Annotated in this window: 47 protein-coding genes, 1 tRNA gene and 1 pseudogene (2 of these 49 cut by a window edge); 17 read left to right on the forward strand and 32 right to left on the reverse strand. The window is 69.7% G+C overall.

Going from position 1 to position 57,293, the window contains the following annotated elements:
- The 3 genes from ACIP79_RS17730 to ACIP79_RS17740 all read left to right on the forward strand — a co-directional run.
- A protein-coding gene (locus ACIP79_RS17730) for a DEAD/DEAH box helicase (protein ID WP_401224155.1) crosses the window boundary here: on the forward strand, nt 1–1,607 show its end. Its footprint begins 3,841 nt before the window's first position; the window shows 1,607 of its 5,448 coding nt (coding positions 3,842–5,448); the start codon falls outside the window, past its left edge; the stop codon is at nt 1,605–1,607.
- A 204-nt stretch (nt 1,608–1,811) separates the two neighbouring features.
- The gene (locus tag ACIP79_RS17735; protein ID WP_401224157.1) at nt 1,812–3,359 is read left to right on the forward strand and encodes an AAA family ATPase; all 1,548 of its coding nucleotides are present in this window, start codon (nt 1,812–1,814) and stop codon (nt 3,357–3,359) included.
- 92 nt (nt 3,360–3,451) lie between these two features.
- Nucleotides 3,452–4,207 carry an HNH endonuclease gene (locus ACIP79_RS17740; protein WP_401224159.1) on the forward strand — a complete coding sequence of 252 codons (756 nt, stop codon included), beginning with the start codon at nt 3,452–3,454 and terminating at the stop codon, nt 4,205–4,207.
- A 204-nt stretch (nt 4,208–4,411) separates the two neighbouring features.
- Here the strand turns inward: ACIP79_RS17740 and ACIP79_RS17745 are convergent, their stop codons facing one another.
- Complete coding sequence (locus tag ACIP79_RS17745; protein WP_401224162.1) at nt 4,412–5,179, reverse strand: hypothetical protein; 768 nt, start codon at nt 5,177–5,179, stop codon at nt 4,412–4,414.
- A 622-nt stretch (nt 5,180–5,801) separates the two neighbouring features.
- On the opposite strand from ACIP79_RS17745, the gene ACIP79_RS17750 reads away from it, so the two are divergent.
- A tRNA-Arg gene (locus ACIP79_RS17750) sits at nt 5,802–5,877 on the forward strand.
- A 197-nt stretch (nt 5,878–6,074) separates the two neighbouring features.
- On the opposite strand, the gene ACIP79_RS17755 is transcribed toward ACIP79_RS17750, so the two are convergent.
- Nucleotides 6,075–8,273 (reverse strand): MMPL family transporter, encoded by a 2,199-nt coding sequence (locus tag ACIP79_RS17755; RefSeq protein ID WP_401224164.1) that lies wholly within the window; start codon nt 8,271–8,273, stop codon nt 6,075–6,077.
- 84 nt (nt 8,274–8,357) lie between these two features.
- Between ACIP79_RS17755 and ACIP79_RS17760 the strand changes: the two genes are divergently transcribed.
- A complete protein-coding gene (locus ACIP79_RS17760) occupies nt 8,358–9,014 on the forward strand; it encodes a TetR/AcrR family transcriptional regulator (protein ID WP_401224166.1) in 657 nt (218 codons plus the stop codon).
- A gap of 511 nt (nt 9,015–9,525) precedes the next feature.
- Here the strand turns inward: ACIP79_RS17760 and ACIP79_RS17765 are convergent.
- The 11 genes from ACIP79_RS17765 to ACIP79_RS17815 form a co-directional block, all read right to left on the reverse strand.
- On the reverse strand, nt 9,526–10,437 hold the full coding sequence (locus ACIP79_RS17765; RefSeq protein WP_401224167.1) for a DUF1963 domain-containing protein: 912 nt from the start codon (nt 10,435–10,437) through the stop codon (nt 9,526–9,528).
- A gap of 423 nt (nt 10,438–10,860) precedes the next feature.
- The gene (locus tag ACIP79_RS17770; protein WP_401224170.1) at nt 10,861–12,117 is read right to left on the reverse strand and encodes a tyrosine-type recombinase/integrase; all 1,257 of its coding nucleotides are present in this window, start codon (nt 12,115–12,117) and stop codon (nt 10,861–10,863) included.
- Nucleotides 12,118–12,196: 79 nt separating this feature from the next.
- Complete coding sequence (locus tag ACIP79_RS17775; protein WP_401224171.1) at nt 12,197–12,439, reverse strand: helix-turn-helix domain-containing protein; 243 nt, start codon at nt 12,437–12,439, stop codon at nt 12,197–12,199.
- Nucleotides 12,440–12,898: 459 nt separating this feature from the next.
- Nucleotides 12,899–14,374 carry an ATP-binding protein gene (locus ACIP79_RS17780; RefSeq protein WP_401224301.1) on the reverse strand — a complete coding sequence of 492 codons (1,476 nt, stop codon included), beginning with the start codon at nt 14,372–14,374 and terminating at the stop codon, nt 12,899–12,901.
- Nucleotides 14,375–14,376: 2 nt separating this feature from the next.
- Nucleotides 14,377–15,207 carry a DNA primase gene (locus ACIP79_RS17785; protein ID WP_401224173.1) on the reverse strand — a complete coding sequence of 277 codons (831 nt, stop codon included), beginning with the start codon at nt 15,205–15,207 and terminating at the stop codon, nt 14,377–14,379.
- On the reverse strand, nt 15,204–15,932 hold the full coding sequence (locus tag ACIP79_RS17790; protein WP_401224175.1) for a DNA methylase: 729 nt from the start codon (nt 15,930–15,932) through the stop codon (nt 15,204–15,206). Before ACIP79_RS17790 ends, ACIP79_RS17785 begins: the two co-directional genes overlap by 4 nt.
- A gap of 99 nt (nt 15,933–16,031) precedes the next feature.
- Nucleotides 16,032–17,921 carry an FtsK/SpoIIIE domain-containing protein gene (locus ACIP79_RS17795; RefSeq protein ID WP_401224176.1) on the reverse strand — a complete coding sequence of 630 codons (1,890 nt, stop codon included), beginning with the start codon at nt 17,919–17,921 and terminating at the stop codon, nt 16,032–16,034.
- 367 nt (nt 17,922–18,288) lie between these two features.
- Nucleotides 18,289–18,597, reverse strand: a complete 309-nt coding sequence (locus ACIP79_RS17800; protein ID WP_401224178.1) for a hypothetical protein — start codon at nt 18,595–18,597, stop codon at nt 18,289–18,291.
- Between the two features lie 17 nt (nt 18,598–18,614).
- The gene (locus ACIP79_RS17805) at nt 18,615–18,980 is read right to left on the reverse strand and encodes an RRQRL motif-containing zinc-binding protein (protein WP_401224180.1); all 366 of its coding nucleotides are present in this window, start codon (nt 18,978–18,980) and stop codon (nt 18,615–18,617) included.
- Complete coding sequence (locus ACIP79_RS17810; RefSeq protein ID WP_401224183.1) at nt 18,980–19,870, reverse strand: DUF2637 domain-containing protein; 891 nt, start codon at nt 19,868–19,870, stop codon at nt 18,980–18,982. Before ACIP79_RS17810 ends, ACIP79_RS17805 begins: the two co-directional genes overlap by 1 nt.
- Nucleotides 19,867–20,133 carry a DUF6284 family protein gene (locus ACIP79_RS17815; protein ID WP_401224184.1) on the reverse strand — a complete coding sequence of 89 codons (267 nt, stop codon included), beginning with the start codon at nt 20,131–20,133 and terminating at the stop codon, nt 19,867–19,869. Before ACIP79_RS17815 ends, ACIP79_RS17810 begins: the two co-directional genes overlap by 4 nt.
- 711 nt (nt 20,134–20,844) lie before the next feature.
- Here ACIP79_RS17815 and ACIP79_RS17820 point away from each other — a divergent pair.
- Complete coding sequence (locus ACIP79_RS17820) at nt 20,845–21,852, forward strand: XRE family transcriptional regulator (protein WP_401224304.1); 1,008 nt, start codon at nt 20,845–20,847, stop codon at nt 21,850–21,852.
- Here ACIP79_RS17820 and ACIP79_RS17825 read toward each other — a convergent pair.
- Entirely contained in the window at nt 21,836–22,624 is a 789-nt protein-coding gene (locus ACIP79_RS17825) for an NUDIX domain-containing protein (RefSeq protein ID WP_401224186.1), read from the reverse strand. The two genes, ACIP79_RS17820 and ACIP79_RS17825, sit on opposite strands and share 17 nt — an antisense overlap.
- Before the next feature lie 341 nt (nt 22,625–22,965).
- On the opposite strand from ACIP79_RS17825, the gene ettA reads away from it, so the two are divergent.
- Genes ettA through ACIP79_RS17840 form a run of 3 tightly spaced genes read left to right on the forward strand, consistent with a single transcriptional unit; the run spans nt 22,966 to nt 25,732 of the window.
- Complete coding sequence (gene ettA, locus ACIP79_RS17830) at nt 22,966–24,630, forward strand: energy-dependent translational throttle protein EttA (protein ID WP_401224187.1); 1,665 nt, start codon at nt 22,966–22,968, stop codon at nt 24,628–24,630.
- A gap of 2 nt (nt 24,631–24,632) precedes the next feature.
- Entirely contained in the window at nt 24,633–25,043 is a 411-nt protein-coding gene (locus ACIP79_RS17835) for an acyl-CoA thioesterase (protein ID WP_383682341.1), read from the forward strand.
- Complete coding sequence (locus tag ACIP79_RS17840) at nt 25,040–25,732, forward strand: hypothetical protein (protein ID WP_401224189.1); 693 nt, start codon at nt 25,040–25,042, stop codon at nt 25,730–25,732. The genes ACIP79_RS17835 and ACIP79_RS17840 overlap by 4 nt, the downstream gene beginning before the upstream one ends.
- A 16-nt stretch (nt 25,733–25,748) precedes the next feature.
- On the opposite strand, the gene ACIP79_RS17845 is transcribed toward ACIP79_RS17840, so the two are convergent.
- Nucleotides 25,749–26,153, reverse strand: coding sequence for a globin (locus ACIP79_RS17845; protein WP_383682344.1), 405 nt, complete (start codon nt 26,151–26,153; stop codon nt 25,749–25,751).
- Between the two features lie 106 nt (nt 26,154–26,259).
- On the opposite strand from ACIP79_RS17845, the gene ACIP79_RS17850 reads away from it, so the two are divergent.
- Nucleotides 26,260–27,243, forward strand: a complete 984-nt coding sequence (locus ACIP79_RS17850; RefSeq protein ID WP_401224191.1) for a methyltransferase domain-containing protein — start codon at nt 26,260–26,262, stop codon at nt 27,241–27,243.
- Between the two features lie 9 nt (nt 27,244–27,252).
- Here ACIP79_RS17850 and ACIP79_RS17855 read toward each other — a convergent pair whose 3' ends face one another.
- The 14 genes from ACIP79_RS17855 to ACIP79_RS17920 form a co-directional block, all read right to left on the reverse strand.
- Nucleotides 27,253–28,512 carry an FHA domain-containing protein gene (locus ACIP79_RS17855; protein ID WP_401224193.1) on the reverse strand — a complete coding sequence of 420 codons (1,260 nt, stop codon included), beginning with the start codon at nt 28,510–28,512 and terminating at the stop codon, nt 27,253–27,255.
- 72 nt (nt 28,513–28,584) lie between these two features.
- A complete protein-coding gene (locus ACIP79_RS17860) occupies nt 28,585–29,931 on the reverse strand; it encodes a VWA domain-containing protein (protein WP_401224194.1) in 1,347 nt (448 codons plus the stop codon).
- A 160-nt stretch (nt 29,932–30,091) separates the two neighbouring features.
- Nucleotides 30,092–31,465: a PP2C family serine/threonine-protein phosphatase gene (locus tag ACIP79_RS17865; RefSeq protein ID WP_401224196.1), complete on the reverse strand. Its 1,374-nt coding sequence runs from the start codon at nt 31,463–31,465 to the stop codon at nt 30,092–30,094.
- Complete coding sequence (locus tag ACIP79_RS17870; RefSeq protein WP_401224305.1) at nt 31,466–33,946, reverse strand: tetratricopeptide repeat protein; 2,481 nt, start codon at nt 33,944–33,946, stop codon at nt 31,466–31,468.
- A gap of 65 nt (nt 33,947–34,011) precedes the next feature.
- A complete protein-coding gene (locus tag ACIP79_RS17875; RefSeq protein WP_401224199.1) occupies nt 34,012–35,337 on the reverse strand; it encodes a hypothetical protein in 1,326 nt (441 codons plus the stop codon).
- An 82-nt stretch (nt 35,338–35,419) separates the two neighbouring features.
- Nucleotides 35,420–36,439 (reverse strand): glutamate ABC transporter substrate-binding protein, encoded by a 1,020-nt coding sequence (locus tag ACIP79_RS17880; RefSeq protein WP_401224202.1) that lies wholly within the window; start codon nt 36,437–36,439, stop codon nt 35,420–35,422.
- Nucleotides 36,440–36,468: 29 nt separating this feature from the next.
- Nucleotides 36,469–37,992: a hypothetical protein gene (locus tag ACIP79_RS17885; RefSeq protein ID WP_401224204.1), complete on the reverse strand. Its 1,524-nt coding sequence runs from the start codon at nt 37,990–37,992 to the stop codon at nt 36,469–36,471.
- Nucleotides 37,993–38,267: 275 nt separating this feature from the next.
- Nucleotides 38,268–39,281: an N-acetylglucosamine kinase gene (locus tag ACIP79_RS17890; protein ID WP_401224207.1), complete on the reverse strand. Its 1,014-nt coding sequence runs from the start codon at nt 39,279–39,281 to the stop codon at nt 38,268–38,270.
- Nucleotides 39,278–40,543, reverse strand: coding sequence for a 6-phospho-beta-glucosidase (locus tag ACIP79_RS17895; RefSeq protein WP_401224209.1), 1,266 nt, complete (start codon nt 40,541–40,543; stop codon nt 39,278–39,280). Before ACIP79_RS17895 ends, ACIP79_RS17890 begins: the two co-directional genes overlap by 4 nt.
- A gap of 2 nt (nt 40,544–40,545) precedes the next feature.
- Complete coding sequence (locus ACIP79_RS17900) at nt 40,546–41,448, reverse strand: carbohydrate ABC transporter permease (protein WP_401224212.1); 903 nt, start codon at nt 41,446–41,448, stop codon at nt 40,546–40,548.
- A gap of 4 nt (nt 41,449–41,452) precedes the next feature.
- Nucleotides 41,453–42,397, reverse strand: a complete 945-nt coding sequence (locus ACIP79_RS17905) for a carbohydrate ABC transporter permease (protein ID WP_401224215.1) — start codon at nt 42,395–42,397, stop codon at nt 41,453–41,455.
- A 6-nt stretch (nt 42,398–42,403) separates the two neighbouring features.
- The gene (locus tag ACIP79_RS17910; RefSeq protein WP_401224217.1) at nt 42,404–43,741 is read right to left on the reverse strand and encodes an ABC transporter substrate-binding protein; all 1,338 of its coding nucleotides are present in this window, start codon (nt 43,739–43,741) and stop codon (nt 42,404–42,406) included.
- A 92-nt stretch (nt 43,742–43,833) separates the two neighbouring features.
- Nucleotides 43,834–45,045 (reverse strand): ROK family protein, encoded by a 1,212-nt coding sequence (locus ACIP79_RS17915; protein ID WP_401224219.1) that lies wholly within the window; start codon nt 45,043–45,045, stop codon nt 43,834–43,836.
- Nucleotides 45,046–45,331: 286 nt separating this feature from the next.
- Nucleotides 45,332–46,426: a mechanosensitive ion channel family protein gene (locus tag ACIP79_RS17920; protein WP_401224221.1), complete on the reverse strand. Its 1,095-nt coding sequence runs from the start codon at nt 46,424–46,426 to the stop codon at nt 45,332–45,334.
- 273 nt (nt 46,427–46,699) lie between these two features.
- Between ACIP79_RS17920 and ACIP79_RS17925 the strand changes: the two genes are divergently transcribed.
- The 4 genes from ACIP79_RS17925 to ACIP79_RS17940 all read left to right on the forward strand — a co-directional run bounded on the left by ACIP79_RS17925 (nt 46,700) and on the right by ACIP79_RS17940 (nt 50,355).
- On the forward strand, nt 46,700–47,236 hold the full coding sequence (locus ACIP79_RS17925; protein WP_358819353.1) for an HNH endonuclease: 537 nt from the start codon (nt 46,700–46,702) through the stop codon (nt 47,234–47,236).
- 390 nt (nt 47,237–47,626) lie between these two features.
- On the forward strand, nt 47,627–47,884 hold the full coding sequence (locus tag ACIP79_RS17930; RefSeq protein WP_401224223.1) for a hypothetical protein: 258 nt from the start codon (nt 47,627–47,629) through the stop codon (nt 47,882–47,884).
- Nucleotides 47,885–50,047: a 4-alpha-glucanotransferase gene (gene malQ / locus ACIP79_RS17935; protein WP_401224225.1), complete on the forward strand. Its 2,163-nt coding sequence runs from the start codon at nt 47,885–47,887 to the stop codon at nt 50,045–50,047.
- 59 nt (nt 50,048–50,106) lie between these two features.
- On the forward strand, nt 50,107–50,355 hold the full coding sequence (locus ACIP79_RS17940) for a hypothetical protein (RefSeq protein WP_401224226.1): 249 nt from the start codon (nt 50,107–50,109) through the stop codon (nt 50,353–50,355).
- A gap of 146 nt (nt 50,356–50,501) precedes the next feature.
- Here ACIP79_RS17940 and ACIP79_RS17945 read toward each other — a convergent pair whose 3' ends face one another.
- Nucleotides 50,502–50,999 (reverse strand): MarR family winged helix-turn-helix transcriptional regulator, encoded by a 498-nt coding sequence (locus tag ACIP79_RS17945; RefSeq protein ID WP_401224228.1) that lies wholly within the window; start codon nt 50,997–50,999, stop codon nt 50,502–50,504.
- Between the two features lie 228 nt (nt 51,000–51,227).
- On the opposite strand from ACIP79_RS17945, the pseudogene ACIP79_RS17950 reads away from it, so the two are divergent.
- Nucleotides 51,228–52,095: pseudogene (locus ACIP79_RS17950) on the forward strand (EamA family transporter); the annotation flags it as partial.
- Between the two features lie 40 nt (nt 52,096–52,135).
- Here ACIP79_RS17950 and pepN read toward each other — a convergent pair.
- Nucleotides 52,136–54,745: an aminopeptidase N gene (gene pepN, locus ACIP79_RS17955; RefSeq protein WP_401224230.1), complete on the reverse strand. Its 2,610-nt coding sequence runs from the start codon at nt 54,743–54,745 to the stop codon at nt 52,136–52,138.
- Nucleotides 54,746–54,857: 112 nt separating this feature from the next.
- On the opposite strand from pepN, the gene ACIP79_RS17960 reads away from it, so the two are divergent.
- The gene (locus ACIP79_RS17960) at nt 54,858–55,331 is read left to right on the forward strand and encodes a DUF1203 domain-containing protein (RefSeq protein ID WP_401224232.1); all 474 of its coding nucleotides are present in this window, start codon (nt 54,858–54,860) and stop codon (nt 55,329–55,331) included.
- A 225-nt stretch (nt 55,332–55,556) separates the two neighbouring features.
- Here the strand turns inward: ACIP79_RS17960 and ACIP79_RS17965 are convergent, their stop codons facing one another.
- Nucleotides 55,557–56,573, reverse strand: a complete 1,017-nt coding sequence (locus tag ACIP79_RS17965) for an aspartate-semialdehyde dehydrogenase (protein WP_401224235.1) — start codon at nt 56,571–56,573, stop codon at nt 55,557–55,559.
- Nucleotides 56,574–56,842: 269 nt separating this feature from the next.
- Between ACIP79_RS17965 and ACIP79_RS17970 the strand changes: the two genes are divergently transcribed.
- On the forward strand, nt 56,843–57,293 hold the 5' portion of the coding sequence (locus ACIP79_RS17970; RefSeq protein WP_401224237.1) for a sigma-70 family RNA polymerase sigma factor. 83 nt of this gene lie beyond the right edge of the window; 451 of the gene's 534 nt are visible here — the first part of the coding sequence; it begins with the start codon at nt 56,843–56,845; its stop codon lies beyond the right edge, outside the window.

The following is a 57,293-nucleotide window of genomic DNA, read 5'->3' on the forward strand; positions in this document are numbered from 1 at the left end:
ATCTGGTCTCCTGGGCCACTTCCAGCCTCTACTCCGAGATCGAGGAAGTGGCGACGAACGCGCCGGACGCGGGTCCGCTCAGCCAATCGCTCGCGGAGCGCGGAGTGCTCCCCATGTTCGGATTCCCCACCCGGGTCCGCAACCTGCATCATCAGAGGCCGCACGGACCGGAACTCACCGACGTCATCGACCGGGACATCGACATCGCCATCTCGGAGTGGGCGCCCGGCGGTGAAGTGGTCAAGGACAAGGCGTTGCATACAGCAGTCGGCCTCGTGACGTACGAGCCCGCGGGCGGGCAGTGGCTGCCCGGCAAGGCTCCGGACAGTGATCGTCTTACGGTGGGCATCTGCGCCAAGTGCCTCTCCGTCAATCTCCGTGAATCCGAGCATTCGTGTCCTGTGTGTGGGGCCACCGCAGGAGAAGCCGGCGACTACCGGATGCTCCCGTCGTGTCAGCCTCTCGGTTTTCGTACCAGCTACACAGCTCAGGATTACGACGGCACCTTCGAGTTCACACCACGCGCGTTCTCCGCGCGCCTCACCCTCGACACGACATCAGCACTCGTCCCACGCTGCACTAAGGCCGCTGAATTCAGGAGTGGCGAGGGACGCATCGTGGTGGTCAACGCAGGAACTGGCGAGGGATACCAGTTCGGCAAAGTCAAGGGACACGACGGTCTGCTGGACACGAAACTCCTGGCCGACGCCGACCGCGCGAGAGATCTGGGCCTGCCCACCCAGCCTTCGGTCAGCAACGAGGAGAAGCTGGCACTGGCCTCGGTGAAAATGACCGACGTTCTCTTGGTCGGCCTCCGCGAGCAACCCGCCGATCTGGCTCTTGACCCGAGACGCATGGCCGCAAGGGCTGCTTGGCTCTCACTCGGTACGGTTTTCAAACTCGCTGCCGTCAGACTGCTGGACATCGACGGAAGAGAACTCTCGGCGGGTCTGTACCCCGTCCGTGGAGAAGAGGAGGGCAGTGTCCAGGCACAAGTCTTCCTCTCGGACACGTTGGAGAACGGTGCCGGATATTCGACCTGGTTGGGGAAGCGTCCTGCCGAATTCCTACTCGCCGCGCGTGAGGTGGCAGCCGATCTCACCCGCCACCGCTCCGGCAGCTTGGTGGCCGCGCCGTGCGACTCATCCTGCTACGACTGCCTGCGGGACTACAGCAACAGCGCCTACCACCCGCTGCTCGATTGGCGCCTGGCCACACAGATGGTCGAACTGCTCGATGGGGAGAACCCGGACTTCGCCGCTGAGGAGGACTATGCGTTCAAGCGCGCCGAGCAGTTCACCAAAAGCTTCTCGCACTGGAAGGCCGATTCCTCCCATGGCCTGCCAGTCCTGAAAGACACCCAGCATGAGGATCTCGCTGTCCTCATCACTCATCCTCTTGAGGCTTGGGTCGGTCCTGCCCGCTCGAAGCGTGTGGCCAGAGCGTTGGCTTCGCTGGAGACAGAGGGCTTCGAGGTGTTCGAGTCCTTCGAGAACCCGGTCCTGGACAGCGAACCGCCGCAGCGCGCGGTCGTCGCGGTCGATACGTTCGAGCTGCTTCGGCGCCCCGGCTGGATCGAGTCGAAACTGCAGAGCCTCTTCGACTGACCGGCCGAGCAGCGGGCAGGGCCGCCTTTCTGTGACCCTGCCCGCTGCCACCGGCTCCCCCGGGCTCACGCACCTAGCAGTTCGCTCCTGTCGGTTCTGGCGGAGCTGCGCTGCCGGTGCCATTCCGAAGGTGCCTCGGTCTCCCACCTGAGACAGGGGCGGGTCCATGGCCGGGCACAGAGAACACACGACTGGAGTACGCCGATGCATTTTCTTGTAGTGCCTCGCAGCGAGGGCTTCACCGTGCCGTCCAGCCTTCCGGCACTCGTTCTCCGGCGTGATCTCTGGGATGACTTCGGACTCAAAACCATGTTCGATGCCCATCTCTACCCATCTCGAACAGAGGCGTCCATCGACCTGGGATCCGTCAAGATCATAAAGAGAGGGCAGCACGGCGGTGCCACGGAGATCCCCGACAGCTTCGTCCAGCTCGATGAGAGTTACTGCTCACTCGGGCAGGCATTTTCCTACTACGAAGCACTGCACGGACTTCCCAGTGAATTGCGCGACACTATTCTGTTCGGGCTCCGCGACATCGCCATCGACCCCTCGCTCAGGGAATCGTTCGCCGACGAGCCGGCTATGGCCTCCTCACTTCTGCGCTACGGGAACGCTGAGCTCGCGCTGAGAGACGCCACAGCCCTGCTCGGAGGGGCGACAGCCCCGCGGGACAGCGCACTTGCGTTCACGTTCAGAACGAGTGTTGGAGGGGAAACCTTCTCCATTCGCTTTGGTTTCGCGGACCGCCACCCCCTGCCTGGCCGCATCAACGTCGTCGTGGGTTACAACGGGTGCGGGAAAACTCAGCTCCTTGCCAACCTTGCCAACACTGCGCATGCAGACCTCACCGACCGAGCCGACGAGAGCTTCGTCCGGCGATACGGAGAATTCTCCGAAGGCGCCGGTGCGCCACGATTCTCCTCGGTCATCGCCATCTCCTACAGCGCTTTCGACACATTCGACCTGCCGGGGAAAAACCGACAGGAAGAGGACCGGCTGGAATCCAGCGGCGAAGTCTCCGGATACACGTACTGCGGCCTTCGGAGATACGATCGCAGTATTGGTTCGGACGCACCTCGCACCGGGTCACTCAAAGGCGCCGAGGAGATCCAAGGTGACATCATGTCCGCCCTCGTCAGGGCCAGCACACCCGAGCGTAAACAGAGACTGGTAGCAGCCCTCAATCCACTGAGTCGAGAGCCCTCGTTCAAACGGGTCGAGCTGTCCGATACCTTCGATTTCGATAGCGATTCGTGGCGGGATTCCTTTTCGGGCCTCAGTACCGGGCACAAACTCGTACTCAACATTGTCGTGCAGCTTGTGGCCCATCTGGAGCCCGGATCACTGGTCCTCATCGACGAACCAGAATCCCACCTGCACCCCCCACTCTTGGCCGCTTTGCTCAAGAGCATCAATATATCCCTGGATCATTTCGACTCCTACGCCGTAATGGCGACGCACTCCCCGGTCCTCCTCCAGGAAGTCCCCAGACGTTACGTCAAAGTCCTACAGCGATTCGGAAATCTCACACTCGTCGCCACCCCGGAGATCGAAACTTTCGCAGAAAATGTAGGACTGCTCACACGCCACGTATTCAACTTGGACAGTAGCGCGACCGACTATCATTCAACTCTCCGCTCCATGCAGGAGAGTTTTCCTCTGGATGAGATCATGGAACTGTTCGACGGCGAGATGAGTGCGCAGTCCATTTCTTACCTGACGAGCATCCGTCGCGATCGGCCCGGGAGATGATTCGGCTTCCCCGCCCGGACAGGAACCGCCTGGCCGATCTTGATCTAGCCGTGAGCCGGAGACGTCCGTCCTCTCGACGGGTCCTGATGGGCGTGCGCACGGGAATCATCGACGCTTACGGCGACTACGAGGACGTGTTGCGGGATATTCGCCGGTTTACGTCGCTTGCCAACGGTTCCGATGCGCTCACCAAAGCACTTCTGGGAAATTACGCACTTCTGGACAGGGGCCGCCCCCTGGAAGATCTCAGGAACTCGATCTTCCGGACAGCGCTGTCGCGAAACCATCGGTGCCCATTATGCGAAAGAGCCCAGGTCTGCGCCCTCGATCACTTCCTCCCAAAGAATCACTTCCCGGAATATTCAATCCTAGCCGACAATCTTATCCCTGTTTGCGAAAGATGCAATCGACTAAAGGGGGATGAGTGTGACAGGGTAGACGGCTTGCTCATGTTTCACGCATACTTCGACGAGTTCCCGGACGAAGAAATACTATTCGCAGAGATAGATGTCGACAACACTGTCTCCATTAGATACTCCTTGCACCGCTCTGACGAAATTGACAACTTCACCTTCGGGAGGGTCGAAAAGCAATTCGAGATACTTGGCCTTTTCGAATTCTACCAGATGGAGGCCATAGCCGAGCTAACAGATCAAGTTGATCTCTATGATGAAGCGTACGATTCCTTTGGCGACTCCGGGCTGCGATCGACTCTTAACGCCTTGGCTCGAGGGGCTGAAAGGAAGGGAGTAAATAACTGGAAGGCGGCACTTTATCGCGCCCTGTCTAGAAATGCGGAATTCTGCAGCGGCGGCTATCGGAAGCTGCTTGCAACGCCGATGAAATGACGGCGTCGATTTGGACGTGCGTCCCGCCGGTGGACCTCCGCCCTCGGTCACATAAGCCCGATCGAGTTCGAACAACGCTTGATCAACTCAGGTAGCCTGAACTTGGTTGCATAGTTCGCGGATGTCCACATAGCAGGGCGAACCCCATGCCTTGGTAGTCACCGATGCCTGCCGCCATCTGGCTTTCCCCGCAAAATCGGGGAATTACATGCGTACAAGTCCAGGGAAGCGATCGTAGTCGTCGTCACCGGGATGGGCGATGGACTCGATGTGTTCGGCCGGGATGTCGAAGCGGTAGAAGACCTCCGCGTGGGCAGGCTGAGTACCGAGGGCCTTACCGACGAAGAGGTTCGGCAGAGCGGTGAACACCGAGTGGGCACGCGGATCGGACAGGTCGATGAGCGCCGACACCACGGCGGGTTTGCCCAGACTCCGCAAGACGCCCGCCAGGTCGGGGTCCTGCTCGTGGTAGGCGTAGAGGCTTTCGCCTCCCCAGTGTGCCAACAGGCGCCAAAACCTGTCCGGCTCGTCAAGGAAGGCGGCTGTGGACATGGCCAGGCAGACTTGCCCCTCGCGCCGTCCCCTCTTCTTCATGCCGGGAGCGAGGCTGTGTTTCGCCTTCAGCGCCGTGTATTGCTCGTCCGTGAGCAGACCACGTCGGTGCGCTTCGCCGAGCCGGCCTTCGACGAGGTTCCCGTCCAGCCTCCGCAGGCCCTGGCTCCGGATGGCGTCAACTTCGTGGTCGAGGAGACGGGTGCAGTGCCACGCGCGCACCAGGTGTCCGTCCAAGAGCCGGTGCACCTGGTCCTCGTACCCGAACAGGGACAGGTCCCTGTAGTCGGCCGGGCCCGTGCGTGCAGCGCCCCTGGCAAGTTCGTCTACGTGCTTGGCCAGAGGGCCGGGCCAGGTGGCCGGGTCATCGGCGTCCACGACAGGACGACCGTGCGGTGTCATCGTCACAGCAACCAGCATGACGCTCACCACCGACAATCGACGGCGGGCGAGCCCTGGTCTCTGCGATCACCGCCTACCCCCGCCCTCTGCTGTTCGGCGCGTGAGGCCCCAACGGTCCGAGCAGCACCTAGCCTGAACTGAGCGGCCATGGGACTCGCTGGTTTACCGGACCACGAACTGCCGACCCTCAAATGTGCCCCTGACGTCGACCCCAGCAGCAGCCTCCTGGCCAAGCCGCCTCAGCGACCGGCCGTGCCCCACGGGGTGGGCGGCGCTTCAGCAGTGGCGACTGACGGACTACCCGCGCGAGGGCACATCCAGGGCACATGAGCCTGGGAAACGGCGTCGACCAGTGAGAACTACGGAGAGGAGTTTCCCCTGGTCGGCACACATCTCACCAAGAAACCCCAGGTCATCCCCGCGCCCCTCCCATTCGCTGCACGAGCGGCAGGACTTCAACCGTCATGGGGGGCGAAACCTCGATAGGGCAGACGCTGTCGACGCCGGGTAAGCGCGGCACCAAGCCCACTCGCCATCCGGCTCAGGACAGGACCGACCGAGAAGGGCCTTCACGGCTTCCTCGGTTTCCCGAAAACGCCGGAAGATTCACTGACGGCCGGTCAGGGCGACACGTAAGCGCAGGCCAGAGGCACAACAGACATGTCCCCGCCAGGCGTCTTCTAAGCGCTTGGCCGCAGGTTCGAGTCCTGCCGGGGGCGCCTATACGGCGCGCTTGTTCGACCCTCCTTTCGGGAGGGTCTTTTTGCTGTGGCGGGGGCGCGCGTCGGAACGGGTGGGTGCGCGCCGGGGGGGTGATCGCCCAGGAGATCGCCGCCCGCACGGACGTGTCACTCCCGAGACGCGACGACGCCCGGCCGTTCTGCCCGGCCGGGCGTCGTCGCGTGACGAGGACTCAGACCTTGGCCGGCGTACGGCCCTCCTCGGCGGGTGCGCTCTCCGAGATGCCCAGGCGCTTGTGCACCGCGCGCAGCGGCTTCGGGGCGTACCAGGCCGTGCGGCCGAGGAGTCGCATGGCGGCGGGGACCAGGACGCCGCGTACGGCCACCGCGTCGATCAGGATCGCCAGGCCGCTGCCGAGACCGAACATCTGGATGAAGCTGACGTTGGCGGTGCCGAAGGCGAAGAAGCTCACCGCGAGCAGGCCCGCCGCCATGGTCACGATGCGGCCGGTGTGGGAGAGCCCGTTGGTGACGGCGGTCTCCGTGTCGGCGCCCGAGTCGTGCAGTTCCTTGATCCGGCTGGTGACGAACACCTCGTAGTCCATGGACAGACCGAAGGCGATGCAGAACATCAGCACGGTCATCGAGGTGTCCATCGGCTGTGGCGTGAAGCCCAGCAGGGAGGACAGATGGCCGTCCTGGAAGATCCACACCATCACGCCGATGGCCGCGCTGAGGCTGATGCCGTTGAGGACCAGGGCGCGCAACGGCTGGACCACGCTGCCGGTGAAGAGGAACAGGATGATGAACGTGGTGCCCGCCACCAGGCCGATGGCGTACGGCAGTCGGTCGGCGATGGAGTCCCTGGAGTCGACGAGCCGCGCGTCGGTGCCGCCGACCAGGGTGTCGGTCCCGGCGGGCGGATCCACCGCCCGTACCTCCTTGACCAGGGTCTGCGCCTCATCCGACTTGGGGGTGAGGTCGCTGACGACGGTGATCCGCTGCGCGTCCGGCCGGCCGAGCGCTGCGGAGGCCGGGCCCGGCGGGGTGGACCGGCCGTCGGCGAAGGTGCCGGCGGAGGTCTCCACCCGGGCCGCGCCGTCGAGCCGGGACAGGTCGGTGGCGTACGCGCCGAGCGCCGCGGGGGTCACCGGTCCGGTCGTGACGATCTGTACGGCGGACTCGTCGCTGCCGGTGAAGCCGTCCTGCACCGCGGTGGCGACCTGCCGGCTCTGCGCGCTCTCCGGCAGCACCCGCTCGTCCGGCGTGCCGAAGGTGACGCCGAGCAGCGGACTCGCGGCGAGCAGCAGGATCGCCAGCACCGGCAGCGCGGTCAGAGCGGGCCTGCGCATGACCGTGCGGGCCAGCCGGCCCCAGAAGGGCGCCTCGGCGCTGCGTACGGTGCTCGCCCAGGGCAGCCGGCCGCTGTTGACCCGGTGGCCGAGCACGGCGAGGAGCGCCGGGACGACCAGCAGGGCGCTGACGGCCGCGATGGCGACGACGCCGATCCCCGCGTAGGCGAAGGAGCGGAGGAAGTACTGCGGGAAGACCAGCAGCGCGGCGAGCGCGATGGCGACGGTCGCCGCGGCGAAGGTGATGGTCCGGCCCGCGGTGCGCACGGTGTGCCGGAGCGCTTCGGGGACTTCGGCGCCCTCCGCGAGGTGTTCGCGGAACCGGCTGATCATGAGGAGGGCGTAGTCGATGCCGAGGCCGAGGCCCAGAGCGGTGGTGAGGTTGATGGAGAACACCGAGACGTCGGTGAGGCTGCCGAGGACGTACAGCTCGGCGAACGTGCCGAAGATCGCGATCAGCCCGATGGCGAGGGGGATCAGGGCCGCGACGACACTGCCGAAGGCGAGAACCAGCAGGATGAGGATCAGTGGCACGGCGATCGCCTCGGCGATCGCGAGGTCCGTGGCGACCTGGCTGGTCACGTCCTTGCCGACCGCGGCCTCGCCGCCCGCCCGCACGGTCAGGCCGTCCCGGTCGCCGGTGTACTCGTCGATGATCGCCGTGGCGTTGTCGGCGCGCTCGGTCTCGTCGCCCCTGACGTGGGCCAGCACCAGGGCCGAGTTCCCGTCGCGGGAGGTGAGTGAGGAGGCGTCGGTGTCCCAGTACGAGACGACGTTCGCCAGGGTCGGCTCGTTCTTGAGGTCCGCGGTGAGGGCGCTTCCCGCACGTGCGGCGGCGGGGGAGTCGACGGCGCCGTCGTCTGCCCTGACCAGCAGGACCAGGTTGCTCTCGCCGCCGAACTTCTGGTCGATGAGCTTCTCGGCGCGGGTCGAGGGGGCGTCCGGATCCTCGAAGCCACCACCCAGGAGCTTGCCGAACGCCCCGAAGCCGATGGCTCCCATGGCGAGCACCGCCACCGCGGTGAGAATCAGTACGAGCCGCCCCCGGCGGAGGGCCAGCTCCGTAATTCGGTCGTACATGGTCATCACTCCTGGATGTTTACGTCGTTAACATGGACGGTGGCACAGAATGTTAACGGCGTCAACTTCGGGCAGGATGTAGTCATGGAACCGACCACCGGCGGCAAGTCCCGCTATCACCACGGCGACTTGCGCAACGCTCTGATCGAGGCCGCCCTCGAACTCGCGGCGGAGGGCGGTCCCGAACGGGTCGTCCTGCGGGAGGCGGCCCGCAGCGTCGGTGTGTCACCTACCGCCGCGTACCGCCACTTCGGCGGTCAGGGGGACCTCCTGGAGTCGGTGAAGGTACGCGGTCAGCAATCGCTCGCCGACTCGATGCTGGAGGCCGTACGCGTCCTGCCCCCGCTCGACGATCCGGGCGAGGAGGCGGTCCGCCGGGCGGTGGCGATCGGGCGCGGATACGTGCGGTTCGCGATCGAACATCCCGGCCTCTACCGCACCGCGTTCTGCCGTACGCCGGTGGAGGAGCTGGGGGAAGGCGACTTCGACGGCCTCCAGGTCCCCGAGGAGCGGCCGGAGTACGCGGCCTACGTGCACCTCTCGGACACGCTGGACGCGCTCGTGGCGGCGGGCCGGATGCGCCCGGAGAACCGGCCCGCGGCGGAGATCGCCGCGTGGTCGACCGTCCACGGCCTGGCCCTGCTCATCCTCGACGGCCCGCTCGCCCTGCTGCCCCCCGACCAGCGCGACGCGGTGATCGAGGGGACGCTCACGGCGATCGTGGCGGGGCTCGTTCGGTAGGCGAATCGGAGGTGCGGGCGGCGGACGGGAGGGGAGCCAGGGTGTCCTCCCAGAGGATGCCGACGCCGAGTTCGCGTTCGAGAAAGCGGAGGAAGAGGAAGGCGACGTCGGGCGACTTGTCGCCCCGCAGCGGAAGCCGGCACCTCCGCGTCCGCAGTGGCCGGTCCCTGGTCAGACGTTCGCGGTTCGTAGGAGGCCAGTGCGCGGCCCGCGCGGGCGTCCCCGATCCGCCGCATGCCGGCGCCGCTTCGGACGCCGTGTAGACCCGCGTGTCGCGTGACCGCGCCTCCGGGCAGGACGTGGCGCGGTCAGCCACGGCGACGGCGACTCGTCACGGCCGGGATACGCCGCCCGGCCGACCGCGCCGATCCATGGGTCGGCGCGGCCGCCCCGGCGGGTTCACCGCCGTACACCGGCCCTGACGAGTCGCCGTGCAACGGCCGCGACGAGTCGGCGCGGACCCGTCGCTTTCGTGGATGGGAGGCAGCCGCGCCGGTCCGGGGTGTGGGGGTCAGCAGTTGTAGGAGTGCCGGACCCGGTCGAAGCGTTGGGCGAGCAGGTCCTTCCGCTCGATGATCCAGCCCACCTCGCCGTCGCCGGTGTGGTGGAGCGAGTCCTCACCGAATTCCAGGAGATTCACCCACAGGCCGTCCTCCTGCTCCGACGCCTGCTCCAGGGCCAGGGCATACAGCTCGTCGAACCTCTCAGGTGCGTCCCGGAGCGTGATCACCGCCTCTTCCCGCCTTCTCAGGAACTCCCGCCCGTAGTCGGCCCGCCAGTACGGCGGGTTCATCTCCACCCCGCCCAGGTGCCCCGTGCTCTGTTCCACGACCGGGGTCTCGCCGACGCGTGCGCGGTACTCCTCGATCGCCGCCCCGAGCTGCGCGATCCACGTCGCCTCCTCCTCGTTCCATTCCGCGTACGGGTCGTTCCACAGCCAGTCGAGTACGTCCCAGCCGGTGGCGGAGTCCAGCACGAGCACCCGGGGTTCGACGAGCTTCTGCACGTCGCCGACGAACATGGGGTGCGAGCCCTCGTAGACGGGGGCGGGGCGGAGTGCCGTCGGCGTACCCGGCGGCACATGGACGACCCGGGCGGGATCGTCGCCCGCGCCGTGGTAGTCGACGCTCGAGAACAGCAGGAGACGCCCTTCGCGGGGGAGGCCGTCGTACAGCGGCTGCCTCGGTATCGCCGACAGATCGATGTCGGCGACGAAGTACTCGCCGTTCTCCCACGGGGTGTCCAGGGGCAGGTCCGGCAGCCCGCCTATGCGTCCCACGACGTGGTGCTCCGGCCTGATGGCGCCTGGCCGGACCATGCCCAGATGCGTCGAGGGCCTTACGGTCCACAGGATGCGTGTGATGGCGTCGTCGGAGACGCCGTGCCGCCGGGCGAAGGCCCGGAACTCGTCCGTGTATGACATGACGTCATTCTCGGTGCCGGCACTGACAGTCGAGGCCTGCCCGGCCCTCGGCGCCGCACCGCGGGGGCGCTCCGCCCGAGCCAGGGGCCGCCGGGCGGCTCTCACGTGAACCTGGCGCCGCCCCGCTGCCCCCTGCCCCGGCGGTCGAGCCTCCCGTGGTCCTCCCCATCCCCCCGCCGACGTCGGCCGCACCCGGAGATCGGCGCCCGGAGGGGGGCGGTGGCTACGTTCAGTGGCGGATCGGCTACCCGCGATCAATGAACGGCCAGGTCACGGACCCCCCGCGGAACGGGTTTCCCCCCGGGCAGGGCCGTCAGGCAAGATGGGATGTTTTTGGCGGCCCCGGGGTACGGCATGGCCCCTGACCAGTGGCGGAGCCGTCAGGCAGGGGCCGTTTCGGGGCCGTGGGCCGTCTGTGGGCCGTCAGGCTGCTGCCGGGAGCTCCAACACCGGGTGGATGTGCTGGAACACCGAGGACACGGCCGCGCGCGTCCTCTCCTCGCTGCTCGGCATCAAGTGTGTGTAGATCCGCAGCGTGAACCCGGGGTCAGAGTGTCCCAGGTAAATGCTCAGCGCCTTGATGTTCTCGCCGGCGTCCAAGAGCACCGACGCATAGAAGTGTCGCAGCGCGTGCATGCCATCGTCCGGCGCGGCGGCGTAGCGCGCGCCGGGTTCCTTGGGCGGGATGACGCCGGCGTGGGCCAGGGCGGGCTTCCATACGTAGTCGTCGAAGTAACTTCGCCAGATGGCGTTGCCTACCGCGCTGGTGAAGACGAGCTTCAGCGTCACCGGCGGCCCGTCCGGTGTCTTCCACGGCAACGTGACTTCGACGGGCGGGAACTGTCGCATGTGGTCATGCAGCCCCACAGCGACCACCGGACTGAGCGGCGTATCCCGGAGCTTGCCCCTCTTGGGCGGGGCAAAGACCAGCGTGCCGCCTACACGCTTGACCTGCTGGCGGACGTGAACCCAACCCGTGGTGAAGTCGATGTTCTCTTCCGCGAGTCCGAACACCTCGCCCTGACGGAGACCGCAGCCGCCGGCCGCGTCCACTGTGGCCTCATACCGACCGGGCAGTCCCGAGCGGACAGCGAGTACGCGCACCGCAGTCCAGGGCTTGATCAGTCGGAGTTCCGGCGTCGGAGCCTTGACGGACTGCGCATGGCAGGGGTTCTTCCTGACTACCCCGTCGTCAACCGCAGCATTGAACATCGACGACACCGAGTCGTAGATCGCACGGCGGTACGTCGCGTTCGGTACCGCCGACTTGAGCTTGTTCAGCCAGGTGCGCATGTGCTCGGGCTTGAACGAACCCATGGGGCGCGTGCCCAGGTAGGGGACCGCGTGCAACCGGATGCGCCTGCCCACGACTTCCTGACTGCCGATGTCCGTTGTCAGTCCGCTCAGCCACTTCGCCGCGTACTCCCGAAACGTGATCTGTCCGGCCTTCGGGTCGATGTAATGACCCGCGTCCATGTCGGCCTTGATCCGGTTCAGCCACTTCTCTGCGAGCCCCTTCTGACGGTCGGGGAAACTCTTGGACTCCTCCGTCCCGTCGGGGCCGACGTAACGGGCGCGATAGCGAAGTCCGATGCCGTAGCGGTCGCTCTTGACCCGGAGGGTCTTTCCAGCGATGTCAGTTTCCGTCTTGTACCAGCGGTCTTGGATGTGGCCTGCCATGCGGCGGCGGTCCTTTCAACACGCAGCAGGGAGAGCCGCTGAGTTGCGGCTCTCCCTGCTGTCTGTGGTGGGTGTTGGGTCAGGCAGCGCTCTGGTCTGCGGTCTTGCGCTGGGTGACGTAGGCGCGGACGTCGGCAGGGTCGTAGCGGAGGTGTTTGCCGACGCGGAAGCCGGGCGGGCCGACGTTCTTTCGGCGCCACTGGTAGACGGTCTCTTTGGGCACCTCGAAGATTTCGGCGATGTCGTCGGGTCCGAGGTAGCGATCCGGCAGCCCGGCGCGGAGCGTGGCGCGCGGGTCCGGCTGTTCACGTGCGGTGCTCATCCGGGGTGCCTCCGGGGCGGTTCGGCATTGTCAGGGGGAGTTGTGCGCGGAGCCGAGGCCGGAGTCTGTCCGAGGCTCGGATTTCTGCGTCACCCGCGCCATTAGCGTCACTTAGGGCTTTGACCTGCGGTTTTAGGTGACGTGACGGATCGGCGCTGCGTCACCGGTCCGTCATCACCTGCGTCACCGGGTGACGCAGGTGACGCAGGATGACGCAGAGAAAGCCGTCTGCGTCACCGCTTTTGCCGCAGGTCAGCGGCCGTCTTCCGGCTTGGGTGACGCAGGTGACGCAGGGTCTTCCTACTTAGGACAAAGAAGGGGCTGCCTGTAGTACTTGGGTGCGCCTTACAGAGCGAAGAAGGGGCCGCTGCGCGGCGCGTCTTGTGGGGCGGCGTTCCGCCGAACAGCAAGAGGAGCACGTGCTCCTCTTGCTGTTCGCTTGAGCGTGCGGGCCGCAGGTCAGAACGCCCGCGTCTGCTCGTGGGGGCCCGGGGGGAGTGCGCGGGTCATTTCGAGGTAGCGGCCCGCCTTGGTACGACCCGCGTCAACGAGCACACCCCGGGCCGCCAAGGTGGGTTGGAGGCGCTTGAGTCGGTCCGAGAGGACTTTGCCGGTGGTCGGCCACCCCTTGGGCAGGGGACGGAAGTCGTCGCCGCTGTAGAGGCGGCTGAGGCAGGACAGCCACTCGGTGGACGTCATCTGCTGCGCCGCGCCCGGCTCGATGGTGTCAGCGTGCCGGAGGACGGTCTGCGCGAGGAGGTCACCCTCGATCACGTCGTCGTTCAGGTCGTCCAGACTCGCCCGGTAGGCGGCAAGCGCTCCCAGTCCGGTTGCCGCGTCGAACTGCGCGCACAGGTGCGCGAAGTCCGCCATCCGCAGGTCCGTCGGGGTCTCAGCCTGCACGGCGCGAACCTTGACGGTGAGATCAAGGAGCGAGCCGAGGACCACGGGCAGGGCTTCCTGATAGTCGATCCACAGATCCGCCTCGGTGCGCCGGATGCTGGGGCGTTCCAACCGCAGGGGTAGGAGCCTGTCCGCGAGGTCGGGCCGGATGACTCCCACGTCGATACCGGTCAGGAGCAGGGGGCGGCGGTAGCCGACGCGGAACACGTCCCCGTCGGTGAATAGCGCGCGCTTGACGCTCTCGGCTCCGGTGACGATGCAGCACATCGCGTCCGACAGGTCCGGCGTCACGTGGGAGAGGTTGTCCAGCGCGGTGACCCATCCCGCCGCCACCGCTGCGATCAGGCTTTCCTCATCCTTCGGCGCCCGGCGCAGGTCACCGCTCATGCCCTCGATGATCCGCACCAGCATCCGGCCCCCGGTCGACTTCCCTGCGCCCTGCGGGCCGGTGAGGAACGGCGCGGGGACCGGCACGGACGGACCGAGGCAGCCGATCAGCCACACGATGGCCAGGCATTCGGTTTCCGCGTTGGCGAAGTTGCACAGCCGCATCAGAAGGTCGATGCCTTTGCCGCCCGTGTCCTTGGCCGGCAGGGGAAGTTCGCCGGTGAGCTGGGTGCGCCGCCAGCAGACCTCACGCGGGTCGGGGGTGAGGATGTCCCACCCGGTGGGGTGGATGCGGACGGACTGTCCGTCATCGCGGCCCAGGTCCAGCCACGTCGCCCCGTCCAATCCGGGGGCCACGCGGATGTGCACGGGCTGGACGTCCTCGGACAGTGCGAGTGCTTCGATCAGGTCCAGTGCCTCCTTGAGGGCGGACCCGTTGAACGCGCCGCGACCGTCCCTGTACAGACCGACCATGAGTTCCTGCCGGTGGCTGCCGGTGGTGCCCTGGGAGCGGATCGGGCGGGCCACGGGGTGGTCGTTCTTCTGTGCGTAGACGGTCCCGTCGACGGTGCGGAAGTACCGGAAGTGTTCCTGGGCGTAGTCGGTGATGATCGCGCGGGCGGGAGTCTTGTCGTCCTCGGACATGGTCACAGTCCCAACGTGGTGAGGGCGTTGGTCCACGCGTCGGTGCAGTGCCGGACGGTTTCGCCCTTGGCTTGCGCGGCGGTGAACAGGCGCGCGGTGTGCGCCTCGGTGAGGCAGCCGCACCGGCCGTGCGTGGACAGGACCGCGAGGAACGTCCGGTAGACGGTGGCGTGCACCGCCGCACGGGCTACGGTGATGCGGTGTTCCGCCATGGCAATTCCACGGTCCAGGTAGGTCGGCGTGCGGTGCGGACACTCGCCGCCGCCAGCCAGTGCGGGCACCGTGACGGACGACGGACGGGGGGTCGGCTCCTTCACGGTCAGCGCCCGCACGACGTCCGGGAGCGCCGCCATGGTGCCGGTGCCGGGACCGAGCCATCGGGCGTAGGCCATGGTCGACTTGATGTCGACGCCGGGCCGTACGCTGTTGGCGCCCTGCATCGCGCCTAGGTAGAGCCAGTGCTCACCCCGAGTCGTTGGCACGGTGCGTGTGGCGGGCAGGCTCGCGCGGGCCCATGCGATGGCTTCCGGGTTGTCGAGGTCGACGACGGTGAGGTCGGCGCCCCCGGGGTGGTAGGCCACCGCCGCCGCCTCGCGCCAAGCCCGCGCCCACGTGGGCGAGTTGATGACGCCGGGGTCGGTGGTGGCGGCGGCCCAGCCGTGGCACGGGTTCGGGCAGGTGCAGGGGCCGGGGGTCTTCATGTTCGGCCGGCCACCGCACGCGTTCTTGGCGCAGGCCGAGCAGTTGCCGAAGGGCAACTTCCCTGCCCGTAGCGGCAGCGGCGGCACCCCGGCTTCAGCCAGGTACAGCGCGGTGCTCAGGTGGTCCCTCACGCCGCCACCCCCACAACGCTGGAGGTGAGGAACGCACGGCCGATCCACTCGCTGTAGGCAGGCGGGATGGCTTCGGTGAGTTCCTCGCGGACGTCCGTCCAGTCGATGCCCATCGCCGCTTGCAGCTCCGGAATGGACGGCTTGCCGCCGCCGTTGCCGTACGCGGCGACGTAGGGGCCGTCGTAGAAGCGGCCGTGGCGGTAGCCGCGTACGCGGCCCCGGTGCGGCACGTGTGACGGCCGTTCGGCCGTCCAGCCGCCCAACTCGAAGTTGCGGTGCCGGATGACTCCGAGGCCGAACATCTCGCCGCACAGGGTCAGGTCTTTGCGGATCTCCGCGCGTCCGTTGGGCTGCTCGATGACGTACGGCAGACCCGTCCGTTCGAGCAGGGCGCGCGTCGGGGCGACCAGGTCCACGTGGGTGCCGCCCCATCCCTGCGAGGCGTTCGTGCCCACGGTCAGCGTGCACTTGTCCTGGCAGGGCGGGGAGGCGTGGACGAACGTGTACCGGTAGATCTCGCCGGTGGCGATGAGGTGGGCGAGGTAGTCGAGCGCGTCGCCTCGGTGGTAGGGGAAGGGGTAGTTCGGTCGGTCGGCGATGTCGCAGCCGTCCACGTCGAACCCCGCCCGGTGGTAGCCGATCCCGGCACCCCCGGCACACGAGAACACGTCCAGCACGCGCGGCCTTAAGCCGCCTACTCGCCGGATGTCAGTGGGTTGGGTCATGCTGGAGGTCTCCAGTTCTCTAGCACAGCGCTGGATTGGCGGCGGCCCCGGTTCTTGGCGGAAGGGGGCCGCCGTTGTCGTTCGGTCGGGCGGGAGTGCTCAGGCCGCTTCCTGGCCGGGCAGGACCATGCCGTCGTCGCTCTTGCGGAGGGCTCCCGAGGTCATAAGGGTCTTGACCTCGCGGGAGACGGATCCCTTGTTGATTCCGGTCCGGTCGGTGATGTCCCGCAGCGTGCGGGCCCCCTCGTGCACGGCCCGCAGGACCCGGGCACGATTCGTCTCTGCCCCGGCGGCTGCCGGTGAGGTGTCCTCCTTGACCAGGTGGAGAGGGCTCACGGCAGTCCGGGACGTTCCGCGCTTCCAGATGGGCCGCTCGGGAAGGGCGATCACATCGGCGGGGGAGAATGCTCGGGTGTTGATCGGGTGGGGTTTGGCCTTCGGGCCGGATCGCAGCATCGCGACGCCGGGCATGGGCAGTTCGTGTGCGTGCCAGCCCTTCTCGGTGGCGTCCTCACCGAAGACGACGCGGGACTCACCGGAGGTGGACAGTGCGAGCGCGGCCCGGTAGGTGATCTGCGCGCTGATCTGCGGGTCGATGCCGCCCTTGGCGTCCATGGTGGGCTTCTGGGTGGCCCATATCAGGATGATTTCGGCTGCCCGCGCCATGCGGGCGAGCGTGCCGAGGTTCTCCATGATCTGTGACCAGTCGGGATCGCCCGGCTCGCCGTCGCTGCCCTTGGCCCGCTTCTTGCGGGCCATGGTGATGACTTCGGCTCCCTCGTCCACGAACACTGTGATGCGGGGCCGCTCTTGGGAGATCTCGATGGTGTCCCGGCCACGGGGGACCAGGGCGAGGCGCTCGTGCATCTCGATGACCAGTTCGTCGGTGACGTCCAGGACGTCTTCGATCGCGATGGCGGTGCGGGCGCGGTGCTCCCAGTTGATCGCCTCGACCCGCTTCGGGTCGATGACCACCAGGCGGTGGTCCGAGGCTTCGGACGCCTCGGCGAGGAGAGCGCGGGTCGACCAGCTCTTGCCCGACCCGGAGGTGCCCGCGATCAGCATCCGGCGTCCGAGCGGGACCATGATGGGCTCGCCCGTGATGGTGTCGACTCCCCAGGGCTCGCCCGGCTTCCAGCCGGAAAGGTCGATGCCGTCGGCTGCGCTGCGGGTCCGCAGGGTGATGGTGGCGCGGTCGCCGTGACTGCCGGAGGTGATCTCCATGCGCAGGTCACTTCGTGCCCCGAGCAGGGCCCTGATCTCATCCGCCTTGGCGCGGAACGTCTTCGGTGTCCACCGGCCGTCCAAGCGCACGTGCGAGATGAGTCCGGCGGGGGTGAGCTTGGCGGGGGTGGGCACGGTGCCGGACAAGCCGCGGGCATCGGCGTTCTGGACCCAGAACGACGGGTCCAGCCTGGATGCGAGACGCCGTTCCTCTGCGGTCATCCCGTCATCGAGCCGCATCGACGGCTGACGACGGCCCAGCCACAGACCTGCCGCGTTCAGTCCGATCAGTCCGGCGGACACGGACGCCGGCCACAGGGTGAGCGCGTTGGTGGCTTCCGACATGAGCCAGGTGGCCAGTCCGCCGGGTACCGCGTGTGCGGCGTGGGTCTGCACGCAGCGGGCCGCGAGGGTGGCGGGGTAGTTCTTCCGCGCCACCTTCATCACCGCGCGCGCCTGACTGTGGTGCTGCCGTGCGGCTTTGTCCGCCGTGCGCGCGGCCCGGCGGTTCGCGGACAGCGGGTTGCTGGACGCCTTGCGCGCCGCACTGCGCTGGTTCCGTGCCATCGCGGCAGTAGAACGAGCGGAGTTGTGCTCCCGCTGCGCCGCCATGAGCGCCTTCAGGTTCTCCGGAGTCCGCAACTGCGTGCGGCGCTCCGCTTCCCTGTCCCACCGTGCGGCGAACGGTGCGCACATCGGTGCGAGCGCGTCCAACGCGGTGTTGGTCGTTGTGGCGGTGGTCGTCCATGCTTGCTTCCAGTCCACGAAGAGTCCTCCTAAGACACGTGGATGAGGGCCGGTGCGCCGTCGCGTGGCGTCACCGGCCCGTCCGTTTTGGGATGGTTGGCGGTGCCGGTTGCGTCGGCATCGCTGGTTGAGCCCCTGCAACCGCCTGTGACCTGCGGAGTTGCAGAGTTGCGCCGTTCCGGGGAGGGGGCCTCTACGCGCACGCGCGCGTAGAGGCGTCGAAAATGCCGTCACGCAGCGCCCCTGTGGCGCCCTGAGAGGCCGTTCGCGGCCCGGGGGGTCTGCACCCACAGCGAAAGGGGGTCAGGCGCCCTGGGGGCCGCCTACGGCTTCCGTCCCGTTGCGGGGCGAGCGGAGCCGTAGGCGGGGGGTGCGGGGCGCCGGGTCAGCGCTTGGGGCGGGCGAGGCGGAAGGTGATGCCGCCGACACTCAGGGGCCCGGCGGTCTGGGCGATGACGGTGACCGTGTGCGCGGCGGCGTCAAGCAGCGCGCACAGTGCGGCGACCAGTCCCCAGCAGCCCATGACGCTCGCGCCCGCGATGACCAGCGGTACCAGGTAGTGGCCCAGCGGGCGCCCGTGCTGGTCGGTGGTGTGGACGACGATGACGACGGGCTGCCCGGTGGCTTGTGCGCGGCGGTAGGCGTCGGCGGGAATGTGCGGGGCGATGATCCCCGGCGGGTCGCGACGGTCCATCAGGTCCTCCCTCCAGGTCAGTTGGGGTAGGCGCAGGGAACGCAGGTGCCGAGCGAGGCGGGGATGACGTATCCGGCATCCGTCCGGCACTGCGGGCAGGTGCGGCGAGCCAGGTTGGCCTTGTCGAGCGCTGCTCGTTTCGCCGGCGTCATCGGACGAACCGGCTTCGCGTGGTCGAGGCGGTAGAGGTAGGCGACCAGCGGGCCGCGCCGGTAGCGCGGGCGCAGGACCTGTGCGGCGATGGGCTGTCCTCCCGGTCGCAGGCCACGCGCCCGTAACTGGCGGCGCGTGACCATGCCGTCGGGTGCCATCCGCCAGGGGAAGGTGGGGATGCCGTAGCGGGCGCCGTTGGGGTCGAAGCACTTGCCGTACGAGCGGCCCATCACGGGGTGGTGGTGGCGCGTTCGGCGAGCAGGGTGTCACGCAGCATCCGGGCGTTGGCCGGCGAGGTGCGGACCTCGCGGCGGATGCCCTCAGCGGTCACGTTCGCGGCCGGCCAAGCGGCCGTCACGGTGCGCGCCTCATCGAGCAGTTGAGCCGGGGTCCGCTTCGGCCGCGCCGATCGGGCGGCGGTGGGAACGGTGCCGGTGGCCCGACGCGGTGGGGTCGACGTAGCAGCGACCGTGCGCTTCGCGATCGTCTTGACCGGGGTCGGTGCGATGGCCCGTACCGGCTTGAACGGGAGAGCCGACTTCAGGAAGTCGACTGCGACCGGATCGGGCATCCGCAGCGGAGCGACGGTGATCGGTGCGGGAGTCGATACTGCGAGGTCAGCCGTAGACTGATTCCTCACGTTCTCGGTAGATTCCTCCGCATTCGTGATCGGGGCCGGAATCGGGGCGGGGCGGTGGTGCAGCACCTTGGCGACCAGATCGGAGCCGAAGTAGATCGACCCGACCGGAAGCGACGTCGCGAGCAGGACCAACGCGTAGTTGGCGGGGTCCCAGTCGGCGAGGCGACCCCAGTCGGCCGACGCGCCGTGCAGGGCGGGTACGAGTCCGTGGACGTAGTTGAGGACCAGCGAGGCGAGCGTGTAGGTGCCCAGCACTCGCAGCGCGAACTTCCGGTCCTTGCCCGTCAGAACCAGGGCGGCGATCAGGGCCAGGGCCATCAGGCCGTCGACGACGAACGGGTAGAGCGTCGCGGCCGTACTGTCCGCGCCGATCGCGCCGGCCACGTCCCGCAGCGCGTTCCAGGAGACCCGGAACGCCATGCCGACGACCGCGACCAGGGCCAGGACCAGGAGGGCTTTGCCCTTGCGGTTCAGGTTCATGCCCGCACCTCCGGGAGGACCGGAGCGGCCGTGTTCGCCAGGGAGCGGCGGGCCGCCAGCACGCGGCGGTGGGCCCGGCGGACACGCCGCGTGTCCAGCTCCGTCGGCGCGCGGTCCAGCATGATGATCTGCGCGTCCAACAGGTCGATGTCCGCTCGGATGACGGGCATCTCGCGGTCGATCGCGTCCAGCTCAGCGGCCGTCGGCTCCATGAAGTCGGCGAACGCGGTAACAGCATCCTGAACAGTGACGATGTGGTTCATGGGTCGTGTTCTCCCTGCAAGGTGAACGGCCCGAACAGCGGTCCCGGAGGTGCAACTCCGGGGCCGCGCGCCGTTGAAGTCGGTAGATCCGGCTCCCCTCAGCGCTGCTCGTACGAGACGAGCAGCGGAGGCAACCGGCCACAGCAGGTGAGCTGCGGAAGTTGTGGTTATGCAGATGTCTCCTTCGGGGCCGCTCCCGTGTCAGGTAGAGCGGTAGCCCGGCGAAGGCGTATGGAGACGTGACCTTTCGGTCTAAGCCCTCCGGACTGCCAAGGGGTCCGGGTCCCTCGCCCCCGCCGAAACGGGGCCTCATGACCCCTCGCGGGGCCCTTTGCGCACCGCGAATCGGAGGTGACTCCATCATCTGGTGCGCACCAGTAGGTAACCATCTGGTGCGCACCAGAGTCAAGGGTCTTTGCCTGTTCGGGCGGCGACTGCTCGCCTCGGTGCATCTCTAGAAGACCCGTTTGGGAGGGGGAGTCGGTAGCCAACAGGCCTTAACTCCCGTCCTGTTAACCCCTGTTGACCTGCGCCGATGTGAGGCATGCTGGCAAGGTCAGTGAGTGGACCTATCGCCGGACGGTGGCCGTGAGTGCAGGACTGCGGAGCGCGCGAAAGGCGCGAGGCTGGTCTCAGGAACGACTGGTTCGCGAGATCGAGCAGTACGCCCGGCATCACGTCACGGACGTTCCGCAGACCGCGAGTTTGCGCGTGTACGTGTCCGAGTGGGAGAACGGCAAGCGCAACATCTCGGACCGCTACGCTGCGATCCTGCGACAGCTCATGGGCGTCACGGACGCAGAGTTGAGGGGTGGTCCGTCCACGCCTAGCCCGTCGGTGGCCGACGGGTACGAGGAACTGCTGAGCAGGATCGATTCGGCCAGTAGCGTCAGCCAGTCCATGGTGAAAACGTTCGAGACGCAGACCGAGCTACTGCGGACCATGGACCGACAAATGGGCGCTTCCAGTCTCGTGGACCAGATGACGGGGCATCTCGGTGCCCTCGAAGACGCGCTGAACTTCGCGGTCCTCCCCAATGCCCGGCGACCCGTGGCGCTCGCTCTCGCCGGCGCGTCCACCCTCGCAGCGTGGCAGGCGATCGACTCCGGGGCGGTCGAAAGGGCGTGGCGACACTACGAACTCGCTAAGCGAGCCGCTCGCGACGCTGAGGCCCCGATGTATCTCGCGCACGCGATGGCAGAGCAGGCGTATGTGCTGTGCGAGGCAGGGAGGCCGGCGCTCGGTGTCGCCCTGGTCCGCGACGCCCAACGCACCCTTGGTCAAGCTGGATCCCCCCGTCTTCGAGCGTGGCTGTACGCGGCTGAAGCGGAGTTGTGTGCTCACGCGGGAATGCCCGACGACTGCCGGCGTGCCCTCGAAGCGGCCATGGCGACCATTCCGCCCGGCTCGGAGGATCGAGACCCCGACATGCTGAGCATCTTCTTGAATGGCGCCCATCTGGCCCGGTGGCACGGCAATGTGCTCGCCCTGCTTGGTGACGGTGATGCGGTGACCAGCCTGTATGACGCGCTGGACGTGATGGACCCGACCTTTGTCCGAGCCCAAGCAGGACTGCACGCAGACCTCGTACAGGCTCACTTGGCGCGAGCCGAGTACGACGACGCTCATATTCACCTGAGGCAGGCGCGGCTGTTGGCGAGCCGCACCGGTTCGGTACGACAGCGCCGCCGTGTCGACCTTCTCAGCGCGAGGTTGTGACCCCCTGCTTGCCTCGGTTCGCAAGGATATGGAGTAGGGCAACGAGAGTCCCGGAACCCATCAGGTCACCGCGAGCCATCAGGCCCGGGATGTCTGCCAACGGCACCCATTCGATGTGCCCGGCTTCTTCCAGATCGGTGGGGGGGCCGACTTGATCAGCCCCGTGCCCGACAAAGATCTCGTGAGGCGAGTCGACCATGCCGACCATGGGCTGATAGGTGACGACATGGTCCACGGACTTCGGGCGCCACCCCGTCTCTTCCACGACCTCACGTAGAGCTGTGTCCGCCGGCTCTTCCCCTTCATCGACAATCCCGCCGGGGAGCTCCCAACCCCACTGCTGTGGAACGAAGCGGTATCGCCACATCATCAGGACGCGATCCTGATCGTCCAGAACCGCAGTGATCGCGACCCGATGCAGCCTCACGACATGATGTTCGAAACGCTCCATGCCCGGCGGCTCCACGTCCCAGAGCTGAAGCTTTACCCATGGGTTGTCGTAGATGTCCCGCTCGCCATGGATGAGCCAAGGTTCCAGCCCCGCAGGCGCCGTGACGCTCACGGCACCTGGGACTCGGTACGAACTCCGCCCCCGAACCTCCAAGGCGCCCTCAGAGACGAGTCGGGCCATTACCTGCCGCAGCGCGGTACGGCCGATGCCGAGTTCTTCTACGAGCGCCCGTTCCGAGGGGAACTTGTCGCCGGGGGAGTACGCGCCCGTAGCGAGCCGATCGCGCAGCGTCTCGTAGACCTTCGTCGTCTTCGGTCCCATCCGTGGAGCACTCTCCGTTCTCAGGTGGTGCGTACCAGCGTAGTGGGCCAAGCTCATGCTGTTCCTGTCTAGGTTGGAAAGGTGCGGGAGCGGGCCCTGAAAGTGCGCTGGGTTCCCTATCGCGGCAGGTCGGAGCCGTTGTCCTGGGCCGTCTGTGGGCCGTCCGAGGTTGGCCAACGATGGCCAACGACGACAGACAACGACGGTCACGAGACGCGAGGTCGACTACTGCGCCCCTGGTCAGGGCCTCTCCGCCATACGCGTTTCCCCCGGGGCCTGGCAGTCAGGCAAGATGGGATGTATCTGCCCACTGCCGATTTCAAGCGTCCGGACGGTTTCTCTTGGCTGAGTTCATTTACACCATGCGCAAGACGCGCAAAGCGCACGGCGACAAGGTGATTCTTGATGACGTCACCCTGAGTTTCCTGCCCGGAGCGAAGATCGGTGTGGTCGGGCCGAACGGCGCCGGCAAGTCCACCGTTCTCAAGATCATGGCGGGCCTGGAGCAGCCGTCCAACGGTGACGCGTTCCTGTCGCCCGGTTTCAGCGTCGGCATCCTCATGCAGGAGCCGGAGCTGGACGAGACCAAGACGGTGCTGGAGAACGTCCAGGACGGCGCCAAGGAGCTCATGGGCAAGCTGAACCGATTCAACGAGGTCGCCGAACTGATGGCGACCGACTACTCGGACGCGCTCATGGAGGAGATGGGCAAGCTCCAGGACGACCTGGACCACTCCAACGCGTGGGACCTCGACGCCCAGCTGGAGCAGGCCATGGACGCGCTGGGCTGCCCGCCCGGCGACTGGCCGGTCGTCAACCTCTCCGGTGGCGAGAAGCGCCGCGTCGCCCTCTGCAAGCTGCTGATCGAGGCCCCGGACCTGCTCCTCCTCGACGAGCCCACCAACCATCTCGACGCCGAGTCGGTGAACTGGCTGGAGCAGCACCTCACGAAGTACGCGGGCGCCGTCGTCGCCGTCACTCACGACCGGTACTTCCTGAACAACGTCGCCGAGTGGATCCTCGAACTGGACCGCGGCCGCGCGATCCCCTACGAGGGCAACTACTCCACGTACCTCGACAAGAAGTCCACCCGCCTCAAGGTCGAGGGCCGCAAGGACGAGAAGCGGCAGAAGCGCCTCAAGGAAGAGCTGGAGTGGGTCCGGTCCAACGCCAAGGGCCGCCAGACCAAGTCCAAGGCGCGCCTGGCCCGTTACGAGGAGATGGCCGCCGAGGCCGACAAGATGCGGAAGCTGGACTTCGAGGAGATCCAGATCCCGCCGGGCCCGCGTCTGGGCTCCATCGTCGTCGAGGTCAACAACCTCTCGAAGGCGTTCGGCGACAAGGTCCTCATCGACGACCTGTCCTTCACCCTGCCGCGCAACGGCATCGTGGGCGTCATCGGCCCGAACGGCGCCGGCAAGACCACGCTGTTCAAGATGATCCAGGGCCTTGAGACCCCGGACTCCGGCGCCATCAAGGTCGGCGACACCGTCAAGATCAGCTACGTCGACCAGAGCCGCGCCAACATCGACCCCAAGAAGTCGCTGTGGGCGGTCGTCTCCGACGAGCTGGACTACATCAACGTCGGCCAGGTCGAGATGCCTTCGCGTGCCTACGTGTCCGCCTTCGGCTTCAAGGGCCCGGACCAGCAGAAGCCCGCCGGTGTGCTCTCCGGTGGTGAGCGCAACCGCCTCAACCTCGCGCTGACCCTCAAGGAGGGCGGCAACCTGCTGCTCCTCGACGAGCCCACCAACGACCTCGACGTGGAGACCCTGTCCTCGCTCGAGAACGCGCTGCTCGAGTTCCCCGGCGCGGCCGTGGTCATCTCCCACGACCGCTGGTTCCTGGACCGGGTCGCGACGCACATCCTCGCCTACGAGGGCGACTCCAAGTGGTACTGGTTCGAGGGCAACTTCGAGTCGTACGAGAAGAACAAGATCGAGCGGCTCGGAGCGGACGCGGCACGCCCGCACCGTGCCACCTACAAGAAGCTGACCCGGGGCTGATCTTGCGGCACATCTACCACTGCCCGCTGCGCTGGGCGGACATGGACGCGTACGGCCACATCAACAACGTGGTCTTCCTCCGCTATCTGGAGGAGGCGCGCATCGACTTCCTGTTCCGCCCGGAGAAGGACTTCAAGCAGGGGTCGGTGGTGGCGCGCCACGAGATCGACTACAAGCGGCAGTTGGTCCACCGGCACACGCCGGTGGACATCGAGCTGTGGATCACGGAGATCCGGGCGGCCTCGTTCACCATCACCTACGAGGTCAAGGACCCGGACCAGGTCTACGTCCGGGCCTCGACGGTGATAGTGCCGTTCGACTTCGAGGCCCAGCGCCCGCGCCGTCTCACCGCCGAGGAGCGGGAGTTCCTCGCGGAGTACCGCGACGACAAGGACGAGGCCGTCGCCGCATGACGGCCCTGTTGCACCTCGCCGACGAGGGGGAGGCGGCGGACCTCGCCGCCTTCCTCGCCCGGCTGATCCACTACGACCGCGCCGCCGCCGTACGCCTCCAGGCGTCCGGCACCACCCTCGCGGTCTTCGGGCGCCCGCCGTCCTTCGAGGTCCTCGCCATCCGCACGGCACGCCTCACCAAGCCGTACGAGAACGGGCTCGACGTGCTGCTCGACGTGACCGTCTCCGCCGGTGAACTCCTGGAGTCCATCGACGAGTCGGCCGCCACCGTGGCCGTCCCCGGAGCCGTCACGGGCCCGCCGTGGGCCGGGGTGCTGCCGCCCCGCAGCGGCTGGCGTCAGGAGCCGGGCCTGCCCGCACCGGACGCCGTACGGACGATGGTGAGTGCGGCGGTGACGGAATTCCGGTCCCGCACGCAGGAGTTGGCGGTCGAACGGCGTACCCGTGCCGAACTCGACCGGATCGGGCGGGAGATCTGGTCCCGGCCGGTCGGCGACACCGGCCTGCCGGTACGGGCCGCGCACGCCGCGCAGTCCCTGGGATTCCTCCGCCCCGGAGCCCAAAAGGCCCGGGACGACAGCGCGTTGGGGCTGTACTCGTCCGGCGCGTGGCTGCGGCTGCGCACCCCGTTCGGGTCGATCGCCGTACGCCGGGCGGGACTCGGCGCCCTGGACGTCAGCGTCCGCTGAACTCCCCGCCAGCCGGTCAGCCGGCCGTGTTCACCATCGACGCCGCCGCGTACGTCAGGTAGTTCCACAGCGTGTGCTCGTGCTCCTCGGAGAGGCCGAGCTCGTCGACGGCGACGCGCATGTGCCTCAGCCAGGCGTCGTGCGCGGCCTGGTCGACGGCGAAGGGCGCGTGGCGCATCCGCAGCCGGGGGTGGCCGCGGTTCTCGCTGTACGTCGTCGGGCCGCCCCAGTACTGGATCAGGAACAGCGTGAAGCGCTCCTCGGCCGGACCGAGGTCCTCCTCGGGATACATGGCCCGCAGCTCGGGATCCCCCGCGACCCCCTCGTAGAAACGGTGCACGAGGCGGCGGAAGGTCTCCTCCCCGCCGACCTGCTCGTAGAAGGTCTGCTCCTGAAGCGTGCCGCGCGGAATCTCTTTCACCCGTCCATGGTCTCAGACCGGGTGACCGAGGACCCGAGGCCTAGGACCAGCCACCGAGGCCGGTCCGCCACTCGCTTCCCGGCCGCTCCCGCAGCACAGTGGACGTATGGGCGCGCACGCTCTCGACCAGGAACCCGACGACCTCGCCAGGGCGGCGCGGGCGGCGCTGGTGCGCGAGATCGACGGCAGCGGGGCCTGGGAGGCCGATCCGGTCTGGCGGGAGGCGTTCGAGGCGGTTCCGCGCCATCTCTTCGTGCCGTACTACTACGTCGGAGCCGTCGGCGGCTTCGAGCGGCTGTGGGGCGAGGACCCCGACCCGCGCAACCGTGAGCAGTGGCTGCGCGGCGCCTACGCGGACGCGCCGCTGGCCACCCGGGTACGGGACGGCGAACTGCTCTCCTCCAGCAGCCAGCCGTCGCTGATGGCGAAGATGCTGACCGAACTGGCGGTGGCGGACGGGAACGCCGTGCTGGAGATCGGCGCCGGCACCGGGTACAACGCCGCTCTGCTCGCCCACCGCCTCGGCGACGCGCTGGTGACCACGGTCGACCTCGATCCGGAGATCACCGAGTCCGCGCGCCGCCACCTGGCCGCCGCCGGACACCGTCCGCACGTCGTCACCGGCGACGGCGCCCGCGGAGTCCCCGAGCGCGCTCCCTTCGACCGGATCATCGCCACCTGCACGCTGACCACGGTCCCGCCCGGCTGGCTGCCCCAGTGCAACCCGGGCGCCCGGATCCTCGCGCCGCTGGCCACCGGCCTGATCGCGCTGCGGGTGCGGGACGGCGGGCACGCCGAGGGGCGTTTCCTGCACACCGCCGCCTACTTCGTGCCGTTGCGCGGCGGCGGCAGCCGGGCCGAGCAGGAGCCGCCGCATCTGGGCGGGCTGCCTCCCCGGGTCAGGAGCGACGACCTGTTCCGCTTCCTGCTGACCCTGACGGCGGGCACCCTGGAGCCGCAGGAGGCGTACGCCCTGTGGGAGCGCGAGGGGCGGCCGGTGCGCGAGCGGTACGGGATCACGGTCAGCGGCGAGCACGTGTGGGCGTGGCTGGACGACCCCGGGGGGCCGTACGCCTGGCCGCTGCCGTGACGTCCCCGGTCAGCCCCGCCGGACGGTGATCGTCGTCCAGGCGCCCACGTGCACCCGGTCGCCGTCCTGGAGCGGCACCGGCACGAAGGGCTGGATGGGCTCCTCGCCACCGTTGACCGTGGTGCCGTTCGTCGAGTTCTGGTCGACCACCGCCCAGCTGCTGTCCGGCTGCTGGACCAGGACCGCGTGCTGGTGCGAGACGCCGGGGTCCTCCGGGGGCACCGACAGGTCGATGTCGGGGGACTCGCCGGTGGAATGGCGACGGCGCCCGATCGTCATCTGGTTGCCGGTGAGCGGACGCTGCTGCTCCGGCGAGTACGCGGGCAGGTTCAGACCCGCGGCCTCCGGGCCCGAGCGCTGCATCATCGCCATGAAGTACTCGCGGTCGGGGCCGATCGTCACGGTCCAGGACAGCGGCTGCTGCTGGTACGGCGGCCGGCCGCCCGGTCCGGGCGGGGCCTGGGTGGCGCCCGGCTGCGGATAGCCGTAGCCGCCCTGGGGCGCACCGGGGCCCGCCTGCGTGCCGGGGCCGCCGGGGCTGCCCGCCGACGGCGGGGAGATCACCCAGTCGTCGTCACCGCCGAAGCCCTGACCGGGGGGCGGCTGGTTGGTCCGGGGGTACGCGGGCGCCGCCGGCTGCTGGGTGAAGGCCTGCTGGGCGCCGGGGCCGCCGGGTGTGGGTCCGGGGGGCGGCGGGGCCGGACGTGAGGGGTCGCCGAAGGGCGAGGGGCCGCCGCTGTACGGGGCGGGGGGACCCGGCGGAATCGGTTCGGCGGGGCGGTTCACCTGCGAGGGCCGCGAGCTCTGGTACTCGAACGGGTCCTGACCGCCGCCGGGGCCGGTCGGAGGACCCTGCTGGAACCTCTGCGCCGGATTCTGTCCGCCGGGACTGCCGGGACCGCCGGGACCACCGAGACCGCCAGGGCCCCCGGGACCGCCCGGACTCCCCGGCAGGGGCGCCTGCGGGCGCGGCGCGGCGGGCGTGTACGAGGTCGCCGTGTTGGTCAGGAAGTTCCACCGGCACTCCTCGCAGAACGGCGCGGCACCCTCACGGGGCGTACGGCACTGCGGGCAGAGCTCGGGAGAGGCGTCGGGCACGGCCGAGAGATGTCCACGGCCGCCCTGGCCGGGCTGCTGCGGATAGCCGTACCCGGCCGCGGGCGGCGGGGGAGGGGGCGGGGGCGGGGGCACGGCACCGGCCATGCGGTGACCGCAGACCTCGCACCAGTCGTCGGAACCCGACTGGTGTCCGTTCGGGCAGGTCGGCATGTCGGCGCTTCCCCCTCTCTTTTCCGGCCGGTTCGGCCGGGTTACTCCGGCTCCTGGGGGAGCCGGGCTCGCTTACTTCTTTACACGAACAGTCTTTGTGGACCGTGTCTCAAGGGTCATTTCGTCTGCTTCCTCGACCCTTGCCTTCAATCGCACAGTACCTGCCGCGGCGTCGACCACGTCCACCACCTTCGAAAGCAGTTTCGCAGTATCGGCGTTGCCGGAGGAACTGGCGAGCTGAACGGCGCGGCCCAGCTTGGCTGTTGCCCCGTCGACATCTCCCGCTTTGCGGGCGTCCAAACCCTGTTGGATGACTTGTGCCAGTTCCGCCTGACCCGTGTAGTGCGCGACCTGCGGGTTGATCGATGTGGAAGCCGCCATGTCGTCGGTCCACACCGCCCGTACGAGACCCTGCGCGCCGAGGTTCTGCGCGCTTCCGTCGCTCTGCGGGATCACCAGCGAGACCCGGGCGGCCAGCATCTCCTGGCCGATGCCGGCCGAGGGGACCTGCACGCACACGTGGTAGTCACGCGACTCGTCGCCCCAGGAACCGGTGGGGTAGTCACCGGCGCGCGGGCCCGCCTCGGTGCGGCGGCCGGTCAACTCCTCGACCGTGGGGGCGACCTGCTTGACGAACTTGATCTCCGTGCCCACGGGTGTCCACAGCCGCAGGGCGACGTCCGCGACCTCCTTGCCCATGGCCGTCTCCATCATGTGCGTGAAGTCGGCGGAGAGGGCGGCCGGGTCGGCGACGATGTCGGCGGTTCCCAGCATCGCCGAGGCGATGCTCGTGACCTCCTTGACCTCCCAGTCCGTACCGACACCCCGCGCGTCACAGGTGAAGCGTCCGGTGCACGAGTCGAGGGCGGCCTTCAGGTCCTCGGGCGACTCGTGTTCGTTGCGGCCGTCGGTGAGCAGGATGCCGTGCCGGATCGAGACGTCCGCCGAGGACAGCAGGCGGTCGGCGAGGCGCAGCCAGGTGCCGATCGCCGTACCGCCGCCGGCGCTCAGCTTGCGCAGGGCCTGCTTCGCCTGGTCGCGGGTGGTCGCGTCGGCCACCGCGAGCCGGCCGGCGCCCGGATAGACCTCCTTGGCGACGTGCGTGCCGCCGATCACCGCGAAGTGCACGCCGTCGCGGACCGTGTCGATCGCGGCGGCCGTGGCGTCGCGGGCGTTGCGCATCTTGGTCGGCGGGTAGTCCATCGAGCCCGAGCAGTCGACCATGATCGCCACGGCCGCGTCCGGGCCCTGCCCGGCGGTGTACAGGTGCGGCGCGGCGACCGCGCTTCCGATGGTGCCGCCGCCCGTCGAGCTCACCGTGACGATCGCGTTGACCTCGCGGGCGCCGTCGGGCAGGTACTCGTTCTGGTAGACGTCGACCGAGAACTGCGGCACGTTCGACTTCGAGAAATTGGCCATGCCTTCTTCGTCCCCCTCAGGTCCCCCGTACGACGCGGTCGGCGGTACGGAGGCGATGACTGTGTTCGGACCGGTCCCCTCCGGTCCGAGGCCGCTGCTGTCCCGCGCTCGGGGGCCGTTGTTCGTTCAACGGCCCCCGGCCCGTCACGGTTCCGTGGCCTCAGGCCGATCCTGCCCCCTGCGAGGGGGCCGGGAACGGCAGGACCGCCACTGTTACGTTGTCGTGGCCCCCGCCGTCCAGGGCGTGGCCGACCAGGACCTGTGCGCTGTGCAGCGGACGCTCGGCGGCGTCGAGGGGTACGACCTCGGCCAGGTGCTCGGCCGCCTCGGCGTAGTTCCACAGACCGTCGGTGCACACCACCACTACACCTGGCCGGTCCGGCTTGAAGGAAGCGGTGTGCGGCTCCAGTTCGTAGGAGTCCGCGCCGAGCCAGCCCGTGATGGCGTGGGCGCGCTCGTCGGCGTACGCCTCCGCCTCGTTCATCAGGCCCGCCGCGACCATCTGCGCGGCCCACGAGTCGTCCTCGGTGAGCCGGGCCGGGGGTGAACTCCGGTCGACGGGAACCCAGTAGGCGCGGCTGTCGCCGACCCAGCCGATGATCAGCAGGGTGGGGGTGACGACGGCGCCGACGAGGGTGCAGGCCGGCGCGTTCACGTGCGGGGCGTGCTCGTCGTGCGGAACGGGCGGGTCCGCCAGGGCGTTGACGGAGTCGGAGGCGGCGATGATCGCCTCGTGCATGGCCTGCTGCGGGTGGGTGCCGAGCGGCAGGGCCGCGAGCAGCGACTCGTTCGCCGCGCGGGACGCGGCGAGGGAGGCCTCGTCGGGACGGGTCGCCGAGGAGACGCCGTCGCAGACGATCGCCACGACGGCGGGCGAGCCGTCGGGCAGGGCGGTCGAGGAGATCGCGAACGCGTCCTCGTTGCGGTGGTGGCGCAGGCCCCGGTCGCTGACCGCCGAGACAGCGCTCAACTCCTGTTCCATGTGGTCGCGTTCGCGTGGCTGCGCGTGCCCGCAGTTCTCGCAGTAGCCGTCGCTGTCGACGCTGCCCGAGCGGCAGGCGACACACAGCCTGGCGCCCGCTGCGGGGGCCGCGAGATCGGCGGTGCGCGGATCGGCGAGGGGAGCGGCGGCTCCTTCGGCCGGTCCCCCGGCCGGTCCTTCGGCCGGGGGAGCAAGCGGGTACTCGTCAGGCTCGCGCGGCCTGTCGAACCGTACGCCCGCCGACTCGCGTGCCGGGTGCGGGAGTTCGACGCCGCCCGAGTCGGTGCCCTGGATGTCGGCCGCCCGGTGCACCGGCGCCGGGGTGTCGGAGCTGTCCACCTCGGGCGCGACGGGCCAGTCGACCGACGGGACGGACGAAGGGGGGTGCGGCGAAGCGCCGTTCACGGCGGTCGTCGGATCTTCCTGCGGCGGTGTGGGCACCGCCGACAGGTCGTATCCGCACGCGCCGCAGAAGCGGTCGGCCGCTTCCAGCGGCTCCTCGCAACTGGGGCACCGCGAAAGGGCCGTCGGCTGGGGCATCTGGGACATCAATCACACCCACGTCCGGGGGCGGTAACGGTTGGCACGTTCCACCAGGTCGATCCTCTCCTCGCCGCCCCGCGCGAGGCGGGCCAGCGTGCGGTACGAGCGCTCCAGGCCGAAGCGGAGTCCGCGCTCGTCCAGCGCACTGCCGAGCAGCGCACGTCCGCCGCCGGAAACCGGAGCGGAAACCTGGCTACCGGAGAGTACCCAGTCCAGGGCGCAGCCCAGTACTTCTGTGGACAACTGCTCGCGTCGCACCGCGTCCAGACCGTAGCCGTCCAGTGCCTCCACCTGCCCCGCGGCCGCTGTCAGGTCCTCCAGGAAAGGCGCGGCGGACGCCTCCTCGGCGAGTCGCTGCCGCAGCCGTGCCCGGACGGCCGCGACCCGTGCCGCCGTGTAGTGGATCGACGACTCCGGTACGGATTCCAGCGTCTGTACGGCGCCACGGCGGTCGTCCGAGGCGAGCTGTACGCGGGCCAGGCCGAACGCCGAACTCACGTAGCTGGGGTCGGTCGTCCAGACCAGGCGGTAGTACTCGGCGGCGTTGTCCAGCTGCCCCAGTACCTCCGCGCACACGCCGAGGGCCAGCTTGGGCGCCGGCTCGCCGGGGAACGCGTCGTAGACCGCGTCGAAGGAGAGCGCGGCGACCTCGTGCTCGCCGTTCGCGAGCGCCGCGACCCCGCGGTACCAGACCACCCGCCAGTCGTCCGGGTGATCCGTCTCCAGGGCCGCGAGCGCCCTCGCGGCGTCGGCCGGTTCGCCCATCTCCAGGCGGGCCCGCAGCTCCCGCAGCCGCAGCTCGAGGGAGCCGGTCGGCGCGGCGTGCAGCGCGGTGATCAGCTCCGCGGGCGCGGAGGCCATCAGCCCGGCCAGGAAACCGGCGTTGGGGTCCCCCGGGTCGACCCGGGGGACGGGCAGCGCGAGGGCGGTGGCGGCGGCCTGGACGGGTCTCACCAGGGCGCTGGTGCCCGCCCGGCCGTTGACGCCCGAGGTGATGGCGAGTCCGCCGTTGTCGGTGACCGCCCGGCGGCGGCGCCCCACCGGCACCGCCCGGCCGCCCAGCCGTGACACGTCACCGTCCAGCGTCCCGAACAACTCCGTGTCCGTGACCTTGAGTTCGGGCCCGAACAGGGTGGAGAGCGAGGGGCGGGCGCGGCCGGTCTGCACCGAGACGACCTCGCGCAGCACGCCGGTCAGCTGCTCGGCCATCTCCTGCGCGGAGGCGAACCGGCGGGCCGGGTCGGGGTCGGTGGCCCGCACCAGGAGCCGGTAGAAGGACTCGTACTGGCGGAAGACCTCGATGTTGTCCGGGTCCGGCAGGGAGTCCACGAACACGTTCGTGTAGCCCTGGAAGTCGAAGGTCATCACGGCCAGCGTGCGGGCGACCGTGTAGAGGTCGGAGGCGACGGAGGGGCCGACCTCGGCGACCTCGGGTGCCTGGTAGCCCACGGTGCCGTAGATGGCCGACTCCTCGTCGTCCATCCTGCGGACCGCGCCCATGTCGATCAGCTTGAGCTGGTCCTCGGTCTGTATCGCGTTGTCGACCTTGAAGTCGCAGTACAGGAGGTTGCGGCTGTGCAGGTGGCCGAGCGCCTCCAGGGCCTCGATGCCGTACGCGCAGGCCTGCTCCACCGGCAGCGGGTCCCGCTTCCCGGCCACCGTACGACGGTCGTTGGCGATCTCCTTGAGGGACTTGCCGCCGACGTACTCCATGACGATGTACCCGTCGAGGGAGCCGGTGCGCTGGTCGAGGTGCTCGACGAAGTTGTAGATCCGCACGATGTTGGCGTGCTCGATCTCCGCGAGGAAGCGGCGTTCGGAGATCGCCGCCGCCATCGCGTCCTGGTCACCCGTGTCGAGCAGGCCCTTGAGGACCACCCAGCGGTCGGACACCGCGCGGTCGACGGCGAGATACACCCAGCCGAGCCCGCCGTGCGCGAGGCAGCCCACCACCTCGTACTGGCCGTGCACGATGTCGCCCGCGGCCAGCTTCGGCACGAACGAGTACGGGTTGCCGCACTTCGTGCAGAACCCCTCCGTGCGGCCGGGCGTCTCGCCGCGCGAACGCCCCACCGGAGCACCGCAGTCGGAGCGCGAGCAGAACCGCTTGCGCTCGGGCACCTCCGGGTTCTCCTGGACCATCCCGCGCGGGTCGGGCCGCGGCACACCCGGCACCTCGACCAGACCGGCACCGAGCCGGCCGCGCGAGGAGGAACCGGCGGCCGAACCGGAGCTGCGGACCGAGACCGACCGGCCCGTCGAACTGCCCGACAGCGAGCGGGAGAGGCGCCCGGAGACCGAGCGCCGGGACTGCGAGGAGCGCGACGAGGCACGGGAACTCGCCCGCGAACTGCTGCTGTTGGCGTTGCCCGAACCCCGCGAGCTCCTGCCGCCCGAGGTGATCCCGGTCGACGGCGACCCGACCATCCCCCTGCCCGACACGACCGGCGCCAGTCCGCACGTGTCGCAGTACAGCTCGCCGCCGCCCATGTCCTCGTACGACCCCGCGCAGCCGGGCCGCTGGCACGTCCGCCGCTCACCCTCGGTCTGCTGACTCACGATTCCCCCCTTCGGTCCTGTGGCCCCTCGCCCTGCTCGGGCACCCGCGGGCTGAGCAGGTCGGCCGCCGCGTACTGGTAGCGCAGTACGGCGTCCTCCGCCACCCGCAGGTCGCAGGGCGCGCTCCACAGCATGCGGCGAGCCGCGTCGTAGCGCTCGATGAGGAACGGGTCCTCCGCGAGGCCGTGCCTGGCGACCTTCGCCTTGTACGCGTCGAGACGGCCGCGCAGCTCCGCGCGGACCGCCAGCGGCTGGGTGACCGCGGTCAACGACTCGCGGGCCCGCAGCAGTTCGTCCTCCGCCTTCTCCTCCAGCGCCTCCAGGAGCGGCGAGAGACGGTGCCACTGGGCATGCCTGCGGTACTCGGCCGCGGTCGCCAACTGCTCCTGGAGCACGGTCGGCGGGCCGCTGACCGCGGGCACCTCGGACGCGGCGATCTTGGCGAGCACCTCACCGCGGGCGTTCCGCGCCTCGGCGAGGGTGCGGTCCGCGCGGCTGAGCACGTCACGCAGCTTCACCAGGCGCGCCTCGGCGTCCTGCCGGACGGTGAGCACGGCGTCGATCTCCCGGCGCACGTCCTCCAGGGCGCGCGCCTCGCGGTCGTACGTCGTGGTGTCCGGGCGTCCGCCGCCGGGCGCCGAACTCCCCTTCGCGGGCAGCCAGAAGGCCAGCGGGTCGGACACCACGCGCTCGCGCAGGGTGGTGAGCGTGCGGGTGATCCGCTCCAGGTCGTCGCCCGAGGGGTGCTCGCCCGGACGGACACCGACGGAGTGCGCGAGCCGGCGGGTGCGCTGGAGCTCGGCGGCCAGTAAATCGATCCGGGCCGGCAGCGCGGACCAGACCGCGTCCGCGGCGATGACCATGTCGAGCGAGGACGCGTACAGCTCGTTCATCCGCTCCACCAGCGCGACCAGCGAGAACCGCTCGCTGAGCTTGCCGGTGCCGGCCAGCGTCGGCGCGTTCGCGGTGGCCGTGGCGGACCCGGCGACCGTGATGCTCGCGCCGCGCAGCAGCTCGGTCAGCTCCAGCAGGTCCTCGCGGCTCGACCAGCGTCTGCGTGAGCGGATGTCGCGGCCGGCGCGCAACGCGTCCGAGTAGGCGTCGAAGTACGCCCACAGCAGGTTGATCGACGCCTCGGCGGCGGCCCAGCGCTCCTTGGTCGTGCCGGTGAGCTCGGCGCCTTCGAGGAGTCTGCGGCCCGCGTGGTCCTGGAGGGCGAGGAGCGAGGTCTCGATGGCCTCGTGCTCCGCGCCGAGCCGCGCCAGCGCACGGTCCACCTCGTCCCGGTCCAGCACCGGCTCGGGGGGTCCCGTGACGCCCATCGATCACCTCTCGCTTCCGCTCGTGTCCGCTGCTTGTACCGCTACCCGTACCGCCACCGCTGCTCTTACCGCTACGCGACCGCTACTTGTATTTCGGGGCGGGCGGATCGGAAGACGGGGAGTCCGCCCCGAGCGTCGCGGAGAGCCACTTGTCGTACGCCGTCCGCCAGCCGTTCTGCCGGTAGTCCTCCAGGACGCGGTTGACCCTGCGCACCAGGTCGTCGGCGCCCTTCTTCATCGCCACGCCGTAGTACTCGGTGGTGAAGGTCTTGCCCTTGAGCTGGACCGTGGGGTCCTGGGCGGCCTGGCTCGCCGCCAGCGCGCCGTCGGTCACCACGGCGTCCACCTCGCCCAGTTGGAGCCGCACCAGGCAGTCGAGCTGGTTGGGGACCGTCGTCGATATGTCGGCGGTGGAGGCGAGCTTGCCGGCCTTCTTGTCGGCGTCCAGCTTGTCGTACGCGGTGGAGCCCGTCGCCGTGCAGATCTTCTTGTCCGCGAGCGACTCGTCATACCCCTTGACGGTCGAGTCGACGGGGGCCAGGACCTGCTGGCCGGTCTCGAAGTAGGGCGCGGAGAACGCGACGTCCTCCAGCCGGGAGCAGGTGATCGTCATGGTGCGGACCACCATGTCCACCTTGCCCTGCTGTATGGCGGGGATGCGCTGGTTGGTGGGGATGGCGCGGAACTGCACGGCGTTCTCGTCGCCCAGGATGTCCTTGGCGATGGCGTGCACGAGGTCGATGTCGAAGCCTTCGAGGTCGCTGCCGCTCTCCGTGTTGTTCGGGTCGCGGTAGCCCCAGCGGAAGCTGTTCTGGTCGACGCCGACGATCAGCCGCGGGTCCTTGCGGTTCTTGATGGCCTCGATCGTCGCGCCGCTCACCGCGGACGGGGTCAGGCTCTGGTCCTGCGGGTCGGTGCACTCCTCGGCCTTCGCCTGGGTGCCCCTGCCCACGCCCTGGCCGCCGATGCCGGTGCTGCCGTCCCCGCGCGCACCGCTCAACGGCAGCAGCAGGGCGAACACCGCGGTGAGCGCGCAGGCGACGGCCATCGCGCCCACCCCGCCCCAGCCCTTCAGGCTTGCCCTCAGACGTCGTGCACCCATCGCCGCTCCTCCTCTCACCGCTCCCCCTCTCACCGGTACTCCGAAAGCCTGCGCCCGATGCCGAGTACCGCGCCCGCGGCGGCCAGCACCGCCAGGACCGCCGCGCCCACCGGCAGGCCGGTCAGCGCGTCCAGGCCGTTGCCCGCCGACTTCCTGAACTCGGTCTCCTCGTGCGCCACCGCCAGTGCAAGGTTCTTGTCGACGCCGTCGAAGCACTCGCCCGTCGGCTCGTCGCTCTTGGAGCCGATCACCTTGTCCAGCGCGGCCTGGTAGTTGCCGTTGTCGTCGGCCTCGCGGGCCTCCAGATGACGGAGCTTCCACACCTTCATGTTGCCCGTCGCGGTGGCCACGGGCTCCTCGCCCGCCTTGTCGTCGGCGAGGGCCGAGGCGGCGGCGAGCTTCTTGGTGAGGTCGTCCATCTCCTGCTGGAAGTCGTAGTCGAAGAGGTCCACGACCGAGCCGTCCGGCAGTTCCTTGGTCTCCGCGCCCCGGCTGACCAGGGTCAGGTTCTCGTTGCCGCGCGCGTTCAGGGACGCGAGCCGGGCGTCGTTGAGCACGTTCAGGGAGCGGACGCCGTGGTCGTAGGACTCGTTGAGCCCCGCCCTGGCCACGCTGTGCCCGACGACCAGCCAGAGCAGCACGACCGCGGAGGCGGCGGTGGCGGCGGCCATGCCGTGGTTCAACACCCGGTTCGTACGCCGGTAGTTGCGCTGCTGGGCCCAGGCGAGACCGGCGAGGGCGAGCAGGCCGAGACCGATCGCGATCCACGGGTAGGGCGTGGCGTCGGCGTAGTCGGCCTCCAGGCGCTGGTTCTCCTTGGTGTAGAGATCCCTGGCGGCCGGGAGCATCTCGTCCTGCATCGTCGCGTTCGCGTACCGCAGGTAGGCGCCGCCGAGCGGGAAGCCCTGCCGGTTGTTGGCGCGGGCCCGCTCGATCAGGCCCTTGTACTCCGGCAGCAGCTTGTTGAGCTTGGTGATGGTCTTCTCCGACGGGGAACCCGGCTCGGAGTTGGCCGCGGCCGTGACCAGCTTCTCGGCGGCCGTCTGGATGTCGCTCTCGTAGCGGGTGCGGGACGCCTCGGTCTCCTGGCCGCCCGCGAGGAAGCCGCTGGAGGCCGCCGTGTTGGCGTCGGCGAGCGAGCGGTAGATGTCCGCCGCGCTGGCGCTCAGCGGCTGGCTGCTGTTCAGCACGTCGTCCGCGGCGGCCGAGCGGTCCGTCATCTGCCAGGCGGTGACCGCGCCGAACGCGACGACCAGCAGGGCCAGTACGGCGCCGATGATCCGCAGGCGCCCCGGCTCCGTCGTCGCGGCGGAGCGCAGGGAGTCCACGCCCTCCGCCCAGGCCGTGCGGCGTGCGGGAGCGGGCGGCGGCGTGTGCGCGGGAGTGTGCGGGGCGGCGGGTGCCGCGGCTCCGGCAGGCCTCGGCACGGCGGGACCCGACTGCGGCGGCAGGGCCGGCATCGTGGGCGCGGCCGGGCGCACCGACAGCCCCGGCGGGCCGGGTTGTCCAGGTGTCCCCGGTGGCGCCGCGCTGCCGTTCGGCGGGTACGTCACGTGACCTCCCCCATGGTCATCCGTCTGTCACCTCTGTCCTGTGCGCGGGGAGCACGGACGAGATGCACGGCCGCAAGTATCGTCGCAGTGACCGACATTCGCACAGTTCTTGACTCGATCTTGTTCGGATCACAGCGCGGTGCGACTCTCCCGGCAGCGCCTCCCTTCCCCTGAACACGCAGTGGGTATGTGTTCGGTTCCCGTTCGGGGAAGCGCCGGAGGGGCGGGTCTCCCCGCCCCTCCGGGGTCCGGATCAGGCCTCCTCCGTGTCCGGATCAGCCCCCCTCGTAGAACGCCCGCACGCGCGTGTGTGCCTCCTGCGGCGCGCCCACATGGTCCAGGCCGAGCAGCGCCGCGCCGAGGACCGGGCTGGCCGTGACCACCTGGGGGACCGCCTTGGGTGCGCGGTCGGCCAGCAGTTCCCTTATCCGGGAGTCGAGTTGGGCGTGGCGGGCGGCGAGGATGCTGCCGCCGAGGAGGACCGGGGTGGACTCCTCCAGGAGGGAGAGGCGGGTCAGGGCGACCGTGGCCATGGCGACCACCTCCTCCGCGAGGCGGTCGACGAGGGAACGGGCGACCGGGTCGCCGTCGGTCGCCGTGCTGAACAGCACCGGCGTCAGCTCGTGGCGGCGGGCGTTGCCGAGGTGCTCCAGGTGCAGGGCCTCGATGAGGGCGTACATGGAGGGGAGACCGAAGTGGGCCGGGAGGGTGCGGGCCAGGGCGGTGGGACCGCCGCGCCCGTCCTCCGCGCGCGCGGCGTGCCACAGCGCCTCCTCGGCGAGGCCCCAACCGCCGCCCCAGTCACCGGAGATGCGGCCGATCGCGGGAAAGCGGGCGGTGCGGCCGTCGGGCCGCATGCCGACGCAGTTGATGCCCGCCCCGCACACCACCGCGACTCCGCGCGGCTCGGCGATGCCGGCCCGCAGGATCGCGAAGGTGTCGTTGCGCACCTCCACGCTCGCGCCCCACGCGCGCGCGTGCAGCGCGGCGGCCAACTGCTCCTCCTCGACCGGGAGATCGGCGTTGGCGAGGCAGGCGGCGACATGGGTCGCCGAGGTGACGCCGGCCTCGGCGAAGGCCCGGCCGACGGCGTCGGCCAGCGCGTCCACCGCCGTCTCCACCCCGACGGCGGGCGGCCGGAACCCGCCACCGCGCGCGGTGCCGATCACCCGTCCGTCCGCGGCCAGCACGGCGACGTCGGTCTTGCTGTTCCCCGCGTCGATGGCCAGGACCAGCGCCGCGGTGGGGGATTCGGCGGCCGTCCCGGCGCCGGATCCCGATGAGGTCATGCCCACGCGAGGTGCTCCCGGTTGTGCGCGATCAACTGGTCGGTGAGGGCGTCGGCGTAGGCGTGCTGGCCGATGAGCGGGTGGGCGAGGAGGGCACGGAACACCCGGTCGCGGCCGCCGCGCAGGGCCGCGTCGAGTGCCAGGTCCTCGTACGCCGTCACATTGGCCATCAGGCCCGCGTACAGCGGGTCCACCGGCGCCACCGGCAGGGGTGTGGGCCCCCGGGAGCCGATCGCGGCCTGCACCTCGATCACGGCGTCGGCGGGCAGGAAGGGGAGGGTGCCGTTGTTGTACGTGTTCACCACCTGGTGCGGGCTGCCGCCACCGCCCAGCAGCCCGGCCGCGAGGTCCACGGCCGCCTCCGAGTAGTAGGCGCCGCCGCGCGAGGCGAGCAGCTCGGGCTTCTCGTCGAGTGCCGGGTCGCCGTACATCTCCAGCAACCGCCGCTCCATCTCCGCCACTTCGGAGGCCCGTGAGGGTTTGGTCCGCAGTTCCCGTACGACCTCGTCGTGCGCGTAGTAGTAGCGCAGGTAGTACGAGGGGACGACGCCGAGGCGGTCGACGACGGAGCGCGGCAGGTGCAGGTCGTCCGCGATGGCGTCGCCGTGTCCGGCCAGCAGCTTGGGGAGGACGTCCTCGCCCTCGGGGCCGCCCAGGCGCACCCCGGTCTCCCAGCTGAGGTGGTTGAGGCCGACGTGGTCCAGGTGTACGTCGGCGGGGGTGACGCCGAGCAGCGCGGCGAACTTCCGCTGGAAGCCGATCGCCACGTTGCACAGACCGACGGTCCGGTGGCCGGCCTGGAGCAGGGCGCGGGTGACGATGCCGACCGGGTTGGTGAAGTCGATGATCCAGGCGTCGGGGTTGGCGCGGCGGACGCGTTCGGCGATATCCAGGACCACGGGCACCGTGCGCAGCGCCTTGGCTAGGCCGCCCGCGCCGGTCGTCTCCTGCCCGACGCAGCCGCACTCCAGCGGCCAGGTCTCGTCCTCGTTGCGCGCCGCCTGTCCGCCGACCCGCAGTTGGACCAGTACGGCGTCGGCGCCTTCGACGGCCGCTTCCAGGTCGTCGGTGGTGACGATCCGGCCCGGGTGTCCCTGGCGGGCGAAGATCCGCCGGGCGAGACCGCCCACCAGTTCCAGGCGTTCGGCGGCCGGGTCGAGCAGCACCAGTTCCTCGATGGGCAGGGTGTCCCTCAACCGGGCGAAGCCGTCGATGAGTTCGGGGGTGTAGGTGGAACCCCCGCCCACTACTGCCAGTTTCATAGTCAGCCCTTCACTCCGGTGAGCGTGACACCCTCGACGAACGCCTTCTGCGCGAAGAAGAACACGAGGATCACGGGGGCCATGACCAGCACGGTCGCGGCCATGGTGAGGTTCCAGTCGGTGTGGTGCGCGCCCTTGAACGATTCCAGACCGTAGGAGAGCGTCCAGGCCCCCGGATTCTCGGAGGCGTAGATCTGTGGCCCGAAGTAGTCGTTCCACGCGTAGAAGAACTGGAAGAGGGCGACCGCGGCGATCCCCGGCTTCGCCATCGGCAGGACGACCTTCAGGAGCGTCCGCAGGTCTCCGCAGCCGTCGACCTTCGCTGCGTCCAGGTACTCGTTGGGGATCGTCATCAGGAACTGGCGCAGCAGGAAGATCGAGAAGGCGTCCCCGAACGCCATCGGGATGATCAGCGGCCACAGGGTGCCGGACAGGTCGAGCTGCTTCGCCCAGAACAGGTACATCGGGATGATGACGACCTGCGGCGGCAGCATCATCATCGAGATGACCAGCATCAGGGAGAGATTCCGGCCGGGGAAGCGGAACTTGGCCAGCGCGTAGGCGACCGGGATCGAGGAGACCACCGTCAGGACGGTGCCGGCGCCGGCGTACAGGAGGGTGTTCTTCCACCAGGTCAGAAAGCCCGGGGTGTCGAACACCTTGCGGTAGTTGCCCCACTCCCAGGTGTCCGGGATCAGGTCGCGGCTGAGTGCCTGGGTGTCGCTCATCAGCGAGGTCAGGAGGACGAACACGAAGGGCAGGACGAAGAAGAGGGCGGCCGCGACACCGAGGGCGTGCACGGCGATCCACTCCAGCAGGGCCCGGCGGCGGGCGGTGCGCTCGGCGGGCGAGACGGGGGCCGGGCTTCCCGACTTGGCTGGTTTTTGCAGCACTTGAGTGGTCATGGTGTCAGTCACCTGCCTGGATGAGACCGCCCCGGCGCCGCATCAGGAACGCGGTGAACACCATGGACAGGGCGAACAGCACCAGCGCGACCACACAGGCGGAGCCGTAGTCGAAGCGCTGGAAGCCGAGGTTGTAGACGAGCTGGGGGAGGGTGAGCGTCGACTTGTCGGGATAGCCGGGCTCGAACTGGGTTCCCGCGCCCTGGATGACGCCGGACGCGACCTTTCCGGCGATCAGCGGCTGCGTGTAGTACTGCATGGTCTGGATCACGCCGGTGACCACGGCGAACATCACGATCGGCGAGATGTTCGGCAGGGTCACGTAACGGAACCGCTGCCACGCCGAGGTGCCGTCCAGCTCGGCCGCCTCGTACTGCTCCCTGGGCACGTCGAGCAGCGCGGCCATGAAGATGACCATGAGGTCGCCGACGCCCCACAGGGCCAGCATGGTCAGGGCCGGCTTCGACCAGGACGGGTCGTTGAACCAGCCCGGCGCCGGTATCCCGATGCCTTCCAGGATCGAGTTGACCGGCCCCGTACCGGGGTTGAGGAGGAAGGCGAACGCCATCGTGGCGGCCACCGGCGGGGCGAGGTAGGGCAGGTAGAAGAGCGTCCGGAAGACGCCCGTGCCGGTCCTGATCTTCGTGATCAGCATGCCGACCCCGAGACCGAAGAGGACCCGGAGAGAGACCATGACGACGACGAGCCACAGGGTGTTGCGCAGGGCGGGCCAGAAGAGCGGGTAGTTCTGGAAGACGTACGCCCAGTTCTTCGTTCCCACCCAGGTCGGCGGCTTGAAGCCGTCGTAGTGCATGAACGAGAAGTAGACCGTCGAGAGCAGCGGGTACGCGAAGAAGACCGCGAAACCGATCAGCCAGGGCGACATGAAGGCGGCCGTCTTCAGCGCCGCCCGGCGGCGCTTGGCGCGCAGTGTGTAAGTGGCGCTCATCGTGGGCTACTTGGCCTGCGCGATGTCCGTGTCGATCTGCGCGGCGGTCTTCTCGAGGCCCGCCTTCAGATCGGTTTCCTTGCCGCTCTCGTAGTCGTACCCGAACTGCTGGATCGTCACGAGGTACGTGCCGCCGTTGATGGAGGCGGGAGTGGTCGTCGAGTCGGGGTTCGACGCGATGTCCAGGAAGGTCTTGAAACGCGGGTCGTACTTCAGCTTCGGCGACTTGAGGGCGGCGAGCGTCGAGGGCACGTTGTGGATGGCGTTGGCGAATCCGACCACGGCGTCGGTGTCCGTGGTCATGTACTTCACCAGTTCCCAGGCCGCGTTCTGCTTCTTGCTGGTGGCGGCGACGCCCGCGATGGTGCCGGTGATGTAGCCCTTGCCGTACTGGTCCGCCTGGTCGTCGGGGACGGGCAGCGGCGCGACGCCGATCTCGAAACCGGGCTTGGCCTCCTCCGCCATGCCGAGCCGCCACTCGCCGTCGAGCTGCATGGCCACCTGGCCGGTGTGGAAGGGGTGCTTGGGGCCCCACTCGTCACCGAGCTTGGAGCGGTACTTCTCCAGCTTCTGGTAGCCGCCGAGTTCGTCGACGAGCTTCTTCTGGAGCGTGAAACCGGCCTCGAAGGCGGGGTCCTTGGCGATGTTCGACTTGCCGGACGAGTCGAAGTACGTCGGCGAGAACTGCCCGAAGTAGTGCTCGGTAGTCGACTCCCAGCCGTGGTAGTTCGGCATGAAGCCGAGCTGCGAGAAGCTGTCGCCCTTCGGCTTGGTCAACTTCGCGGCGTCGGCCTCGAATTCGGACCAGGTCTTGGGGGGAGCGGTGATGCCCGCCTCCTCGAAGGCGGTCTTGTTGTAGTAGAGCCCGTAGGCGTCGCCGAGCAGCGGCACCGTGCAGCGGTTGCCCTCGAACTGGGTGTACTCGTTCATGGCCTTCGGGAAGGTCTTCTCCGGGTCGATGCCCGCCTTCTCGAAGAAGGGGTTGAGGTCGACGAAGGCGCCCGAGGAGCAGAACTTGCCCACGTTGTTGGTGGTGAAGGACGAGACGACGTCGGGGGCCTTGCTGCCGCCCGCGCGCAGCGCCTGGTTGACCTTGTCGTCCGTCATGTTGCCGACGACGTTGACGTGGATGTTGGGGTGCGCCTTCTCGAAGCCCGCGACGAGGGTCTTCACGCCCTCGACCTCGCCCGGCGCGCTCCAGGCGTGCCAGAAGTTGATGGTCGTCTCCTTGGACGCGTCGTCCTGCGCGCCGGATTCGGCGGAGCCGGTACACGCGGAGACGAGGAGGGCTATGGAGGCGGAGGCGGCGAGCGCGGTGGCCGCCTTTCGGGACATTCCGGGCATGGCAAGGTCTCCCTTGGGCAGGGCGGAGCGGGACGGGGTGGTGGTGATGCTGGGAAGGGGGTGGTGGTGATGCTGGGAACGGGCTTACGGGTTCAGCGCGAGGTGTCGAAGACCTCGTCGCGGGTGGCCGCCAGGGCGCTCTCCAACGCGCCGCGCAGCACGGGGTGTTCGTGTACGTCGCCGATCACGAGGCGCGGCCGGGACGCGGCCAGCTCCTCCAGTTCGGCCTGGACCAGCGCGCGCAGCGGTTCGCCGCCCGCGGTGAGCGAGGAGCCGCTGAGCACGACGAGTTCGGGGTCGAGGACGGAGACGAGCGAGGCGAGCCCGGTGGCGAGCCCGGTCGCGTACGTCTCCAGCAGCTGCCGGTGGGGGCCTTCGTCGCGGGCGGCGGCCTGCTGGACGAGGGTGGCGGCGGCCTCGGCGTAGGGACCGCTCGGGATGGGCCGGATGCCCAGCTCGCGCGCGAGTTTGGGGATGGCCTGCGAACCGGCCAGCTCCTGGTAGCCGCCGCTGTTGGCCTTGGTCACCTGCCGTACGAGCGGTGCGCCCGGGACCGGCAGGAAGCCGACCTCGCCCGCGCCGCCGGTCCAGCCGCGGTGCAGCCGGCCGCCCAGGACGAGCGCGGCGCCGAGTCCTCCCTCGTTCCACAGGAGTACGAAGTCCTCGTGGCCCCGCGCCGCGCCGAGCCGCTGCTCGGCGATGGCGACGAGGTTGACGTCGTTCTCGTACTCGACGGGCATGGGCAGCGCCGCCGCCAGCTCGTCGAGGATGCCGGGGGAGTGCCAGCCGGGCAGGTGCGAGGCGTACCGCAGGCGGCCGGTGTTGGGGTCGAAGGCGCCGGGGGTCCCGATGACCACCCGGTGCACGTCGTCCCTGGCGAGCCCCGCCGCCTTCACCGCGCCGTCGAGGGCGTCGGTGACCTGGCGTGCGACGGACTGGGCGGGGCGGCGGCCGGGGGTGAGCAGTTCGTACTCGCCCACGGTCCGCCCGGTCACGTCCGCGACGGCGGCGAGGATGCGCTCGGGGGTGACGTCCAGGCCCGCCGCGTGGGCCGCGCCCGGATTGACCACGTACAGCTGGGCGCTGGGCCCCGGCCGTCCCTCGCTGGTGCCGGTGGCGAGGACGAGTCCGGCCGCCTCCAGACGGGCGAGGAGCTGTGAGGCGGTGGGCTTGGACAGCCCGGTGAGCTTGCCGATGCGGGTGCGCGACAGCGGGCCGTGCGCGAGCAGCAGGTCCAGCGCGGCGCGGTCGTTCATGGCCCGCAGCACGCTTGGGGTGCCCGGCGTACCGGCGGATCCTGCCATGTGTGTCGCCACCTGCCTCTCAGCCGCTCAGCTTCTCAGCGCGGGCGCTGTGAAGTCCACCGGGAGATCATTGTTAGGAAGGTTTCCTATTGATGGGAGGAAAGTAAGCCGCGGTCAGCGGGGGCGTCAATAGGGGGTGGGGGTGGCAACGAACTCGTTACCTGGGGCGGCGGGGCGCTGCGATGGGACGCCGGGGCACGACAGTGGGCCGGGCCGGGCCGGGGCGGACGCGTACCGGACCGGCGAGACGGCCCGGTTGACTTCGCTCTGCTGGTGTTACCTCGTCCTACTTCGTCACGCTCGGCGGCACCAGGGGGGAAGCGGCCTGGGACTGCGGGGACGTGGAGGAGGCGTAGGCGGACGGGGCGGCCATGCCCGCGGTCGGGTCGGCGGGCGGGGTGTCGCCGTCCGGCTGGACCGGGAGACCGCCGACGATACGGATCTCGGCGGCGTCGAAGGCGCGCTTGATGCGCCAGCGCAGTTCGCGTTCGACGCCCAGCGCCTTGCCGGGCATGGTCTTCGCCGAGACGCGGACCACCATCGAGTCGAGGAGGACGTTGTCGAGGCCGAGGACCTCGATCGGGCCCCACAGGCGCTCGCTCCAGGGCTCTTCCTTGCTCATGGTCTCGCCGACCTCGTTGAGCACGGAACGCACGTGGTCCAGGTCCTCCGAGGGGTGCACCATGACGTCGACGCCGGCGGTGGCCCAGCCCTGGGAGAGGTTGCCGATGCGCTTGACCTCGCCGTTGCGGACGTACCAGATCTCGCCGTTGTCGCCGCGCAGCTTCGTCACGCGCAGGCCGACCTCGATGACCTCGCCGGAGGCGACGCCCGCGTCGATCGAGTCCCCGACGCCGTACTGGTCCTCCAGGATCATGAAGACGCCGGAGAGGAAGTCCGTGACGAGATTGCGGGCGCCGAAGCCGATCGCCACGCCCGCGACACCCGCGGAGGCGAGCAGGGGCGCCAGGTTGATCTCGAACGTGCCGAGGACCATCAGCGAGGCCGTGCCCATGATCACGAAGGACGCGACCGAGCGGAGCACCGAGCCGATGGCCTGGGAGCGCTGGCGGCGGCGCTCGTTGTTCACGAGGAGGCCGCCGAGCGCGGTGCCGTCCACCGCCTGCGCGGTGGAGTTCATGTGCTCTATCAGCTTGGTGATCGCCCGCCGCACGGCCATTCTCAGCGCGACCGCGATCACCACGATCAGCAGGACCCGCAGGCCGATGCTGAGCCACGTCGACCAGTTCTGCTCGACCCAGCTGGCGGCGTTCGTCGCGCTTTCCTGAGCGTCCTGGAGCGTCGCGGTCGCCGGGCTCGTCGTCGAGGACGAGGGAGAGGGCGACGGTGTGACGGCGGCCAATAGGACGGGCAAGGACACGGCAGGTACCTCCAGGCGTAGCTGTCCGCCCGCGGCAGGGACATATGAGGGACACCGTTCGGGCAGAACCACCACACTAACGGGGCATTGTGTGTCGATCGTCGTGTCGCCGGGGGGAGAGGCCTTGCCCGCCTGGGAACGCCCGGGGGTGTGGTCGAAAACACTCCCAGCCCGTTACCGGCACATGGTGGCGCTTCCACCAGGCGTTCGGGGACACTGGCCACAGATCGTCCCGGCGCGAGCCACGCGCCGCCGGCGTACAAGGAGGCATCCGTGCCGCACGTCCTGGTCCTCAACGCGTCGTACGAGCCGCTCGGCGTCGTACCGCTCCGCCGCGCGCTCGTCCTCGTCCTGGAGAACAAGGCTGTCTCCCTGGAGGAATCCGGCGCCTTCATGCACAGCGCGACCGTTACTGTCCCCGCACCCAGCGTGGTCCGGCTGAAGAGGTTCGTACGGGTCCCTTACCGGGGGCCCGTTCCCCTTACCCGTCGCGCGCTCTTCGCCCGCGACGGCGGCCGGTGCATGTACTGCGGTGGCGTCGCAACCAGCGTCGACCACGTCATCCCGCGCTCCCGCGGAGGTCAGCACGCCTGGGACAACGTGGTGGCGTCCTGCCGCCGCTGCAACCACACCAAGGCCGACCGTCACCTGGTCGAGATCGGCTGGCGCCTGCGCCATAAACCCGCCCCGCCGACGGGGCTCGCGTGGCGCATCATCGGAACCGGACACAGGGACCCGCGCTGGCTGCCATACCTACAGCCGTACGGCGCGGACGACGCGATGGCCCGGATCGACGGCATCTCCGCCTGAGACCCGGGCCTTCGTCTTGCCCTGTTCCGGCCCCCCCCGGAAGGCCCCTCCCCCGCCTCCTGGGGAGCCGCGACAGGGCAAGTTTTGTCGTGTTTGGGGGCGGTGTGTGAAATGTCATGTGTGGTGTAGCCGGATGGGGTTGGCCCAGCGCCGCCGCTCTCCGGCCGCCGTCAGGTTCCTCCCGGCTGAGGTCGCGTCACCGAATGTCAACCTTCGGTGGCCGAAATAGGTTGTCTGCACCAGTCTGGAGGGATCTCAAGGGAGCGGAATGTGACCACTGCCACGTTGTTCGTCCGGGTACGTCTGGCGTCGCGCCCGGTGGGTAGGGCTGGCGGTAACCCACCGGGGCCCGTGAGGCCCTGGGCCGCCGTACGACGACAAGGAGCCCCCGTGGGCGCATCGGCACACCTTCTGCTCTCGGCCCTCTCCAAACACGAGGCGGAGCTGTCCGCCCGTCTGGAGGGTCCCTATCGGGGTGAGGACCCGCTGCTGTGTGTCTTCAGCGCGGAGGGCGGTTGTGCCGAAACGCCGCTGACCAGTGAGCCCCCGCTGCCCGATGCCTCGCCGCTGACCAGCGAGCCGCCGTTGGCCGACGCGGCGCACCTGACGAGCGAGCCCACCTCCACCGGCGCCGCGTCGGGGGTCTAGATGGCACGGCCCGCGGACCCGCCCCCGACTCCGTTGTCCCGGCTCGCCGGACTGCACGGTGTCGCCACCTCCTACAGCCCGTCCCCGGACCGCACGGTCGCGGCCTCGGACACCGCGGTCGTCACCGCCCTGACAGCGCTCGGCGTCGACGCGAGCACGCCGGAGGCCATCGCCGCCGCCCTCGCCGCCCGGGAAGCCGCGGGGCGCGACCGACTGCTGCCGCCGACCGTGGTGCTGTGGGGGGACCGAGTACCCGACGAACTGACCGGACTGCCGGACGGCACCCGCCTCCGCATCGACACCGAACAGGGCGAGACCCGCGCGTCCGCGGAGCAACTCCCGCTCGGAGTGCACGCGTTGCACGCCACCGCCCCCGACGGCCGCACCGCCGACGCCCACCTCGTGGTCGCCCCCGCCCGGCTGCCCGCGCCGCCCGGACGCACGTACGGCATCCTCGTCCAGCTCTACTCCCTCCTCTCCCGCCGCTCCTGGGGCATGGGCGACCTGGGTGACCTCGCCGAGCTCACCGCCTGGGCCGGCCGGGCGCTGGGCGCCGGATTCGTTCAGGTCAACCCGCTGCACGCGGCCGTGCCGGGCAACCCCACCGACCCCTCCCCCTACCGGCCCTCCTCCCGCCGCTTCCCCGACCCGGTGCATCTGCGCGTCGAGGACATCGCCGAGTTCGCCTACGTCGAGGACCGCGAGCGGCTTCGTACGCTGCTGGAAGGTGCCGCCAGGCTGCGTGAATCCGTGCTGCACAAGGGCGAGTTGATCGACCGCGACGCCGTCTGGGAGCTCAAGCGCCAGGCGCTGGAACTGGTGCACGAGGTGCCGCTCGGGCCCGGCAGGCGGGCCGCGTACGTCGACTTCCTCGCCGAGGAGGGCGAGGCGCTGGAGGACCACGCCACCTGGTGCGCGCTCGCCGAGGTGCACGGCTCCAGGTGGCAGCAGTGGCCGATCGGCCTGCGCGACCCGCGCTCACCCGAAACCGCCCGCGCCCGGGGCGAGTTGATGGACCGCGTCGACTTCCACAGCCGCCTCGCCTGGCTCACGGACGCCCAGCTCGCCACCGCCCAGCGCTCCGCGCGCGACGCGGGCATGCCCGTCGGGCTGGTGCACGACCTCGCCGTCGGGGTGCACCCGGACGGGGCGGACGCCTGGGCCCAGCAGGAGTACTTCGCGGCGGGCATGTCGGTCGGCGCGCCCCCCGACGCCTTCAACGCCCGCGGTCAGGACTGGGGCCTGCCGCCCTGGAGACCGGACCGGCTGGCCGAGTCGGGCTACGCCCCCTACCGCCGCCTCCTGCGCGCCCTTTTCCGGTACGCGGGCGCCCTGCGCATCGACCACGTCATGGGCCTGTTCCGGCTCTGGTGGGTCCCGCAGGGACAGCCGCCCACCGAGGGGACGTACGTCCGTTACGACGCCGAGGCCATGCTCGCGATACTGGCTCTGGAGGCTTCACGCGCCGGGGCGCTGGTGATCGGCGAGGACCTCGGCACCGTCGAACCGGGTGTGCGCGAGAAGCTGCACGAGCGCGGGGTGCTCGGCACGTCCGTGCTGTGGTTCGAGCGGGACTGGGAGGGCGACGGGCAGCCCATTCCCCCCGAACTCTGGCGCGCCGACTGCCTGGCCACCGCCACCACCCACGACCTGCCCTCCACCGCCGCCCGGTTGACCGGCGAACACGTCGAACTCCGGGACCGGCTCGGCTTGTTGACCGGCACCCTGGCCGAGGAGCGGGCCGCCGCCGCCGCGGAGACGGGGGAGTGGCTGGCGCTGCTGGCCCGGCTCGGGCTGCTCCAGGGCGCGACCGGCGGGCTCTCCTCGGTGTCCGAGGAGGCCGAGATCCAGGCCGTGCACCGGTTCCTGCTGCGCACCCCGGCCCGGCTGGTCGGCGTCTGGCTCCCGGACACGGTCGGCGACCGGCGCCCGCAGAACCTGCCCGGCACCTGGGACCAGTACCCGAACTGGCGGCTGCCCATCGCCGATGCCGAGGGGCGGCCGGTGACCCTGGAGGACCTGGCGGCCTCGCCCCGGCTGCACGCGCTGATCGACGTGCTGCGGACCCGCGCGGGAACCGGACCGGACGCGCTCGGAGGCGAGGGCGGGGAGGCCGGGCACGCGCTCGGCGACACGGCCGCGGACGGGGGCGGGCGCCGGTGAGACCTCCGTACGGCACCCCCGGACGCGCGGCCCACCCGGGCGTTCGCTACGTTGGCACCGTGGACAAGAAGAACGCCCTGCGCGCCGGCGCCCTGGCTGCCGGTACGACGCTGATGATGCTGCTCATGACGTCTCCCGCGCTCGCGATCACCCGCGACGACGGTGACGACCCCGGCCCGGGTCTGAGCGTGATCGACACGCTGGGGCTCTACGTCGCGGCTCCGATCGTGCTCTTCGCGGTCATCGCCGGCCTCGTGATGGTGCTCGACAAGTCCGACAAGAACCTGGGCCAGCGGAAGCCGGGCTAGGCCCGGTTCACACCCGCTCCAACTCCATATCCCGTCGCACGTTCCCGTCGAGGGAGTCCGCGCACCCGGCAGGGTCCGCCGACTCCCTCGACGTGTTTCCCGGGCACGAGGGCCGTCCGGGCTGCCCAAACCCGTCGAGCCCCGCCCTAACCCGTCGAGCCGGCCAGCAACTGGCGGAGCAGGTCGGCCAGTTGGCCCGCCTGTTCGTCGTCGAGCGAGGAGAGAGCCTCCGTCTGGACGGCGAGCCCCGCACCGACGGCCCGGTCGATCAGCCGCAGGCCCTCGTCGGTGAGCGTCACCTGGAGTCCGCGCCGGTCGTGCGGGTCGGGTGAGCGACGCAGCAGCCCCGCCCGCTCCAGCTTGTCGAGGCGCCCGGTCATGCCGCCAGTGGTCATCATCAGCGTCGCCGAGAGCTGCCGGGGCGAGAGCGTGTACGGGGCGTCCGCGCGGCGCAGGGTCGCCAGGACGTCGAACTCGCCGCGCGAGATGCCGAAGGGCGCGTACGCCTTCTCCGTACGATCGCCCACCGCGCGCGAGAGCCGGTAGATCCGGCCGAAGACCTCCATCGCCGCGGTGTCGAGGTCGGGCCGCACCGAGGCCCACTGCTCGATGATCGCGTCGACGGGGTCCCTGGGCGTGTTCATGGGGTGAGTATCCGTCGCCGGTCGGTCGGTCGCAAGAAAGTAGCTCGCTGGAGAGTTACTTGGGAGATAGTGACTTGACGGCAAGTAGCTTAGAGCTAAGCTACTTGCCGTCAAGCCACTACCACTCCCTGCCGCCCACTCCCTGTTGCCCCCTCTACGCCCACCCTCTGCACCGCCCCGTCTCCGCCGACCGACTTCGAACGGTCCGACCTCGAATCGGGTGCTCCCATGGCCGCCGCGAACCGCCCCACCCTGCTCATAACCGCCACCGCCCTCGCCCCGGTCTCCTGGGGCAGCACCTACGCCGTCACCACCGAGTTCCTGCCGGCCGACCGGCCGCTGTTCACCGGCCTGATGCGCGCGCTGCCCGCCGGGCTGCTGCTCCTCGGGCTGGCCCGGGTGCTGCCGCGCGGAGTGTGGTGGGGCAAGGCGACAGTGCTGGGCGCGCTGAACATCGGCGCGTTCTTCCCGCTGCTGTTCCTCTCCGCGTACCGGCTGCCCGGCGGTATGGCGGCGGTCGTCGGCTCGATCGGGCCGCTCCTGGTCGCGGGGCTCTCGGTGCTGCTGCTCGGCGACCGCCCGAGCCTGCGTACCCTGCTCACCGGTGTCGCCGCCGCCCTGGGTGTCAGCCTCGTCGTCCTGGAGGCGGCGGGCGCCCTCGACCCCGTGGGTGTGCTCGCGGCGCTCGCCTCGACCGCGTCGATGTGCACCGGCACGGTGCTCACCAAACGGTGGGGGCGCCCCGCCGGGGTGGGCCCACTGGCGCTCACCGCCTGGCAGTTGACGGCCGGCGGGCTCCTGATCGCGCCGCTCGCCGTCCTCGTCGAGGGAGCGCCGCCCGCGTTGGACGGCCGCGCGGTCGGCGGCTACCTGTACCTCGCGCTGGCGAACACGGCGGTCGCGTACTGGCTCTGGTTCCGCGGAATCGGCCGGCTCACCGCCACCCAGGTGACCTTCCTCGGCCCGCTCTCACCGCTCACCGCCGCCGCGATCGGCTGGGCGGCCCTGGGACAGACCCTGACACCGGTGCAACTGGCGGGCATGGCCGTGGCGTTCGGGGCGACGGTGGCCGGGCAGCTGGGCGCGGAGAGGGGCGCCCGGCACCACGCCGGACGCCCCCCGTCACGTACGGCCGACTACGAAGCCGCCGCGTCCGCCGCCTGTGCGCGCAGCGCCCGCTCGACGCCCGAACGGGACTCCGAGATCAGCCGGCGCAGAGCCGCGTTGGGCTCGGCGGAGGCCAGCCAGGCGTCCGTCTTGGCGAGGGTCTCCTCGGAGACCTGAACGGACGGGTAGAGGCCGACCGCGATCTGCTGGGCGATCTCGTGCGAACGGGAGTCCCAGATGTCCTTCACCACGGCGAAGAACCGGTCCGTGTACGGGGCGAGCAGCTCGCGCTGGCCGGTCTGCACGAAGCCGCCGATCACCGCTTCCTGCAAGGCGTTGGGGAGCTTGTCGGACTCGACGACCTGGGCCCAGGCCTCCGTCTTCGCCTCCTCGGTGGGGCGCGCGGCACGGGCGCTCGCCGCGTGCCGCTCGCCCGCCGCCGTCTTGTCGCGCTCGTACTCCGAGGTGATCTCCGCCTCGTCGTAGCGTCCGACCGCCGCGAGCCTGCCCACGAACGACCAGCGCAGCTCGGTGTCGACGGCGAGACCCTCGATGGTCTCGCGGTCCTCCAGCAGGCCCTCCAGGAGGTCCAGCTGCTCCGGCGTACGGGCCGTCGACGCGAAGGCGCGCGCCCAGGCCAGCTGGTGGTCGCTGCCGGCCTCGGCGGACCGCAGATGGGCCAGCGTCGCGTCCGTCCAGCGGGTCAGCAGCGCCTCGCGGGCGTTCGGGTCGGCGTACAGCTCGATCGCCAACTGCACCTGGCGCTGGAGCGACTGCACGACACCGATGTCCGACTCCTTGCCGATGCCCGACAGGACGAGGGAGAGGTAGTCGCGGGTGGCGAGCTCCGCGTCGCGCGTCATGTCCCAGGCCGAGGCCCAGCACAGGGCGCGCGGAAGCGAGGACTCGAAGTCGCCCAGGTGCTCGGTGACGAAGGCGAGGGAGTCCTCGTCGAGGCGGACCTTGGCGTACGACAGGTCGTCGTCGTTGAGCAGGAAGACGTCCGGGCGGCGCTTGCCGACCAGTTCCGGTACGTCGGTCAGGTCGCCGTCGACGTCCAGCTCCACGCGCTCACCGCGCACCAGCTTGCCGCTGTCCGCGTCGAGGCTGTAGAGGCCGACGGCGATGCGGTGCGGGCGGAGCGTCGGCTCGCCCTTGGCGCCCGCGGGCAGCGCCGGGGCCTCCTGGCGGATCGCGAAGGACGTGATGACACCGTTCGCGTCCGTCTCGATCTCGGGGCGCAGGATGTTGATGCCCGCGGTCCGGAGCCACTTCTGCGACCAGTTCTTCAGGTCGCGCCCACTGGTCTCCTCCAGCTTGCCCAGCAGGTCGCTGAGGCGCGTGTTGCCGTACGCGTGCGCCTTGAAGTACGCCTGCACACCGCTGAAGAACTCGTCCGTGCCGACGTACGCGACGAGCTGCTTCAGGACGCTCGCGCCCTTGGCGTAGGTGATGCCGTCGAAGTTGACGAGCACGTCGTCGAGGTCGCGGATCTCCGCCATGATCGGGTGCGTCGACGGGAGCTGGTCCTGCCGGTACGCCCAGGTCTTCATGGAGTTGGCGAAGGTCGTCCAGGAGTGCGGCCAGCGCGAACCGGGGGCGTACGCCTGGCAGGCGATGGAGGTGTAGGTGGCGAACGACTCGTTCAGCCACAGGTCGTTCCACCACTCCATGGTGACGAGGTCGCCGAACCACATGTGCGCCAGCTCGTGCAGGATCGTCTCCGCGCGCACCTCGTACGCGGCGTCGGTCACCTTGGACCGGAACACGTACTGGTCCCGGATCGTCACCGCGCCCGCGTTCTCCATCGCGCCCGCGTTGAACTCCGGCACGAAGAGCTGGTCGTACTTCTCGAACGGGTACGCGTAGGCGAACTTCTCCTGGAACCAGTCGAAGCCCTGCCGGGTGACCTCGAAGATCGCGTCCGAGTCGAGGAACTCCGCCAGCGAGGGACGGCAGTAGATGCCGAGCGGAACGGTCTGGCCGTCCTTCTCGTACACGCTGTGCACGCTGTGGTACGGGCCGACGATCAGGGCCGTGATGTACGTCGAGATCCGCGGCGTCGGCTCGAAGACCCAGATGTCGTCCCTGGGTTCGGGCGTCGGCGAGTTGGAGATGACGGTCCAGCCGGAAGGTGCCTTCACGGTGAACTGGAAGGTGGCCTTCAGGTCGGGCTGCTCGAAGGACGCGAAGACGCGGCGGGCGTCCGGGACCTCGAACTGGGTGTAGAGGTAGGCCTGTTCGTCGACCGGGTCGACGAACCGGTGCAGCCCCTCACCGGTGTTGGTGTAGGCGCACTCCGCGACGACCCGCAGGATGTTGCGGCCCTCCAGCAGGCCCGGGAGCGCGATCCGCGAGTCCTTGAAGACCGCGGCGACGTCCAGCGGATCGCCGTTCAGGGTGACCTCGTGGACGGCCGGGGCCACCAGGTCGATGAAGGACTCCGCGCCGTGCTCACCGCCGTGCTCGTCGCCGCTCGTGTCGCCGCTCTTGTCGACGTCGAAGCGCACCGTGGTCACGGACCGGTAGGTGCCGCCCTCCTGCGCGCCGGAGAGGTCGAGATCGATCTCGTACGAGTCAACGGTGAGCAGCTTCGCCCGCTGCTGCGCCTCTTCGCGGGTCAGGTTTGTGCCAGGCACGCGGTCATCTCCTCGTTATGTGTGGGTTGCGCCATCCTTCCACGGGAGTCGCGCCGAACGCGATGTCCGTTAACCGCCGGAGAAGCGGGCGGGCGCGCGTGACGCTGGAGCCATGACGACCTACACCGCACGACCCATCACCCCCGTGATCCTCAAGGAACTGCGCGTCGCCGACGACGCGGGGCGCGGGATGGATTCCGTGACCGACGAGGAGGGCGGGGCGCCGTTGCGCTGCTGTCTGCGGCGCAGTGTGCCGGGGGAGCTGATCGCGCTGGTCTCCTACGCCCCCCTGCGGCGGTGGGCCTCCGAGACCGGCGCCGAGCCCGGGGCCTACGACGAGCAGGGGCCGGTCTTCATCCACGCCGAGGAGTGCGCCGGGCCTGACGGCCCGGACGGGTACCCCTTCGCCAACGCCCACCGGACGCTGCGCCGGTACTCCGCCGACGGGCGCATCCTCGGGGGCCGGCTCGTCGACGCCCCCGACGACGCGGCCTTCCGGAACGCCTTCGACGACCCGGCCGTGGCGCTGGTCCACGTGCGGGCCGTCGAGTACGGGTGCTTTCTGTACGAGGTGCGCCGGGGGTAGCGGGTTTTCGCCCCCTCCGCCCCTACCCGTCCCGTACTCGGGGGCTCCGCCCCCGAACCCCCGCTCCTCAAACGCCGGAGGGGCTGAAATTTTCCCCGGACGGCGCTAGAGATTTTCAGCCCGTCCGGCGTTTGAGGACGAGCGCGAAGCGCGAAAGGGGGGTCTGGGGGCGCAGCCCCCAGGAACGGGACGGGCAGGGGCGGAGGGGGCGAGCAAAACCCGGCGTCAGGACTTCAGCTCGGCGGCTACCAGCTCCGCGATCTGCACCGCGTTGAGGGCCGCGCCCTTGCGGAGGTTGTCGCTGGAGATGAACAGGGCGATGCCGTGGTCGACGGTCTCGTCGGGGCGGATGCGGCCGACGTACGAGGCGTCCTTGCCGGCCGCCTGGAGAGGGGTCGGGATGTCGGAGAGGACGACGCCCGGGGCGGAGGCCAGCAGCTCGGTGACCCGCTCCGCACTCAGCGGCCGCGCGAACCGGGCGTTCACCTGGAGCGAGTGCCCGGAGAACACCGGGACGCGGACACAGGTGCCGGAGACCTTGAGCGCGGGGATCTCCAGGATCTTGCGGGACTCGCTGCGGAGCTTCTGCTCCTCGTCGGTCTCGTTCAGCCCGTCCTCGACGACCGAGCCCGCGAGGGGCAGCACGTTGAAGGCGATGGGCCGCTTGTAGACCTGCGGCTCGGGGAAGTCGACCGCTTCGCCGTCGTGGGTCAGCCTGTCGGCCTCCGCGACGACCTTGAGGGCCTGCCCGTGCAGCTCGGCGACGCCGGCGAGTCCGGACCCGGAGACCGCCTGGTAGGTGGCGACGACGAGGGCCTCAAGGCCCGCCTCGGCGTGCAGCGGCTTCAGCACCGGCATCGCGGCCATCGTCGTGCAGTTCGGGTTGGCGATGATGCCCTTGGGCCGGTCGGCGATCGCGTGCGGGTTCACCTCGGAGACCACGAGGGGTACGTCCGGGTCCTTGCGCCAGGCCGAGGAGTTGTCGATCACGACGGGACCCTGCGAGGCGACCTTCTCGGCCAGCGCCTTCGAGGTCGCGCCGCCCGCGGAGAAGAGCACGATGTCCAGGCCCGAGTAGTCGGCCGTGGCGGCGTCCTCGACCGTCACACCGTCGAGCACCGAACCGGCCGAGCGGGCCGAGGCGAACAGGCGCAGCTCGTCGACGGGGAAGTCCCGCTCGACCAGGATCCTGCGCATCACTGTGCCGACCTGACCGGTGGCTCCGACGATTCCGACCCTCACGGCGACTCCCTCTGCTTGCGTATGACGTGGTCCAGCGCTTCCATGATGCGTCTGACCAGTGCCCGCGTGTCCAATCCTTTCGCCCCGCCGCCCGAGGAGTGGGACGCGGAGGGGCCGCGGAGAGGCCGCGGGAACACCGGGTCCCGGAACGGTGTGACGTACCTCTCCGAGACCCGTGCCGCGAGGAACGCGGAAAAAGAACGCCGGATCGGGCGAACGTTCCGGCCCGCCCCGGCGTCGTAGGGGAAACGCGGGAGGGGAGGGGTGCTGTGCTGCGCAGAAAGGCCCGCCGCGCTCAGGGGGACGTCCAGGAGGTGGACGATCCGCTGGACGCGGCGCAGGAACGCCGGGTGCGGGCGGTGCTCGCGCTCGGCGGGGTACCGCAGGCGGACCTGCCGGACGGGGTGCAGCAGGTCCGCCTGCGGTTGCTGGAGCGCGCGGCGAAGGGGGACGAGGCGCCGCGTGACGTGTCCGCGTGGGCCGCGGTCGTCGCCTCCAACCTGGCGATGGACTGGCACCGGGCCAAGCGCCGCCAGGAGCGGATAGGCGAACGCCTGGCCTCGCTGCGGCAGCCGGAGCACTCCGCCGACGAGGATTCCAACGTGCTCTCGCTGGCCGTCGCGCAGGGCCTGGACGAACTGCCCGACTCCCAGCGCCAGGTCCTCGTCCTGCGTTTCTACGCCGACCTGCCCGTCCGCGGCATAGCCGAGGAGCTCGGCA

This window comes from Streptomyces sp. NPDC088747, assembly GCF_044751025.1.
Lineage (GTDB): Bacteria > Actinomycetota > Actinomycetes > Streptomycetales > Streptomycetaceae > Streptomyces.

What these genes read in the sequence shown, in the direction of transcription:
- ACIP79_RS17735 (WP_401224157.1), top strand. Translation starts at nt 1,812, where the DNA reads ATGCATTTTCTTGTAGTGCCTCGCAGCGAGGGCTTCACCGTGCCGTCC.
- ACIP79_RS17745 (WP_401224162.1), bottom strand. Translation starts at nt 5,179, where the DNA reads ATGCTGGTTGCTGTGACGATGACACCGCACGGTCGTCCTGTCGTGGAC.
- ACIP79_RS17755 (WP_401224164.1), bottom strand. Translation starts at nt 8,273, where the DNA reads ATGTACGACCGAATTACGGAGCTGGCCCTCCGCCGGGGGCGGCTCGTA.
- ACIP79_RS17760 (WP_401224166.1), top strand. Translation starts at nt 8,358, where the DNA reads ATGGAACCGACCACCGGCGGCAAGTCCCGCTATCACCACGGCGACTTG.
- ACIP79_RS17765 (WP_401224167.1), bottom strand. Translation starts at nt 10,437, where the DNA reads ATGTCATACACGGACGAGTTCCGGGCCTTCGCCCGGCGGCACGGCGTC.
- ACIP79_RS17770 (WP_401224170.1), bottom strand. Translation starts at nt 12,117, where the DNA reads ATGGCAGGCCACATCCAAGACCGCTGGTACAAGACGGAAACTGACATC.
- ACIP79_RS17775 (WP_401224171.1), bottom strand. Translation starts at nt 12,439, where the DNA reads ATGAGCACCGCACGTGAACAGCCGGACCCGCGCGCCACGCTCCGCGCC.
- ACIP79_RS17780 (WP_401224301.1), bottom strand. Translation starts at nt 14,374, where the DNA reads ATGTCCGAGGACGACAAGACTCCCGCCCGCGCGATCATCACCGACTAC.
- ACIP79_RS17790 (WP_401224175.1), bottom strand. Translation starts at nt 15,932, where the DNA reads ATGACCCAACCCACTGACATCCGGCGAGTAGGCGGCTTAAGGCCGCGC.
- ACIP79_RS17800 (WP_401224178.1), bottom strand. Translation starts at nt 18,597, where the DNA reads ATGGACCGTCGCGACCCGCCGGGGATCATCGCCCCGCACATTCCCGCC.
- ACIP79_RS17805 (WP_401224180.1), bottom strand. Translation starts at nt 18,980, where the DNA reads ATGGGCCGCTCGTACGGCAAGTGCTTCGACCCCAACGGCGCCCGCTAC.
- ACIP79_RS17810 (WP_401224183.1), bottom strand. Translation starts at nt 19,870, where the DNA reads ATGAACCTGAACCGCAAGGGCAAAGCCCTCCTGGTCCTGGCCCTGGTC.
- ACIP79_RS17815 (WP_401224184.1), bottom strand. Translation starts at nt 20,133, where the DNA reads ATGAACCACATCGTCACTGTTCAGGATGCTGTTACCGCGTTCGCCGAC.
- ACIP79_RS17825 (WP_401224186.1), bottom strand. Translation starts at nt 22,624, where the DNA reads ATGGGACCGAAGACGACGAAGGTCTACGAGACGCTGCGCGATCGGCTC.
- ACIP79_RS17840 (WP_401224189.1), top strand. Translation starts at nt 25,040, where the DNA reads ATGACGGCCCTGTTGCACCTCGCCGACGAGGGGGAGGCGGCGGACCTC.
- ACIP79_RS17850 (WP_401224191.1), top strand. Translation starts at nt 26,260, where the DNA reads ATGGGCGCGCACGCTCTCGACCAGGAACCCGACGACCTCGCCAGGGCG.
- ACIP79_RS17855 (WP_401224193.1), bottom strand. Translation starts at nt 28,512, where the DNA reads ATGCCGACCTGCCCGAACGGACACCAGTCGGGTTCCGACGACTGGTGC.
- ACIP79_RS17860 (WP_401224194.1), bottom strand. Translation starts at nt 29,931, where the DNA reads ATGGCCAATTTCTCGAAGTCGAACGTGCCGCAGTTCTCGGTCGACGTC.
- ACIP79_RS17870 (WP_401224305.1), bottom strand. Translation starts at nt 33,946, where the DNA reads ATGGGCGGCGGCGAGCTGTACTGCGACACGTGCGGACTGGCGCCGGTC.
- ACIP79_RS17875 (WP_401224199.1), bottom strand. Translation starts at nt 35,337, where the DNA reads ATGGGCGTCACGGGACCCCCCGAGCCGGTGCTGGACCGGGACGAGGTG.
- ACIP79_RS17880 (WP_401224202.1), bottom strand. Translation starts at nt 36,439, where the DNA reads ATGGGTGCACGACGTCTGAGGGCAAGCCTGAAGGGCTGGGGCGGGGTG.
- ACIP79_RS17890 (WP_401224207.1), bottom strand. Translation starts at nt 39,281, where the DNA reads ATGACCTCATCGGGATCCGGCGCCGGGACGGCCGCCGAATCCCCCACC.
- ACIP79_RS17895 (WP_401224209.1), bottom strand. Translation starts at nt 40,543, where the DNA reads ATGAAACTGGCAGTAGTGGGCGGGGGTTCCACCTACACCCCCGAACTC.
- ACIP79_RS17900 (WP_401224212.1), bottom strand. Translation starts at nt 41,448, where the DNA reads ATGACCACTCAAGTGCTGCAAAAACCAGCCAAGTCGGGAAGCCCGGCC.
- ACIP79_RS17905 (WP_401224215.1), bottom strand. Translation starts at nt 42,397, where the DNA reads ATGAGCGCCACTTACACACTGCGCGCCAAGCGCCGCCGGGCGGCGCTG.
- ACIP79_RS17910 (WP_401224217.1), bottom strand. Translation starts at nt 43,741, where the DNA reads ATGCCCGGAATGTCCCGAAAGGCGGCCACCGCGCTCGCCGCCTCCGCC.
- ACIP79_RS17915 (WP_401224219.1), bottom strand. Translation starts at nt 45,045, where the DNA reads ATGGCAGGATCCGCCGGTACGCCGGGCACCCCAAGCGTGCTGCGGGCC.
- malQ (WP_401224225.1), top strand. Translation starts at nt 47,885, where the DNA reads ATGGCACGGCCCGCGGACCCGCCCCCGACTCCGTTGTCCCGGCTCGCC.
- ACIP79_RS17945 (WP_401224228.1), bottom strand. Translation starts at nt 50,999, where the DNA reads ATGAACACGCCCAGGGACCCCGTCGACGCGATCATCGAGCAGTGGGCC.
- ACIP79_RS17960 (WP_401224232.1), top strand. Translation starts at nt 54,858, where the DNA reads ATGACGACCTACACCGCACGACCCATCACCCCCGTGATCCTCAAGGAA.